This is a genomic window from Glaciecola petra (assembly GCF_031846345.1).
Classification (GTDB): Bacteria; Pseudomonadota; Gammaproteobacteria; order Enterobacterales; family Alteromonadaceae; genus Glaciecola; species Glaciecola petra.
The window spans coordinates 57,672-115,342 of sequence record NZ_JAVRHX010000004.1 but is presented as its reverse complement, the minus strand read 5'-3'; the positions used below and the strand labels follow the sequence as shown (position 1 = coordinate 115,342).

52 protein-coding genes and 5 tRNA genes (1 of these 57 only partly in view) are annotated in these 57,671 nt (G+C 40.4%); 39 read left to right on the top strand and 18 right to left on the bottom strand.

What is annotated here, in order from left to right:
- Positions 1–138 precede the first annotated feature (138 nt).
- Positions 139–1,626, bottom strand: coding sequence for an exodeoxyribonuclease VII large subunit (xseA, locus tag RM552_RS13475; protein WP_432277226.1), 1,488 nt, complete (start codon positions 1,624–1,626; stop codon positions 139–141).
- A 137-nt stretch (positions 1,627–1,763) separates the two neighbouring features.
- Between xseA and guaB the strand changes: the two genes are divergently transcribed.
- Together guaB and guaA are read left to right on the top strand one after the other, a co-directional pair.
- Positions 1,764–3,233 carry an IMP dehydrogenase gene (guaB, locus tag RM552_RS13470; RefSeq protein WP_311369379.1) on the top strand — a complete coding sequence of 490 codons (1,470 nt, stop codon included), beginning with the start codon at positions 1,764–1,766 and terminating at the stop codon, positions 3,231–3,233.
- 59 nt (positions 3,234–3,292) lie between these two features.
- On the top strand, positions 3,293–4,870 hold the full coding sequence (gene guaA, locus RM552_RS13465; RefSeq protein WP_311369378.1) for a glutamine-hydrolyzing GMP synthase: 1,578 nt from the start codon (positions 3,293–3,295) through the stop codon (positions 4,868–4,870).
- A 24-nt stretch (positions 4,871–4,894) separates the two neighbouring features.
- Here the strand turns inward: guaA and RM552_RS13460 are convergent, their stop codons facing one another.
- From RM552_RS13460 to RM552_RS13440, 5 genes are all read right to left on the bottom strand, one after another.
- A complete protein-coding gene (locus RM552_RS13460; RefSeq protein ID WP_311369377.1) occupies positions 4,895–5,824 on the bottom strand; it encodes a phospholipase A in 930 nt (309 codons plus the stop codon).
- Positions 5,825–5,885: 61 nt separating this feature from the next.
- Positions 5,886–6,719: an MBL fold metallo-hydrolase gene (locus RM552_RS13455; protein WP_311369376.1), complete on the bottom strand. Its 834-nt coding sequence runs from the start codon at positions 6,717–6,719 to the stop codon at positions 5,886–5,888.
- Between the two features lie 55 nt (positions 6,720–6,774).
- A complete protein-coding gene (locus RM552_RS13450) occupies positions 6,775–8,481 on the bottom strand; it encodes a proline--tRNA ligase (protein ID WP_311369375.1) in 1,707 nt (568 codons plus the stop codon).
- A 159-nt stretch (positions 8,482–8,640) separates the two neighbouring features.
- Positions 8,641–8,934, bottom strand: coding sequence for a winged helix-turn-helix domain-containing protein (locus RM552_RS13445; RefSeq protein ID WP_311369374.1), 294 nt, complete (start codon positions 8,932–8,934; stop codon positions 8,641–8,643).
- Complete coding sequence (locus RM552_RS13440) at positions 8,934–9,407, bottom strand: hypothetical protein (RefSeq protein ID WP_311369373.1); 474 nt, start codon at positions 9,405–9,407, stop codon at positions 8,934–8,936. The genes RM552_RS13445 and RM552_RS13440 overlap by 1 nt, the downstream gene beginning before the upstream one ends.
- A gap of 281 nt (positions 9,408–9,688) precedes the next feature.
- Here RM552_RS13440 and RM552_RS13435 point away from each other — a divergent pair, with 281 nt between their 5' ends.
- Complete coding sequence (locus tag RM552_RS13435; protein WP_311369372.1) at positions 9,689–10,534, top strand: SDR family NAD(P)-dependent oxidoreductase; 846 nt, start codon at positions 9,689–9,691, stop codon at positions 10,532–10,534.
- Between the two features lie 81 nt (positions 10,535–10,615).
- Here RM552_RS13435 and tsaA read toward each other — a convergent pair whose 3' ends face one another.
- On the bottom strand, positions 10,616–11,338 hold the full coding sequence (gene tsaA, locus RM552_RS13430; protein WP_432277225.1) for a tRNA (N6-threonylcarbamoyladenosine(37)-N6)-methyltransferase TrmO: 723 nt from the start codon (positions 11,336–11,338) through the stop codon (positions 10,616–10,618).
- A gap of 173 nt (positions 11,339–11,511) precedes the next feature.
- Between tsaA and RM552_RS13425 the strand changes: the two genes are divergently transcribed.
- The 4 genes from RM552_RS13425 to RM552_RS13410 are packed head-to-tail and all read left to right on the top strand — an operon-like array spanning position 11,512 to position 16,181.
- Positions 11,512–12,444 carry an ABC transporter ATP-binding protein gene (locus RM552_RS13425; RefSeq protein WP_311369553.1) on the top strand — a complete coding sequence of 311 codons (933 nt, stop codon included), beginning with the start codon at positions 11,512–11,514 and terminating at the stop codon, positions 12,442–12,444.
- Complete coding sequence (locus RM552_RS13420; protein WP_311369371.1) at positions 12,441–13,175, top strand: ABC transporter permease subunit; 735 nt, start codon at positions 12,441–12,443, stop codon at positions 13,173–13,175. The genes RM552_RS13425 and RM552_RS13420 overlap by 4 nt, the downstream gene beginning before the upstream one ends.
- A 2-nt stretch (positions 13,176–13,177) precedes the next feature.
- The gene (locus RM552_RS13415; RefSeq protein WP_311369370.1) at positions 13,178–15,028 is read left to right on the top strand and encodes a Gldg family protein; all 1,851 of its coding nucleotides are present in this window, start codon (positions 13,178–13,180) and stop codon (positions 15,026–15,028) included.
- A 40-nt stretch (positions 15,029–15,068) separates the two neighbouring features.
- Positions 15,069–16,181, top strand: a complete 1,113-nt coding sequence (locus tag RM552_RS13410; RefSeq protein WP_311369369.1) for a DUF4340 domain-containing protein — start codon at positions 15,069–15,071, stop codon at positions 16,179–16,181.
- Positions 16,182–16,189: 8 nt separating this feature from the next.
- Here RM552_RS13410 and RM552_RS13405 read toward each other — a convergent pair whose 3' ends face one another.
- From RM552_RS13405 to folD, 3 genes are read right to left on the bottom strand one after another with little or no spacing between them, the layout of a single operon-like run.
- Positions 16,190–16,699 (bottom strand): GGDEF domain-containing protein, encoded by a 510-nt coding sequence (locus RM552_RS13405; protein WP_311369552.1) that lies wholly within the window; start codon positions 16,697–16,699, stop codon positions 16,190–16,192.
- Between the two features lie 15 nt (positions 16,700–16,714).
- Positions 16,715–17,230 carry a DUF1415 domain-containing protein gene (locus RM552_RS13400; protein ID WP_311369368.1) on the bottom strand — a complete coding sequence of 172 codons (516 nt, stop codon included), beginning with the start codon at positions 17,228–17,230 and terminating at the stop codon, positions 16,715–16,717.
- A 9-nt stretch (positions 17,231–17,239) separates the two neighbouring features.
- The gene (gene folD, locus RM552_RS13395; protein ID WP_311369551.1) at positions 17,240–18,118 is read right to left on the bottom strand and encodes a bifunctional methylenetetrahydrofolate dehydrogenase/methenyltetrahydrofolate cyclohydrolase FolD; all 879 of its coding nucleotides are present in this window, start codon (positions 18,116–18,118) and stop codon (positions 17,240–17,242) included.
- A gap of 246 nt (positions 18,119–18,364) precedes the next feature.
- Between folD and RM552_RS13390 the strand changes: the two genes are divergently transcribed.
- The 11 genes from RM552_RS13390 (at position 18,365) to RM552_RS13340 (ending at position 27,673) form a co-directional block, all read left to right on the top strand.
- Positions 18,365–18,441 (top strand) — tRNA-Pro (locus RM552_RS13390).
- A 23-nt stretch (positions 18,442–18,464) separates the two neighbouring features.
- Positions 18,465–18,541, top strand: a tRNA-Arg gene (locus tag RM552_RS13385).
- Between the two features lie 56 nt (positions 18,542–18,597).
- Positions 18,598–18,673: transfer RNA gene (locus tag RM552_RS13380), tRNA-His, on the top strand.
- Positions 18,674–18,688: 15 nt separating this feature from the next.
- Positions 18,689–18,773: transfer RNA gene (locus RM552_RS13375), tRNA-Leu, on the top strand.
- Between the two features lie 16 nt (positions 18,774–18,789).
- Positions 18,790–18,866: transfer RNA gene (locus tag RM552_RS13370), tRNA-Pro, on the top strand.
- A gap of 216 nt (positions 18,867–19,082) precedes the next feature.
- Positions 19,083–20,387, top strand: a complete 1,305-nt coding sequence (tig, locus tag RM552_RS13365) for a trigger factor (RefSeq protein WP_311369367.1) — start codon at positions 19,083–19,085, stop codon at positions 20,385–20,387.
- Positions 20,388–20,482: 95 nt separating this feature from the next.
- The gene (gene clpP, locus RM552_RS13360) at positions 20,483–21,112 is read left to right on the top strand and encodes an ATP-dependent Clp endopeptidase proteolytic subunit ClpP (RefSeq protein WP_311369550.1); all 630 of its coding nucleotides are present in this window, start codon (positions 20,483–20,485) and stop codon (positions 21,110–21,112) included.
- A 78-nt stretch (positions 21,113–21,190) separates the two neighbouring features.
- Complete coding sequence (clpX, locus tag RM552_RS13355; protein WP_311369366.1) at positions 21,191–22,465, top strand: ATP-dependent protease ATP-binding subunit ClpX; 1,275 nt, start codon at positions 21,191–21,193, stop codon at positions 22,463–22,465.
- Positions 22,466–22,663: 198 nt separating this feature from the next.
- Entirely contained in the window at positions 22,664–25,012 is a 2,349-nt protein-coding gene (gene lon, locus RM552_RS13350; RefSeq protein WP_311369365.1) for an endopeptidase La, read from the top strand.
- Positions 25,013–25,245: 233 nt separating this feature from the next.
- Positions 25,246–25,560 (top strand): HU family DNA-binding protein, encoded by a 315-nt coding sequence (locus RM552_RS13345; protein ID WP_311369549.1) that lies wholly within the window; start codon positions 25,246–25,248, stop codon positions 25,558–25,560.
- Positions 25,561–25,783: 223 nt separating this feature from the next.
- The gene (locus RM552_RS13340; protein ID WP_311369364.1) at positions 25,784–27,673 is read left to right on the top strand and encodes a SurA N-terminal domain-containing protein; all 1,890 of its coding nucleotides are present in this window, start codon (positions 25,784–25,786) and stop codon (positions 27,671–27,673) included.
- 442 nt (positions 27,674–28,115) lie between these two features.
- Here RM552_RS13340 and rpsT read toward each other — a convergent pair whose 3' ends face one another.
- Positions 28,116–28,379, bottom strand: coding sequence for a 30S ribosomal protein S20 (gene rpsT / locus RM552_RS13335; protein WP_311369363.1), 264 nt, complete (start codon positions 28,377–28,379; stop codon positions 28,116–28,118).
- 287 nt (positions 28,380–28,666) lie between these two features.
- Between rpsT and murJ the strand changes: the two genes are divergently transcribed.
- The 11 genes from murJ (at position 28,667) to RM552_RS13280 (ending at position 43,111) form a co-directional block, all read left to right on the top strand.
- Positions 28,667–30,235 (top strand): murein biosynthesis integral membrane protein MurJ, encoded by a 1,569-nt coding sequence (gene murJ, locus RM552_RS13330; RefSeq protein WP_311369362.1) that lies wholly within the window; start codon positions 28,667–28,669, stop codon positions 30,233–30,235.
- Between the two features lie 207 nt (positions 30,236–30,442).
- Positions 30,443–31,390, top strand: coding sequence for a bifunctional riboflavin kinase/FAD synthetase (gene ribF / locus RM552_RS13325; RefSeq protein WP_311369360.1), 948 nt, complete (start codon positions 30,443–30,445; stop codon positions 31,388–31,390).
- Positions 31,391–31,482: 92 nt separating this feature from the next.
- On the top strand, positions 31,483–34,332 hold the full coding sequence (gene ileS / locus RM552_RS13320; protein ID WP_311369359.1) for an isoleucine--tRNA ligase: 2,850 nt from the start codon (positions 31,483–31,485) through the stop codon (positions 34,330–34,332).
- Positions 34,325–34,825 carry a signal peptidase II gene (lspA, locus tag RM552_RS13315; protein ID WP_311369358.1) on the top strand — a complete coding sequence of 167 codons (501 nt, stop codon included), beginning with the start codon at positions 34,325–34,327 and terminating at the stop codon, positions 34,823–34,825. The genes ileS and lspA overlap by 8 nt, the downstream gene beginning before the upstream one ends.
- Positions 34,818–35,261, top strand: a complete 444-nt coding sequence (fkpB, locus tag RM552_RS13310; protein WP_311369357.1) for an FKBP-type peptidyl-prolyl cis-trans isomerase — start codon at positions 34,818–34,820, stop codon at positions 35,259–35,261. The genes lspA and fkpB overlap by 8 nt, the downstream gene beginning before the upstream one ends.
- Positions 35,262–35,299: 38 nt before the next feature.
- Positions 35,300–36,244: a 4-hydroxy-3-methylbut-2-enyl diphosphate reductase gene (ispH, locus tag RM552_RS13305; protein WP_311369356.1), complete on the top strand. Its 945-nt coding sequence runs from the start codon at positions 35,300–35,302 to the stop codon at positions 36,242–36,244.
- Positions 36,245–36,386: 142 nt separating this feature from the next.
- Positions 36,387–37,037, top strand: coding sequence for a type IV pilus modification protein PilV (gene pilV / locus RM552_RS13300; protein WP_311369355.1), 651 nt, complete (start codon positions 36,387–36,389; stop codon positions 37,035–37,037).
- A complete protein-coding gene (locus RM552_RS13295; RefSeq protein ID WP_311369354.1) occupies positions 37,037–37,942 on the top strand; it encodes a PilW family protein in 906 nt (301 codons plus the stop codon). The genes pilV and RM552_RS13295 overlap by 1 nt, the downstream gene beginning before the upstream one ends.
- Positions 37,939–38,502 carry a PilX N-terminal domain-containing pilus assembly protein gene (locus RM552_RS13290; RefSeq protein ID WP_311369353.1) on the top strand — a complete coding sequence of 188 codons (564 nt, stop codon included), beginning with the start codon at positions 37,939–37,941 and terminating at the stop codon, positions 38,500–38,502. The genes RM552_RS13295 and RM552_RS13290 overlap by 4 nt, the downstream gene beginning before the upstream one ends.
- A 14-nt stretch (positions 38,503–38,516) precedes the next feature.
- A complete protein-coding gene (locus RM552_RS13285; protein WP_311369352.1) occupies positions 38,517–42,608 on the top strand; it encodes a PilC/PilY family type IV pilus protein in 4,092 nt (1,363 codons plus the stop codon).
- A gap of 38 nt (positions 42,609–42,646) precedes the next feature.
- Positions 42,647–43,111: a type IV pilin protein gene (locus RM552_RS13280; protein ID WP_432277224.1), complete on the top strand. Its 465-nt coding sequence runs from the start codon at positions 42,647–42,649 to the stop codon at positions 43,109–43,111.
- Positions 43,112–43,128: 17 nt separating this feature from the next.
- Here RM552_RS13280 and RM552_RS13275 read toward each other — a convergent pair whose 3' ends face one another.
- Complete coding sequence (locus RM552_RS13275; protein WP_311369351.1) at positions 43,129–43,752, bottom strand: GspH/FimT family pseudopilin; 624 nt, start codon at positions 43,750–43,752, stop codon at positions 43,129–43,131.
- A 91-nt stretch (positions 43,753–43,843) separates the two neighbouring features.
- A complete protein-coding gene (locus RM552_RS13270; protein WP_311369350.1) occupies positions 43,844–44,452 on the bottom strand; it encodes a GspH/FimT family pseudopilin in 609 nt (202 codons plus the stop codon).
- Positions 44,453–44,597: 145 nt separating this feature from the next.
- Between RM552_RS13270 and nadE the strand changes: the two genes are divergently transcribed.
- Positions 44,598–45,446 (top strand): NAD(+) synthase, encoded by an 849-nt coding sequence (gene nadE, locus RM552_RS13265; protein ID WP_311369349.1) that lies wholly within the window; start codon positions 44,598–44,600, stop codon positions 45,444–45,446.
- Positions 45,447–45,788 (top strand): P-II family nitrogen regulator, encoded by a 342-nt coding sequence (locus tag RM552_RS13260; RefSeq protein WP_311369348.1) that lies wholly within the window; start codon positions 45,447–45,449, stop codon positions 45,786–45,788.
- Positions 45,789–45,809: 21 nt separating this feature from the next.
- Here the strand turns inward: RM552_RS13260 and RM552_RS13255 are convergent, their stop codons facing one another.
- A complete protein-coding gene (locus tag RM552_RS13255) occupies positions 45,810–46,295 on the bottom strand; it encodes an FKBP-type peptidyl-prolyl cis-trans isomerase (RefSeq protein WP_311369347.1) in 486 nt (161 codons plus the stop codon).
- Positions 46,296–46,333: 38 nt separating this feature from the next.
- Positions 46,334–47,299, bottom strand: coding sequence for a CAF17-like 4Fe-4S cluster assembly/insertion protein YgfZ (gene ygfZ, locus RM552_RS13250; protein WP_311369346.1), 966 nt, complete (start codon positions 47,297–47,299; stop codon positions 46,334–46,336).
- A gap of 277 nt (positions 47,300–47,576) precedes the next feature.
- Between ygfZ and RM552_RS13245 the strand changes: the two genes are divergently transcribed.
- Genes RM552_RS13245 through RM552_RS13235 form a run of 3 tightly spaced genes read left to right on the top strand, consistent with a single transcriptional unit; the run spans position 47,577 to position 49,154 of the window.
- Positions 47,577–47,834, top strand: a complete 258-nt coding sequence (locus tag RM552_RS13245; protein WP_311369345.1) for an FAD assembly factor SdhE — start codon at positions 47,577–47,579, stop codon at positions 47,832–47,834.
- A gap of 55 nt (positions 47,835–47,889) precedes the next feature.
- Positions 47,890–48,213: a hypothetical protein gene (locus tag RM552_RS13240; protein ID WP_311369344.1), complete on the top strand. Its 324-nt coding sequence runs from the start codon at positions 47,890–47,892 to the stop codon at positions 48,211–48,213.
- A 32-nt stretch (positions 48,214–48,245) separates the two neighbouring features.
- Positions 48,246–49,154, top strand: a complete 909-nt coding sequence (locus tag RM552_RS13235) for a MaoC family dehydratase (protein ID WP_311369343.1) — start codon at positions 48,246–48,248, stop codon at positions 49,152–49,154.
- Here RM552_RS13235 and RM552_RS13230 read toward each other — a convergent pair.
- The 3 genes from RM552_RS13230 to nadB form a co-directional block, all read right to left on the bottom strand.
- Complete coding sequence (locus RM552_RS13230; RefSeq protein WP_311369342.1) at positions 49,151–50,341, bottom strand: TonB-dependent receptor; 1,191 nt, start codon at positions 50,339–50,341, stop codon at positions 49,151–49,153. The genes RM552_RS13235 and RM552_RS13230 overlap by 4 nt on opposite strands.
- Positions 50,319–50,792 (bottom strand): hypothetical protein, encoded by a 474-nt coding sequence (locus tag RM552_RS13225; RefSeq protein WP_311369341.1) that lies wholly within the window; start codon positions 50,790–50,792, stop codon positions 50,319–50,321. The genes RM552_RS13230 and RM552_RS13225 overlap by 23 nt, the downstream gene beginning before the upstream one ends.
- Before the next feature lie 168 nt (positions 50,793–50,960).
- Positions 50,961–52,565 (bottom strand): L-aspartate oxidase, encoded by a 1,605-nt coding sequence (gene nadB / locus RM552_RS13220; RefSeq protein WP_311369340.1) that lies wholly within the window; start codon positions 52,563–52,565, stop codon positions 50,961–50,963.
- A 204-nt stretch (positions 52,566–52,769) separates the two neighbouring features.
- Here nadB and rpoE point away from each other — a divergent pair, with 204 nt between their 5' ends.
- The 5 genes from rpoE to lepA all read left to right on the top strand — a co-directional run.
- Entirely contained in the window at positions 52,770–53,348 is a 579-nt protein-coding gene (rpoE, locus tag RM552_RS13215) for an RNA polymerase sigma factor RpoE (RefSeq protein ID WP_311369339.1), read from the top strand.
- 126 nt (positions 53,349–53,474) lie between these two features.
- The gene (locus RM552_RS13210; RefSeq protein WP_311369338.1) at positions 53,475–54,110 is read left to right on the top strand and encodes an RseA family anti-sigma factor; all 636 of its coding nucleotides are present in this window, start codon (positions 53,475–53,477) and stop codon (positions 54,108–54,110) included.
- A gap of 82 nt (positions 54,111–54,192) precedes the next feature.
- Complete coding sequence (locus RM552_RS13205; RefSeq protein WP_311369337.1) at positions 54,193–55,239, top strand: MucB/RseB C-terminal domain-containing protein; 1,047 nt, start codon at positions 54,193–54,195, stop codon at positions 55,237–55,239.
- Positions 55,232–55,714, top strand: coding sequence for a SoxR reducing system RseC family protein (locus RM552_RS13200; protein ID WP_311369336.1), 483 nt, complete (start codon positions 55,232–55,234; stop codon positions 55,712–55,714). The genes RM552_RS13205 and RM552_RS13200 overlap by 8 nt, the downstream gene beginning before the upstream one ends.
- A gap of 259 nt (positions 55,715–55,973) precedes the next feature.
- Positions 55,974–57,671, top strand: the 5' portion of a protein-coding gene (lepA, locus tag RM552_RS13195; protein WP_311369335.1) for a translation elongation factor 4. The gene runs 99 nt beyond the window's last position; the window shows 1,698 of its 1,797 coding nt (coding positions 1–1,698); the start codon lies at positions 55,974–55,976; its stop codon lies beyond the right edge, outside the window.

The window sequence follows — 57,671 nt, the reverse complement described above, 5'->3', positions numbered from 1 at the left end:
TAAGTGCTTAGTAATAGAGAATAAACGTACCACAACACATCCAATGTATTTTATCGTTTCAATCGCCAAACAGTACCAAAGTAGTATAGTTATATCAAGTGGTACTTAAGTGCTAAAATATATACCTAATAATTCAAATTAGCCTTTTTTACTAACTGATAGCACTTTTGAATTGACGTCTCCGTCCACTAATTTGCTTAAAATGTTGTCACCAATCTTAATTGCATCAGTAGATTTAACCACTGTATCGTTTTGCATAGTAATACTGTAACCCCTTGCTAAAGTGGCTAATGGGCTAACAGTATTGAGAACGTCACTTACGCTAGCTAACGCATGTCGCTTAAGCGTAATCTGTTGCGAAGTTAACTTCTCTAAATTGTTTAGTTGAGCGTCAATATGCTTTTGAGCCGTTTGAATATGTGCTAGCGGTGAAGTTTGAGCCATTTTCTGATTTAGTAAACTCTGCTCACGTTTATCGGCGATTAATTTATTATTCATGCTTTGATGTAAACGCTGAGTCAACTCGTTTAATTTGCTATGTGTTTGCTTAATTCTGGTGTTGGGTTGCTGCGCATTAAGACGCTGAATCAAATAATCAAGATTTTGGTGTTGTTTTTTGATGCTCTTATTCGGATGTTGCTGCAAAAACCTTGAATATAGATAATCAAAAGACTGCGCCTGTTTTTGCACTAATTTTTGCGGGTGTTGGGCTTGGAGACGACTTGCACTGCTGTTGGCTACACTGCGTTTTGAGTCAAGCTGTTGCAGCAAGCTATTCATCAAACGTCGTTTAAGTTGATTGATACTGTGTTGCAAATTTTGCTTATCTTCACTGAGTAATTCAGCTGCGGCCGAAGGTGTCGCTGCTCTTAAATCCGCTACAAAATCAGCGATTGTGACGTCAACTTCGTGTCCTACCGCGGATACAGTAGGTAAAGCTGATGCGAAAATAGCTCTAGCAACAATCTCTTCATTAAAGGGCCATAAATCTTCCAGTGAGCCGCCACCCCGACCAACAACTAATACATCAACTTCATTGCGCTGGTTAGCCTTTTCTATTTGGGACACAATTGTTAACGCAGCGCCTTCACCTTGCACCATACTAGGATATAAGATGACTTCTACAGCAGGGTTGCGGCGCTGTAACACATGCAAAATATCGTGTACTGCTGCACCAGTTGCCGATGTGACTAAACCAATTTTTTTGACTACTTTAGGTAAGGTTTGTTTATTGTCTTGAGAAAACAGCCCTTCGTCTTGTAGTTGCAATTTCAAAGCTTCAAAGGCCTGTTTGAGTTGCCCAACACCTTCCGGTTCCATTTTTATGGCAATAAGCTGATAGTCACCACGTGCTTCATAAAGGCTAATATTTGCTCGGACAATGACTTTGTCGCCTTGTTTTGGCATAAAACTAACGCTTTGATTAGCGCCTTTAAACATGGCCGTGCGCACCTGTGCGCCTTGGTCTTTTAACGTAAAATACCAATGACCAGATGCCGCACGCGTAAAGTTTGATATTTCGCCACTCACCCATACTTGACCAATTTCGCTTTCAAGCACTTGCTTGGCGAAACGGTTAAGTTTTGTGACACTTATAATTTTCATTTCTTGTGGTACAGCGAACATAAAATGGCGTAATCAACTCGTTTATAGATTTATTTTGTCAACATAGCATATTTCTGGTTTACCTAGAAATGAAAAAACACTACAATTACGCCGCAATTAAGCCATCAATCAAGCCCCAAGCACACAGGTAAAATTGCATGTTACGCATTCTTAAAGAAGCACTTACCTTTGACGACGTACTTTTAGTACCGAGTCATTCAGAAGTATTGCCACATATGGCAAATCTCCAAACTAAATTAACGCGTGGTATAACGCTAAATATGCCCCTTATGTCTGCGGCTATGGACACCGTGACAGAAGCGCCCTTGGCCATTGCCTTAGCGCAAGAAGGCGGTATTGGGTTTATCCATAAAAATATGCCAGCCCAAACGCAAGCTGAGCATGTATTAAGAGTTAAAAAATACGAAAGTGGCATGGTCATCGACCCTGTAACCGTAAGTGCAGAAGACACTATCGGTAATACTATTGCTTTGAGTAAAAAGCTCGGTTACTCAGGTTTTCCGGTAGTCGATGAACTTAACAATTTAATTGGCATCGTAACGGGCCGTGATTTACGTTTCGAAAACCGTCTGGAAGAACCCGTCAGCAAAGTAATGACAAAAAAAGACAAGCTTGTTACGGTAACCGCAGACACAAGCCCTGATAAAGTTATGGACTTAATGCACGAATATCGGATAGAAAAAATCTTAGTGGTTAACGATGAATTTAGACTCGATGGTTTAATTACTGTTAAAGATTTCCAAAAGGCGAAAAGTAAACCTAATGCATGTAAAGATGCGCAAGGTCGATTACGTGTTGGTGCAGCTGTCAGCGTGGGCCCGGGTACAGATGAACGGATAAAATTATTAGTTGATGCTGGTGTTGACGTATTATTAATTGACACTTCACACGGGCACTCAAAAGGGGTTATTGATCGCGTTAAGCAAGTTAGAGATGCATATCCTGATGTTCAATTAATTGCTGGTAATGTCGCAACTGCAGGCGGTGCGTTAGCATTGGCTGAAGCGGGCGTTGATGCGGTAAAGGTAGGTATTGGCCCTGGTTCAATATGCACAACGCGTATTGTTACAGGTTGTGGTGTGCCACAAATCACGGCAGTATCTGACGCAGTTAGTGCTATTGATAAGCTTGGCGTGCCTGTTATTGCCGACGGTGGTATTCGTTTTTCAGGCGATATCGCTAAAGCTCTTGCTGCAGGGGCAAGTTCGGTTATGGTAGGCAGTATGCTTGCAGGTACAGAAGAAGCTCCCGGCGAGGTTGAGCTATATCAAGGTCGATACTATAAATCTTATAGAGGTATGGGTTCGTTAGGCGCCATGAATCAAAGTCATGGTTCATCCGACCGGTATTTTCAAGAAAGTAAAAATGCAGAAAAATTAGTGCCAGAAGGCATAGAGGGAAGAGTCGCATATAAGGGGCCTATAGCTAATATTATTCACCAACAATTAGGCGGTTTGCGCTCAGCTATGGGACTAACTGGTTGCGCGACCATAGACGATTTGCGCACTAAAGCTAATTTCGTCAAAGTGACTTCTGCTGGTATGGGCGAGTCACATGTGCACGATGTGAGTATTACAAAAGAAGCTCCCAACTACCGATTAGGTTAATTTTACAATGACCAGAGCAGCCTTGGCTGCTCTTCTTTTTTTAGACTAGGAAAACCTTAATGTCAGTCAATATTCATAGCCAAAAAATCTTAATTCTTGATTTTGGATCGCAGTACACTCAACTCATTGCCCGACGCGTTCGTGAAATAGGCGTGTATTGTGAGTTGTGGGCATGGGACGTTGACGAAAAGCATATTAGAGATTTCGCTCCAGACGGCATCATTTTATCAGGTGGACCCGAGTCAGTGACCGAAGTTAATTCACCGAGAGCCCCCCAGTATGTATTCAATGCAGGTGTTCCTATATTAGGAATTTGTTATGGCATGCAAACAATGGCACATCAATTAGGCGGCAAAGTGCAAGGCTCAAATATAAGAGAGTTTGGCTATGCGCAAGTAGAATTATTAAATGCTACGTTATTGTTTGATAAAATCGAAGATGAAGTGAATAGTAAGGGCAATGCGCTGCTCGACGTATGGATGAGCCATGGTGATAAAGTGGAACAGATACCGCCTGGTTTTGAAACCATTGCGCAAACTCCCAGTTGTCCACACGCCGCTATGGCTAATCATGACCAACGTTTTTATGGTGTACAGTTTCATCCCGAGGTCACTCATACAAAACAAGGCTTACGTATTCTTGAGCATTTTGTAATGCAAATCTGTGGCTGTGAAGCGCTATGGACGGCTGATTCAATTATTGAAGATGCAGTTGCTCGCATCAAAGACAAAGTCGGTGATGACGAAGTGATATTGGGTTTGTCTGGTGGAGTAGATTCATCGGTAACCGCTATGCTTTTGCATCAAGCAATCGGCAAACAATTGACTTGTGTATTTGTTGATAACGGTTTGTTGAGACTCAACGAAGGTCAGCAAGTTATGGATATGTTTGGTGATCATTTTGGCCTAAATATTATTAAGGTAGATGCTGAAGATCGCTTTTTACAAGCTCTTAAGGGTGAAGTTGATCCTGAGAAAAAACGAAAGATTATTGGCAATCAGTTTGTTTACGTATTTGATGAAGAGGCTAACAAACTGGTCAATGCAAAATGGTTAGCACAAGGCACTATTTATCCCGATGTAATAGAATCAGCGGGCTCTAAAACAGGAAAGGCGCATGTTATCAAGTCCCATCATAATGTCGGAGGTTTGCCAGAGCATATGAAAATGGGATTGGTTGAGCCTTTGCGCGAGTTGTTCAAAGATGAAGTTCGTAAAATTGGCTTAGCACTTGGATTACCATATGACATGCTATACCGTCATCCATTTCCTGGGCCGGGTTTGGGCGTTCGTGTATTGGGTGAAATTAAAAAAGAATATTGCGACTTATTGCGTAAGGCCGACGCAATATTCATTGAAGAGTTACACAAAGCTGAGCTTTACCATAAAGTTAGCCAAGCATTTACCGTATTTTTACCAGTACGTTCGGTGGGTGTAATGGGTGACATGCGCAAATACGATTGGGTGGTGTCGGTAAGGGCTGTTGAAACTATAGACTTTATGACAGCGCGCTGGGCCCATCTTCCTTATGAGTTTTTGGGTAAGGTATCTAACCGTATTATTAACGAAGTAGACGGAATATCTAGAGTCGTTTATGACATCTCGGGCAAGCCCCCAGCCACTATTGAGTGGGAATAAGGGCTATATCCATAGATTTTAGACTTATAAAAACCTAAGTTGCACACCCATACTAAAACGTTGTTGATGCCGGTTGTAGTCAATTAAAGAGTCACCGTAACCGTTAAAGTATTGAATTAAAAAATCATAGCGTTCGTTAATTGGATAGGTGAAATCAAGCTCTATACCGCTGCGATTATCTTTGAATGATAGGTTATTACGAATACGGCTCACAACATTTACCTTACCTAGTTTTATGCCAAAACCTAATTCGATGCGGCCGTAATAGTCGTTAATATCTGGGTTGTCATCACCAAGTGGATCTAACAACGAGGTTTTGTCTTCTTCTGGCAGGCGATACCACGTTTTCAGATAATAAGCCGTATTTTCATCACTAAAAAGAGCAGTAGCAACAATGCGATTCCAACTCCGTGATTTCAAACCATCTTGCCCGTTAGATTGATGATTTATGCCCACTCTAAGTAAATTAAACTTGTAGCCTAACAAGGATAGATTCGCATTCCATTGGTAAAACACTTCTGGTTCGTAATTAGTTTCTCTAAACGGTTTGGAGGTTTCAGAATTATAAAGTTGCCAAAAAGATACTGCGGTAAAGCCAAAATAGATGCCAGAGGCATCATCTTGTTGCAACCAAAGTGGTGTTTTCACACTTATTTGATATTTTGCTTCTAAGTTATCAATTTGTTCGGCACCAACGCCATCTAGGGTAATATTATTCGGATCGGTGACATAACTGATTGGTAAGATATAGTTTGGCCGGTGCTGTGCTAACGAAAATAGATTCTGATTCGCTTCTTTTTCGTTTTCTAGTTTTTCATCTAATAAAGACTCGGTAACAACATCTTCAGTTGTATTTTGTGCGGCTTCAGTTTGTGGCGTTTGAGAAACAACCGGAAAAGTAAATACTAGTAGGCAAGTCACTACTGCGATATTTTTAAAATCGTGAAGATTCACAAAAAGGTCCTTATTATTATTTTATTAACGACCTATATTTTACATGAATTTGGCACAAGTTTTATAGTTTTAAGACTAAGCCTTCACTTGCGCCCATGCATGTTGTTGTTCCCCCGCCAATTTCTATTATAAGCTTGGCATGGTCCACTATTTCATCAACCATGTCGTCAGTGCGTTCTGGATCGTGACTATATAGTGCTAAGCGCTTTACATCAGCCGCTAAAGCCAGCTTTATTGCTTCTTCAGCCACCGAGTGACCCCAACCTGATTTGGCGGGCATATCTTGAACAACATATTGGGCATCGTGGATCAAAAGGTCAGCTCCTTTTACTAACTCGGCAAATTCCTGAAAGTCGGTATTCTTAGCATAAGGCGGGTACAATTCGTTGTCTGTAACGTAAGCAAGTTTAAAGTTTTTATATTCGATGGTATAGCAACTGCCTCCGCCGGGGTGGTTCATGCCTAAACGCTTGATTTTAGCCTGATTAATGTTCCATCTAGTTTGTTTTGCATTAACTATTTGTATATTTGCATTGATCGCTTCTTTTGGGACTGGGAAAAAACTACCAGACATTTGTTCTAAAAAGGCCTCGGGGCGATCTTCTTCGGTGTCCCCAGGCGTCACAAAAATCTCTCTTTTTGGCTGATAGATAGGCGCGAAAAAAGGAAAGCCTTGTATGTGATCCCAATGGTTATGCGACAAAATTATATGGATAGGGGTGTTTTTTTGAATCAGCTCTTTACCTAGCAAGCGTATACCTGTACCAGCATCTAATACAATATCAGTACCATCGTCTAACTCAACATGCACGCAGGCGGTATTACCACCGTATTTAATAAAGGCTTGTCCAGGAGTAGGAATAGAACCACGCACACCATAAAATGTTATTTGCAAAAGACTTATTACCTGTTTTATTGCGCATATTGGTCAACAACGGCGACTAATAAATTTAATAGCTTTTTATTGTATCGACCACTTCGTCAATAGCTATCACGGTTTTCTCGTTACTTCGTCTATTTTTTATTTCTACTTGTTGGTTATCGAGGTTCCGCTCACCTACTACAATGCTATAAGGAACGCCAATAAGTTCCATATCGGCAAACATTACGCCAGGGCGTTCTTTACGGTCATCAAACAAAACTTCTATGTTGGCGTCACTCAAAGCACTATACAAAGACTCTGCAACTTCTTTAACTCTGTGTGACTTATGCATATTCATAGGAATGATAACAACTTTAAAAGGCGCAATAGCGTCGGGCCAAATTATGCCGAATTTGTCATGGTTTTGTTCAATTGCGGCGGCTACAATGCGGGTCACACCAATGCCATAACAACCCATTTGCAGCACTTCGTGTTTACCGGTTTCGGTGAGCACACCGCAATTCATGGCTTTTGAGTACTTGTCGCCCAGTTGGAATATATGCCCAACTTCAATGCCTTTGCGAATTTCCAAATTACCTTTACCACATGGTGATGGGTCACCTGCAACAACCTCACGTATATCAGCAATTTCAAACTCGCCTACATCACGTTGCCAGTTTGCACCGGTGTAATGGGTATTATTTTGGTTGGCACCACACACAAAATCGGCACAGGCAGCAGCGCTAGCGTCGACTATAAGTGGCACTCTTGCTTGCACAGGGCCCAAACAACCGATGCTTGCGCCGGTTGCAGTGACTACTTCGTCAGCATTGGCAAACTCTAACGGGCTTGCAACCCAAGCATGTTTACTCGCCTTAATATCATTTAAGCTATGGTCTCCGCGCACAATCAACGCAACTAAGTCTGTGGCAACTTCGTCACTTGCTTTAACCAATAGTGTTTTCACAGTTTTTGCTGGCTCGATAGATAACAATTCACATACTTCTTGTATCGTGCTCGCTGAGCCAGTATCCACACTTTGTAAATCTTGCGTAGCTTCTGGACTTGTTTCTAATGTTATGGCTTCAGCTAATTCTACGTTGGCGGCATAGTCAGACTGGTTGCTAAACGCAATGTCGTCTTCACCTGATTCAGCTAACACATGAAACTCGTGTGATACTGCACCACCAATTGAGCCGGAGTCAGCAATAACAGGACGGTATTCAAGCCCAATACGTTCAAAAATATTACAATAGGCTTTATGCATTAATTGGTAGGTAGAATCTAAGCACTCATTACTTAAATGGAACGAATAGGCGTCTTTCATGATAAATTCGCGCCCGCGCATGATACCAAAGCGAGGTCTGACTTCGTCTCTAAATTTAGTTTGTATTTGATACAGGTTCAAAGGCAATTGTTTATAACTATTTACCTCATTGCTAACCAATGCGGTAACAACTTCTTCATGGGTAGGGCCCAATACAAAATCACGATCATGCCTGTCTTTTATGCGCAATAATTCTGGGCCGTACTCTTCCCAACGACCAGATTCTTGCCATAAATCAGCAGGTTGCACTACCGGCATATTGATCTCTATCGCTCCGGCTTTGTTCATCTCGTCACGCACAATGTGCGCTACTTTGTTTAACACTCTAAGGCCTGTGGGTAACCAGTTATACATGCCGGCTGCGACTTTACGAACCATGCCAGCACGCAGCATTAGTTGGTGACTGATGACTTCTGCATCGCTAGGAACTTCTTTTTGTGTAGCTAATAAATACTGTGATGTGCGCATATAAATTGAGTGTGAATAATAACCAAATAATGAATGCCTTAATGGTAGCAGTCTACGCTTAATTACAGAAGATAAAAGTTTGTAGAAATGCGGATTTTCAATGCATTAAACAATGAAAAGTAGAACATTTTTTCATACTTGGGTAGGCGATAATCTTATTTAGGGCCCAACACCTACAATCTCTCTTAGTGCTTTAACATGCGCCTCAAACTGCTGACGTCCTTCTTCTGTGATTGAAAACCACGTGCAAGGTCGTCCGTTTCTAGTACGTTTAATCTGCGCGATATATCCAGCGCCTACCAATGCCTTCATATGCTTTGACAACACCGAATCACTAACATTTAATTGTAATTTAACCGCTTTAAATTCCATTTCGGCAGTGACAACTAATAAGGCGCATATTTGTAAACGATTTGGCGCGTGTATTAATTCATTAAAACCCGAGAGTCCCATTATTTTGTCTTCGCGTCTACAAAATCCGCACTTGGGTATTTGTATTGCAATGTGCCAAATACTATTGCCGATAAAAGTGCTACTGCGTAGGATGCGTTTGTATAGCCTGCGTCCACTAAACTTTGTCCACCCTGCATTGCTATAACCGTGAAAAGAATTACCGCCCAAAATATCCACTTGCCTCTGCTGGTGTTTGGGAAAACGCGTAATTTAATACCACGCTTTTTTAAAACCAAGTAGCGTATAAAACAAAGTCCAAATAGAAATAACAGAATGTAACCAGACATGTCATTCCAAAATTCATTGATGTTTTCCATACTATTAGCAAAAAACAAGCTCGAAAGAGTAATGATAAGCAAGATATTGAACCAAACAGGTCCGTTATAGCTAGCGGCTACATTGGTATTAATCTCTTCTATCGCTTGTAATCCATCTATAGCCTCTTTTTTGTGATCTGACTTAATGGTGTTCATGCAAAGCTTCCTTTTTTATTTATCGCTAAATTTTGATATTAAAATCATAAACGATACTTTCCATCATGGCAAGTAATAATTTTCCATTGCGGCAAGTGATAATTTTCCACTATGGAAAGTTATAGGTGCTTGGCTTGTTAAACAACATCAAACTATGTGGTATTTAGCCCTATAACTCACATATAAAGACCCTATGTTTCTCTAAAAGTGGAATTTCTGACTCAACTACCGAGTTTTGATTTATACTCATTTACTCTATTTACAATACAGGTGCTTACGTTTTGAAGTCAGCTATTCTTATTACAGGAGTATCCACTGGAATTGGTTTTGCCACTGCCAAATATTTTCTCGATACAGCAAACTGGCAGGTTTATGGCAGCGTTCGGAAAAAAGGAGATGCTAATGCTTTATCTACTAGCGAACTTTTCCACGAACTTGTTTTTGATGTAACTGATGCCAAAGCAAAGCTAAATGCGATTAACAGTATTGCGGCAAATGGTCACGATTTAACCATATTGGTTAATAACGCAGGCATTGCGCCTTCGGGCCCACTCGAAGTCATGCCAAGAAATGATATTCGTGAACAATTTGAAGTGAATGTTTTTGGCGCGCTAGAGACAATACAAGATGCTTTACCACAATTGCATGCCTCACGAGAAAAACACCCAGATATCCCCATTCGTATTATTAATGTAAGTAGTGTTTCTTCCATACTCACTAGCCCGTTTACAAGCCTATATTCAGCAAGTAAAGCATCTTTAGAGTGTTTAACTGACGGCTTTCGAAGAGAACTAATGCCATTCAATATTGATTGCGTGAGCGTTGCACCGGGGCCGGTAAAAACTCCCATTTGGGAAAAAGCGATGACGCGGGAACATATTTACGCAGACACAAAATATGCTTTTGTACTTGAAAAGCTTGAAAGTTATATTAAAAACACAGAAACCCAAGCTATATCAGCAAACGAAGTGGCCAGTACCATTTATCATGCTGCTATTGCGGAAAAACCAAAGACCTTCCATTTGTTGATGAAAAAGAAGTGGTTGATAGCTATTTTGCGTCGCTTACCTTCGCGTTTGTTTGATAAATTGGTATGGAAAAGTATCAACGGCGAAAAGCGCTATTGACCTGCAGAAGTAACAAAGCGGTTATTTAAGATTCAGCCTCAAGAATAGCAATACTTATGCCGTGTAAATAATGGCTTAACATTACTTTATTATTTTAATGTTTGTCACTAATATGCTGGGGGCTTGTGAATTGCTGTTATTCTGGTTAGCTAATACTTGCCAATGTACATCTGAGTTATACAGAGCGAGGTGATATACTTTGTTATCTGCCTGTTGTTGTTTATATGCGGGACGTGGGTCTTGTTCTAAAACACTGACTAAAAGAGGTAAATAGTCAGCGTGTTGTGTAGAGAGTCTATCAAGCGTATCGTAAACGCTATCTGCAAAGTTAACTTTTAAACTAGTAGTTGGTTTTTCCTCAGCATAACCCGCTTGTGCTGTATTCTCGATATCTGCATACGGTAAATAGGGTTTGATATCGAGTATGGGTGTATTATTTAACAAATCAACGCCGCTAACATGCAATTCCTTATCTTCAAACCCTAAATTTTTCACCAATGACATGCCAATTGCATTAGGTCTAAAGGTGCTACGCGTGGCAAAAACGCCCATTTTTTTATTACCCCCTAAACGCGGTGGCCGAACTTTACTTTTATATCCTTGTGCTAAGTTGTCATGAAATACAAAGAGTATCCACAAGTGTGAAAATGCATCTATACCATCTAATGCTTGCATCACATCAATGTGTGGTAAAAATTTTATTTTTCCTTTTGCAATGCTCAAGCCATTGCCTTGTCTAGGGATAGCAAATTTTTGTGAAAATGGTGTCTGTATGTTTGCAATGGCTTGCATCTGATATTGCAAAATAATTTTCCTTTATGGTGTGTATGGATTATGAGTATCCAATGACATTTATCTTGAGTTTAGCATTTTATAAAATTGATGATGAAAAACATGCAAATTGTTTATGTTAAATATTGAAATGTGCGATAATTATCCCAATTATTTACGGAAGAATATATCAGTAAAGGACAATGATGATTTCGGTTAGTAATCTTAAGCGCGATTTTGGCAAGCAAGTCGTGGTAGATGATTTATCTTTTGAAGTGAAACCAGGTGATGTAGTGGGGTTTTTGGGGCCAAATGGTGCCGGAAAATCCACTACAATGAAGATGCTGACTGGATTTTTGACGCCAAGTTCCGGTGCTATAAAAATAGCTGGGCAAGATATCAAAACCCATACAAAAGCTATCCAACAGAAAATTGGCTATTTGCCAGAAGGTGCGCCTGCTTATGGCGACATGACAGTTTATCAGTTCTTGAAATTTATCACGCAAGTAAGGAAAATACCAAAGGCAAGGGCTCAACAGAGAATTGCTTACGTCAGTGAACAAGTTGCGTTAAATGAAGTGATGGACACAAGCATTGATACGCTTTCAAAAGGATTCAAGCGAAGAGTAGGGCTCGCTCAAGCTATTATCCATGATCCAGATATACTCATTTTAGATGAGCCGACGGACGGTTTGGATCCTAATCAGAAGCATCAAGTACGTAAATTAATAAAAAATCTGTCCAAAGACAAAATAGTGATTATTTCTACGCACATTCTTGAAGAAGTGACCGCGGTGTGCAATAGAGCCATTATCATTGCGCAGGGCAAATTAAAATTTGATGGAACACCAGAGGAACTGCAAAAAAGATCTGCTTACCACAATGCTGTGACCATTAAATTGAGCTACTTGTCCGATATTAGCGGCTTGCTTGAAATTGACGGTGTTATTGACATTAAACATAACAAAGAAACACAACGTGTCACTATATTTCCTGAGCCAGGTAAAACAATTCTTAGTCAAGTCTCTGCACATGTTCAAGAAGTGAAACTACCTGTTGATATGATTTTTCCAGAGCAAGGTAGACTTGACGATGTATTTAGAGAAATTACACAAACTAGTCAAGGAGAGGTATTGTGAGTGTAGTATGGACAATATTCAAACGGGAATTTGCTAGTTTTTTCGCAACGCCTGTCGCGTATATTTTCATTTTAATATTCTTAGTTATGTCAGGTGTGTTTACGTTTATGTTTGGAGGTTTTTACGAACGTGGTCAAGCCGATTTATTGAGTTTTTTCAATTTCCATCCTTGGCTATATTTATTCCTGGTGCCTGCTATTGCTATGCGAACTTGGTCTGAAGAACGAAAAACTGGGAGTATTGAATTGCTAATGACATTGCCCGTGAATACCATGCAAATAGTGCTGGGTAAGTTTTTCGCGGCATGGGCAATTTTGGGCTTATGTCTTATGTTAACCGGTGGTTTATGGCTTAGTGTTAATTTTTTAGGAGATCCAGACAACGGTATCATTGCGGCTGCTTATATTGGGTCTTGGTTGATGTCGGGCGCTTTTTTAGCGGTCGGGCAATGCATGTCAGCGACTACTAGAAATCAAGTGGTTGCCTTTATCTTGGCGGCAGTGTTTAGTTTCATGCTAGTACTAGCCGGCTCTGCGATAATAACCACTTTGTTTCAGTCTTGGGCGTCTAATGCGGTGCTTGATACGATATCTGCCTTGAGTTTTTTAAGTCATTTTGAAAACATGGCGAAAGGCGTGCTATCCCTCGAAGATGTTTTGTTTTATGTACTTAGCATCTGCGCTTGGTTGTACGCTAGTTATCTCATTATTAGTCAGAAAAAGGCGAATTAATTATGTTTAAGACTTTTTCTCACATGTTTAGCTTATGTATTGTCGCTTGTATATTTATACTAGCTGTTTATATCAATAACAGTGTTTTTAAAGGAATAGGTTTAGACCTAACCGAACAAAAAGTGTATTCGTTGTCTCTGGGTACCAAGACCTTACTTAGTGAAATTGAAGAGCCAGTTAATCTTTATTTTTTCTTTTCAGATACTAATTCGACTGGAATGACGAGAATAAGAGATTATGCGGCCCGCGTAAAAAGTATGCTCGAGGAATACGAGCGCATTTCAGATGGAAAAATCAGCTTAGAGATTATTGATCCTCAGCCGTTTTCGGAAGCTGAAGATAAAGCCGCGACATTTGGTCTAAGTGGTGCATCTGCAGGTGCTGCACAAGATACGATTTATTTTGGCTTAGCGGGCACTAATTCAATCGACGACGTTAAAGTTATTGGCTTTTTTGACCCTCAAAAAGAGTCATTTTTAGAATATGACATTAGTAATTTAGTTTATCAATTAAGTTTAAGCGAACCGGTCCAATTAACGCTTATCACCGACATCAATTTAGCGGGCGGGCAAAACCCGATGACTGGCCAGATGACTCAAGCGAATGTGTTATATCAGCAATTGCAGGAATTTTTTGAAGTCGAATTATTGAGCAATTCGGCAAGTGAAGTCCCAGAAAATACCGAAGTGTTGATGCTATTGCATCCTCAAAATTTATCGCAACCACTGCTTTATTCTATCGACCAATATTTGATGTCGGGTGGCAAAACCATGGTGCTTGTAGATCCGCATTTTGAATCAGATGAACTTGCTATGATGGGCACACAAGGGGTGAATCAATCATCTTTACCATTGCTAGAAAGTTACGGTATTGTGAGTCATACAAACAAGGCTGTGCTTGACGGTAAAACAGGCTTGGAAATTCGCGACAACCAAGGCAATATTGTGCGCCATCTTGGATATTTGGGACTCACAAAAGAACAAATTAACGACCAAGATATTACAACAGCCGATTTAGACAGTATCAATGGCGCCTCTTTTGGGTATTTGCAAAAGAAACCAAACAGTAAGGTTAGACAAAGTCCACTTTTATTGTCTTCAAAAGAAAGTGGATTGGTAGATGCAGAAGAATATATATCTGTTAGAAATGCAAAAGACTATGGTAAGCTTTTTGAGAATAAAAACACGGCTAGAGTATTAGCCGCGAGGTACTCAGGACAGGCAAACTCGCACTTTACTGAGCTTGAACTCACTGACGCTAATATGAAAAACCAGAACTTTATTGCGTCTACAAATCAGCTAAATTTAGTAGTCTTCGCCGATGTTGATATTACGGCCGACCGTTTTTGGGTGCAGCAAAGTAATTTTTTTGGTCAAACAGTATTTTCTCCCTTTGCAAATAACGGCGATATGCTCATCAATATGCTAGAAAACTTAGGTGGGAGCGAGGGCTTAATAGGTATTCGTAGCCGAGGTACGTATGCTCGTCCTTTCGAAAAAGTACAAGAACTTAAAGCGCAAGCAGAGGAACGATTTAGAGAGCAAGAGCAACGTTTGCAATCGCAATTAGAGCAAACTGAAGCGCAATTGACCCAAATACAGAGTCAGTTTGACAGTGTGACTTTTTCAACCGAGCAAGAGCAGGCAATAGAGCAATTTACGCAACAAAAAATTGAGATTAGAAAGTCACTTCGCGATGTGCAATTTCAATTGAATAAAGATATTAATTTTTTGGGTAATTGGTTGAAAATTATTAATATCGTTTTGTTGCCGTTAATAATCGTATTTTTCTTGTTCATATTTGTAAAGTTAGTCCGCAGGAAATCACCCCCTATATGCGCCGAAGTTGATTAACAACTGCGTTGAGTTGTTTGAAAATTAGAGTTTATGAAACATGCAAAAACACGTTAGTTTTTTATTATTAATATTGGTCGTTTTAGGTGCAATTGCATTTTTTATACATGACCAAGAAGACCTTAAGCGAGCATCATCTAGTAAGTCAGGTGCTTTATTGCTTGAAGACAAGTTACTGAGTAACACTACTCCTATCCCGCTAAGTATCGAATTAATCAACGCTAGGGGTGTGTTGTTAATGACTAATCTGAGTGATATCTCCAGTGATGAAGGCAAAATAACAAGTGCTCACCTTAATACATTGATACAACCGGAATCAAAGCGTTTGGAGCTTCTTGAGTATCCAATAATAAAGGAGCGTGTTGCGGCGCTCGTTCGGTCATTGCTGCAAACAAAAATTATTGAACCAAAGAGTGCGCGAGCAGAACATCAAGTTAATTTGAGTTTACTCGACCCTACAACTACTCAAGACCCATTCTCCACTCCTCAAGATATTATGACACAAGATAGTGGTATCGGAACATTACTTACTTTGCGTTTTGCAGAACCTAATAAGACAATATCCCTTGTTATTGGGAAGCAAGCAGAACGAATTAAAGGGCAGTATGTTCGTTTTGCAAACAGTCAACAAATGTACTTAGTTGATCAACAATTCTCTCTACCGACAAATAAGTTTGCCTGGCTAGAACAACAGTTATTGGATCTTAGTCTGAATGATATTTTAAAAATACGAAGAGAAGGTCCAAATCAATGGCAAATTGACGTCAATGCAGGCGACACTAGCTTGGTAAACCTGCAACAAGGTGAGGCTTTAAAATATAGCAATGTGCTGGCTGAATATGCGAACACTCTTAATACGCTTCAATTTGAGTCCCTTTTGCCATACACCAAAGCAGTATGGGATAACTTTGAACTAGTGCTCATTTTGCAAGTTACTACTCAATTAGGGCAAACACACGGAGTGCGGATTGCTACAGCAAAGAACGATACAGACAACCAAGATAGTAAATCGCAGTCTTCCGCACGATATTATGCAAGATTTAATGCTGAAGGCGAATATGCCCACCTAAATAATTGGATTTATCAGATTTCGGCAAATCAAGCACAAGCATTATTGAAAATAAGATCAGATTTTATAGCGCCATCTCAATAAAGGCCTGTTTAAGGCTGTGATTCAACGACCTGATTTCTGCCATTATTTTTACCAACATACAATGCTTGGTCAGCGCTTTTTATTAATGCTTCTGTATTGGTTGAAGCACTCAACGGCTCATGCTGCCAACCAATTATGACTTTAAGGGGTACAGGCTTACCCTCTTCAGTGACAACTTCAATTTGTTCGACACTGGCACGTATTTTCTCAGCAATTGGAGCGACATGTTCACGTTTGATATCAGTCAGCACAATTAAAAACTCCTCACCTCCATACCTAGCCACTATATCGAGTTTATCTCTCACCACTTTACTAATACAATCTGCCAGAACGATTAAACACTTATCTCCTATTAAATGCCCATGGGTATCATTTATCTGCTTAAATTTATCAATATCAATCATTAGTAAAGCAATTGCATTATTTGCATTACTTTCGTTTTGCAAATAGCTTTCTAGTGAACCGATCGCGCCGCGGCGGTTATTAATACCTGTCAAACCATCTTGATACGCTTGTATAACTAATATAACTTATCAGAGATATTTTTTAAAAAAGTCAGCACCAAGTTTTTCGGTATGTGCAATATTACGTTCTGGAATGGCTTCTGGTGATGCTGTCGTTGCTAGAGCTTTGGTAATATCTTGTTCTCGAAGAATGTGAATAATCGGGCAGGGCGACCTGTTAGTAAAATGGCTATTACTGTTTGTAGGTTCTGCATCAAACACATATTTGGGGTGAAAGCTTGCTAATTGAAAAATGCCTTCAAAGCCAAGTTCTTCAAGCAATGCTTGTGCTGCGTCGACTAAATCTAAGTAGTGAAAAAAATCTTCATAACCATGTTCGAGCGCAAGCAATGTTGTGTCAATATCCGGGTTGTTAGTTAAATAACTTAGTTGCTCTGCGACAATCTCCAGTGTGGTTTCATGGCTTTTCGCTTTACTTACATATAGAAAAATTTTGTCTTGATGTCTTGGTTTTTTAGCAAAAGGACAAAGTTGCTCGCCTATTACTACTTCGTCAAGCCAACGCCATATTTTGTTTTCTAACATATGGGCTACTTACTTTGACACTTGTTGGTGTGTAGCGCTATGAAATTCGATATAAGCTTCTAGTGTATTTTCAATTAAACTTGCAACAGTCATGGGGCCGACGCCGCCTGGTACAGGTGTTATCCAATCAGCCCGCTCTTTGGCGATATTAAATTCTACATCACCAGTTAAACTGCCATCTTCTAAACGATTGATGCCAACATCGATAACGATGGCGCCTTCTTTTATCCAGTCGCCAGGAATAAAATTAGGTTTGCCGACAGCAACAACTAGTAAATCAGCATTTTGTACATGACTTTGCAAATTATTGGTGAATTTATGACAGGTCGTGACGGTGCAACCAGCGAGTAAGAGCTCAAGACCCATTGGGCGTCCCACTATATTTGAGGCGCCTACAATTACCGCGTTTAGGCCTTTGATACGGCGCTTAGTAGCGTCTATCATGGTTATAATACCTTTCGGTGTACATGGCCTTAAGGCTGGCATCCGTTGTGCTAAACGACCTATATTGTACGGATGAAAACCATCAACATCTTTTTGTGGATGTATACGTTCTAATATGACGTCGGCATTTAAGCCTGCAGGCAAAGGCAATTGAACTAAAATCCCGTCAATCTCGTCATCTGCATTAAGCGTATCGATAAGTGCTATTAATTCTTCATGGCTTGTATTAGCAGATAAATTAAATTCTTTTGATAACAAACCAACTTCTGCACATGCTTTAGTTTTGTTGGCAACATAAACTTGTGAAGCCGGATTAGCGCCTACTAGCACTACAGCTAACCCTGGTATACGCTTGTTAGCTTCTTTGATAGAGTCAATATGTACCGCAATATCGTTGCGAACTTGTTGTGCAATTTTTTTACCGTCGATAAGTTTGGCAGTCATTAACCTGTCACATCTTTTCATTATTTCTGTGCCGCAAGTGTAAGCAAATTTGGCCAAAAAAACTATCAGTAGTGTACAAAAAGCCGAAACAAGAGACGGAAAACTGCTCGCTTTTTCAGCAAGGCAAAAAAAAGCACTGGCTAAGTCAAAAAGTGTTTGACGATATAGGGTAGAGTCGGTAATATGCGCCCCCCGTAGCGATGAGCAATCGTTACAGATAAAGTTTCATTTTAATATGAAGTAAATCGGTGAGTGGCGCAGCTTGGTAGCGCACTTGGTTTGGGTCCAAGGGGTCGTAGGTTCGAATCCTATCTCACCGACCATTTTTGCTTTTACGATTCGATGAGCGTCCGTAGCTCAGCTGGATAGAGCACCCGCCTTCTAAGCGGGTGGTCGCAGGTTCGAATCCTGCCGGACGCGCCATGCTCGGCATGATACGCAAACATCTTGGCAAAAATGAACATAAAAGGTAAACAGTGGTGGGCGTAGCTCAGTTGGTAGAGCCCCGGATTGTGATTCCGGTTGTCGTGGGTTCAAATCCCATCGTCCACCCCACTCCTTATTTCTTATGCGGAAGTGGTGGAATTGGTAGACACGCTGGATTTAGGTTCCAGTGCCGCGAGGCGTGAGAGTTCAAGTCTCTCCTTCCGCACCATCAAATAGTACAACTACGGTGAGTGGCGCAGCTTGGTAGCGCACTTGGTTTGGGTCCAAGGGGTCGTAGGTTCGAATCCTATCTCACCGACCATTCACTGTAATATGCCAATATCTTTTATAATCTACATTTTTTTGTCGATTAGCGAGTATAACTGCTCGACTCTCAATGAATCACTCTGTATAATCTGGCGTCTTTTTTAATCACCAGTACCTTTATTAATTTATAGGTGCCACCCATAATTAGCTGTGAAAACAGCATTATGATTGATTTCGCAACGCGTACAATACGCATAGTTGAGGTAGAAAAATGCAAGTGTCAGTCGAGACGACTCAGGGTCTAGAACGCCGTCTTACTATAACCGTTCCAGCCGAATCAGTTGATTCAGCGGTAAAATCACGTTTACAACAATTAGCAAAAACACAACGTATTAACGGTTTTCGTCCTGGAAAAGTGCCAGTAAGTGTAATTAAAAAGCGTTTTGGCGCAGCAGTTCGTCAAGAAGTTTCTGGCGATGTTATGCAGCAAAATTTTTATCAAGCAATTATGCAAGAAAAAATAAACCCTGCGGGCATGCCTAACTTTGAATTAAGCAAGGACGTTGACGGTGAAGACTTAGTTTTTGTCGCGACCTTTGAAATTTATCCAGAAGTCGAAGTAAAAGGACTTGATAAGTTAAAAATAGAAAAACAAGTAGTGACCATTGCAGACAAAGATCTTAACGAAATGATGAAGACTTTGCAGACACAGCACGCTACCTTTAAAGAAACGAAACGTAAAATTAAGAAAGGCGATAAGGTCACAATGAACTTTGTCGGCAGCATCGATGGCGAAGAGTTTGATGGCGGAAAAGCAGACGATTTCCCATTGGAAATAGGTAAAGGCCAAATGATTCCAGGGTTTGAGGATCCTATCATTGGCGCTAAAGCCGGTGAAGACGTAGTTGCCGAAGTGACTTTCCCTGAAGACTATCATGCGGAAGCATTGAAAGGAAAAGAAGCAAAATTCGAAATTAAAATCACTAAGGTAGAAGGCATGAACCTTCCGAAAGTTGATGAAGAATTTGCTAAGTTGTTTGGTGTTGAGGAAGGCGGTGTAGACGCTCTAAAAGAAGAAGTTAAGAAAAATATGCAACGCGAGTTAGACCAAACATTAAAAACTAGTGCCAAAGAAGCGGTTATTGAAGCTTTGTTAAGTGCTAATGAAATTGATGTACCTAAAGCGCTGTTAGATCAAGAAGTGAATGCTTTGAGAGAACAGGCTAAGCAACGATTTGCAGAGCAAGGTAACACAGAAAATTTACCTGAGTTACCAGACGATATGTTTACAGCAAACGCTCAGCGCAGAGTTGCGGTTGGTTTGTTAATTGGACAAATCATTAAAGAGAATAAAATTGAAGCCGAAGAAAGTCGTGTTGACGCATTAATCGAGACAACGGCCTCAGCATATGAAGATCCAAGCGAAGTTATTGAATATTATAAAAGCAATAACGAGTTACTTCAGCAAATTCAAAATCTTGCACTTGAAGAACAAGCAATCGATACCATATTAGATAAAGCAAAAGTCAAAGAAGTGAAAAAATCATTTGACGAAGTTATGAACAAAAAGGCGTAAATTTTTACGAATTGATTGACTTCACAGCTTATCAACTGATTAAATGCTCGGACTATCCGGGCATTTTTTTTAACTAAAAAAGAGATAACATGATAATGAATTCTACAGGACTCTCACAAGAGCCATCTAATGCACTAGTACCAATGGTCATCGAACAAACCGCTAGAGGCGAGCGTTCGTTCGATATTTATTCACGTTTACTAAAAGAAAACGTCATCTTTTTAGTGGGTCAAGTAGAAGACCATATGGCCAATTTAATTGTGGCTCAGATGCTTTTTCTGGAAGCAGAAAACCCAGAAAAGGACATTTTCTTGTATATCAACTCACCGGGTGGTTCAGTCACAGCGGGAATGGCAATTTACGATACTATGAACTTTATCAAACCAGATGTTAGTACCGTTTGTGTTGGACAAGCAGCTAGTATGGGTGCATTTTTATTATCGGCCGGAGCTAAAGGCAAGCGGTATGCGTTGCCCAATGCTAGGGTGATGATTCATCAACCATTAGGTGGTTTCCAAGGCCAAGCATCAGATTTTGAAATACATGCTAAAGAAATCCTGTCTATTAAAGAGAAGATGAATAGGTTGATGGCAGAGCACACTGGTCAAAAGTATGAAAAAGTAGCCAAAGATACTGACAGAGATAACTTTTTAAGCGCTCAAGATTCGGTAGACTATGGCTTAATTGACAATATATTAAATAGTCGAGCAGACGTTGGTAAATAGCGGTAAACTAATGCGCTATAGACCGTGACAATAACCAGTTGTAAAAGCGTCATATCAAAGAAATAAAGGCAAAATATTATGAGTGATAATCACAGTAAAGAAGGCGACAACAAATTATTGTACTGTTCGTTTTGTGGTAAAAGTCAGCATGAAGTAAGAAAGCTTATTGCTGGCCCTTCTGTGTTTATATGCGACGAGTGTGTCGAGTTATGTAATGACATCATTCGGGAAGAGATAAAAGAAATATCCCCTAAGCAAAAGTCCGATGCACTGCCTACTCCAGCAGAAATTCACAAGCACTTGGATGACTATGTGATTGGGCAAGAGCATGCAAAGAAAGTGCTCGCGGTAGCAGTCTATAATCATTATAAACGTCTTAAAAACGGGGATGTACATGAAGGCGTTGAGCTTGGCAAAAGTAATATCTTGCTGATTGGTCCTACAGGGTCAGGTAAGACCTTATTGGCTGAAACCCTAGCTCGTTTGCTTGATGTGCCTTTTACTATGGCTGATGCCACCACACTCACTGAAGCTGGGTATGTGGGAGAAGATGTAGAAAACATTATTCAAAAGCTTTTACAAAAATGTGATTACGATCCAGAGAAAGCGCAAAGGGGTATTGTTTACATAGATGAAATTGATAAAATTTCGCGTAAGTCAGATAATCCTTCAATCACTCGCGATGTGTCGGGCGAAGGTGTACAACAGGCACTACTTAAACTCATTGAAGGTACTATCGCTTCAGTGCCCCCACAGGGCGGGCGTAAGCATCCTCAGCAAGAGTTTTTGCAAGTAGATACTTCAAAAATATTATTTATTTGCGGTGGTGCGTTTGCAGGACTTGATAAAATTATTGAGCAACGCTCTGCTAAAGGCATGGGAATTGGCTTTGGTGCTGAAGTTAAAACCAAAGCTGAATCTAAAGCAGTGTCGGCTTTGTTTAAAGACGTAGAGCCACAAGACTTAGTGAAATATGGACTCATACCCGAATTTATCGGGAGATTGCCGGTAGTAACGAGTTTGGAAGAGCTTGATGAAAGTGCACTTGTTCAGATTTTACAAGAGCCGAAAAATGCGATTACTAAACAATATAACGCGCTGTTTGCAATTGAAGATACAGACCTTGAATTTAGAGAAGATGCTTTGCGAGCAATTGCTCACAAAGCAATGTCACGAAAAACCGGGGCAAGAGGTTTGCGTTCAATTGTAGAGGCGGTATTGTTAGAAACGATGTATAACTTACCATCTGCGCCTGAAGTTTCAAAAGTTGTGATAGATGAGGCGGTTATTAAAGGTGAATCAGAGCCTTTATTGATATACGAAAGCAGTGACAAAAAAGCGGCTTCGGAATAACAACCTGTTAAACAAAAAACGGGCCAACTTTGGCCCGTTTTTTACCATTTTACTTGGTGAGTGATTATTCGTGTTGCCTCGACACTGGCAACAAATAAAAACAGTTTTGTGCAATCTGAGTTTATTTATAAAAGATAACTTTAAACTTTATTGCTTAATCCCCATATTAAACACAAGAATCAATCGAAAGAGAATAAGATGTCTGATAGTAGTATGCTGACAGGAATGCCAGTACTGGCTTTAAGAGATGTTGTGGTTTACCCACATATGGTCATTCCACTGTTTGTTGGAAGAGAAAAATCTATTCAGTGCCTTGAAGCGGCAATGGATAACGACAAGAAAGTATTCTTAGTGGCGCAAGTTGATGCAGCCATAGATGAACCAGAAACTTCAGAAGTCTTTGAAATTGGAACTATTGCAACCATATTGCAACTATTAAAACTCCCGGACGGCACAGTAAAAGTATTGGTCGAAGGAAATGTCCGAGGCCAAATAAGTGAGTACACGGGCTTGGAGCCGTTTTTTATTGCTAATGTGAAGGTAATGGAAGACGACACTATGGACGATTCTGAACAAGAAGTGCTCATACGCTCTGCAGTTTCTCAATTTGAAGGTTATGTCAAACTAAATAAGAAAATTCCACCTGAAGTACTAACTTCATTAAACGGTATTGAAGATGCAGCTAGGCTTGCCGACACTATGGCTGCGCATATGCCATTAAAACTTGCCGAAAAGCAAAAGGTTCTTGAGATGGAATCGGTTGTTAAACGCATCGAGTTTTTAATGACGCTAATGGAAGGGGAAATAGACCTTCTACAAGTAGAAAAGAAAATCCGTACACGTGTTAAAAAGCAAATGGAAAAAAGCCAACGCGAGTACTATCTAAATGAGCAAATGAAAGCTATTCAAAAGGAATTGGGAGAGCTAGATGACGCACCCGATGAGTTTGAAACACTTAGCCGAAAAATTGAAGAAGCAAAAATGCCAAATGAAGCCAGAGATAAAGTCTTGGCTGAATTTAATAAACTTAAAATGATGTCGCCTATGTCGGCAGAAGCGACCGTAGTCCGTTCCTACATCGATTGGTTAGTCTCTGTTCCATGGCATAAACGCAGCGCCGTGAAAAAAGACTTAACAAAAGCAGAAGTCATTCTCGATAACGACCACTACGGCTTAGAAAAAGTAAAAGAACGTATTTTAGAATATTTGGCGGTACAACAGCGCGTCAAAAAATTAAAAGGGCCTATTTTATGTTTAGTAGGGCCTCCTGGTGTAGGTAAAACATCCCTTGGTCAAAGTGTGGCTAAAGCGACTGGTCGAAAATATGTGCGAATGGCGTTGGGTGGTGTTAGAGACGAAGCCGAAATCAGAGGGCATCGCCGAACATATATTGGTTCATTGCCAGGCAAACTGATTCAAAAGATGTCGAAAGTAGGGGTGAAAAACCCATTATTTTTGCTCGACGAGATCGACAAAATGTCGTCTGATATGCGCGGCGATCCCTCTTCAGCTTTACTAGAAGTGCTCGATCCTGAACAAAATTCTAGTTTTAGTGATCACTATTTAGAGGTCGATTACGATTTATCTGATGTCATGTTTGTAGCAACTTCTAATAGCATGAATATCCCAGGACCATTGTTAGATCGTATGGAAGTTATTCGTTTGGCTGGGTATACCGAAGACGAAAAACTCAATATTGCACAACGTCATTTAATGGCTAAACAAATAGAACGTAATGGTTTGAAAGAGGGTGAATTGTTGATTGAAGAATCAGCGATAGTCGGCATGATCCGTTATTATACCCGTGAGGCCGGTGTGCGTAGCTTGGAGCGAGAGATCTCAAAGGTATGCCGTAAAGCAGTAAAAAATATTTTGCTCAAAAAAGAGAAAGGAACTGTTGTTGTAAATCAAGATAACTTGAAAGATTACTTGGGTGTGCAACGTTTTGATTACGGAAAAGCTGATCAAAATAATCAAGTCGGTCAAGTAACGGGCCTAGCATGGACTCAGGTAGGCGGTGATTTACTCACCATTGAAACAAGCGTAGTGCCGGGTAAAGGCAAAACAACGGCAACTGGTTCGCTTGGCGATGTTATGCAAGAATCTATCAAAGCAGCTATGACGGTTGTAAGATCAAGGGCAGATAAACTGCGCATTAATGAAGATTTTTATGAAAAACGTGATATTCATATTCATGTCCCTGAAGGGGCTACTCCTAAAGATGGTCCTAGTGCAGGTATAGGAATGTGCACAGCTTTAGTGTCTTCTTTAACTGGCAATCCAGTTAAGTGTGACGTGGCCATGACAGGTGAAATTACCTTAAGAGGAGAGGTCTTAGCGATTGGTGGTTTAAAAGAAAAACTACTCGCTGCTCACAGAGGCGGAATAAAAACAGTGATCATTCCTCATGATAACGAGCGTGATTTAGAAGAAATCCCTAAGAATGTTATCGGCGATTTAAGTATACACCCGGTTAAATGGATTGATGAGGTACTCGATATAGCGCTTGAGCACCAAGTTGAATCACTTGAATTCCAAGTAAAATAAAGCTTGAACACGCACTTTTACTCATAAATTGTACAAATAGTGAATAAAATGGTGTTTTTTGTTACTTTTTTTTAAATAAGGTATTCACATTCATCCTGTTTGTGCTACCTTACATAGGGTATTCGCTTAAGGCCTTATTAATAAAGGGATAGACAGCGTTTTATTAAGTTATATTTTTGTTTGGTTTACAGTGAATGGAAAAATCATGACAAACCTGACAATCCAGTATTAAAATTCTTACAAAGCAATATAATAACAAACAAGAGGATCATATTGTGAACAAATCTCAACTTATAGACACCATCGCTGCAAGTGCAGACATCTCTAAAGCTGCTGCAGGTCGTGCATTAGACGCATTGACTGACGGCATCACTGCTGCATTAAAAGATGGCGATCAAGTGGCTTTAGTCGGCTTTGGTACTTTCTCTGTACGTGATCGTGCAGCACGCAGTGGCCGCAACCCACAAACTGGTGAGACTATCCAAATTGCAGCGGCAAAAGTTCCATCTTTCAAAGCAGGTAAAGCACTTAAAGATGCAGTAAATTAAAATTACATTTAGCTTACGTTAAAGGCGATGATTCTTCATCGCCTTTTTTTATGTGAAATATAAACAAATGTGGCATACGTCACCGCCCTTAAGGTTGAATTTTACTATTTTACACTCGCGTATCTTGCCGCAGACAGGTATAATCCAGCTCCAAAAAATTTTATTCAATCTAACTTGTTGGTGTTTGCACTGACACAAAGTAGAACAAAAGGTTGTTGTAAACATGTTACAAAATATTAGAGAAGGCATACAAGGTCCATGGGCAATCGGAATTGTTGCTTTGATAGTGGTGAGTTTTGTCTTTACAGGCGTCGGTAGTTATATATCTTCTTCTGCAACTGACGCAGTCGCGATTGTGAATGGTGAAGAAATTTCGAGCGCTTCACTTGAGATTGCATACGAAAATGAACGAGCAAGATTGCAAGGTCAATTTGGCGAAGCCATTAATTCACTTTTTGAAAGTGAATCATATATCAACCAATTTAGGCAAGATATTTTACAACGCTTGATAGACGAAGAACTCGTTGCTCAGAAAGCAAGCCAATTAGGCCTTAGAGTGAGCGACCAACAAATTAAAGAGACCATTGCCCAAATGCCTGAGTTTCAAGTTATGGGTCAATTTGATAACGAAAATTATCTTGCGACGCTAAGTAGGGCTGGCTTCACTCCGACCGAATTTGCGGAATATATGCGCGAACAAATGTCACGCCAACAATTATTGAACTCATTGAATGGGTCTTCAATTACACTTCCGCATCAGGTAAATCGCGTATTAGCTTTACAAGCGCAGACAAGAAGTGCGATGTCGGTCGAGATTGATATTGAAAATTATAAAGAAGGTATTACGCTTTCTGAAGACGAAATACAACAATATTATGATACGAATATCACAAGTTTTGATACACAAGAGCAGGTCAAATTAGCATATGTAACTCTTTCTTTGGACGACTTACGCGGTCGTGTCGACGTAAGTGATGAAGAGGTAAACACCTTTTATCAAGAAAACCCCGCCAATTACACTTCAATTGAGGTGAGAGAAATTGCACACATATTATTTGAATTAAACGACCAAGAAAGCGCAACAGTCAAAGTCGAAGCTGAAGCGGTGCTTGCAAGGCTAAATCAGGGTGAGGATTTTGCTAGTTTAGCAACAGAGTTTTCTGATGACATTTTGAGCGCTGAAGACGGTGGTAATCTTGGCGTTTTAAATGTTGGTGATTATGATGATGCATTTGAGTCAGCGGCATTCGCTATTGAAACTGAAAACGGCTTCTCTGATGTAGTAGAAACTGAGTTTGGTTTTCATATCATCAAAGTGAGTAAGTTAACGCCAGCGCGATTAACGCCCTTTGAAGAGGTCAAAGAAGACATATTAAGTTCGCTTGTTGATATGAAAGCAGGTGATGAGTTCGCGATTTTGCAGAGTGAAATGGACAATCTTGCTTTTGAAGAGCCTGATTCATTAGAAGCAGTTGCTAACCTTATCAATAAACCTGTTATTGAAACGCCGTTTTTTGAGAACAACCAATTGCCAGCAGGTGTTAACTACCCTCAAGTTAACGACATTGCGTTTTCTAGTGAGCTAATTGATGAAGGTGTTAACAGTACCGTTATGTCGTTATCAGATGAACTAGTGATGGTGACAAGAGTCGCTGAGCATTTGCCACAACGTACACAAGGCTTAGAAGAAGTTCGTACGCAAATTGAAGCTTCACTTAAAGTCGATAAGGCTCAAGAAGAAGCGCTTGCTTTTGCGCAAACTGTGCAAAATGCAATTTTTGACCAGCAGGATACAAATACTCTTTTAGCTGGAAAAGACTTAGCTTGGACAGAGCATTCTGATCTAGCCCGTGCTAGCAACGAGATCCCTGTCGCTATGGTTGATGCAATTTTTGAATTGAATCTTGAGCTAGGCAATAACACGTCAGTAGTTACACTTACGAACGGTAATGTTGGTTTGGTCAAGTTAATTGACGTTAAACAAAATGCAACGCCAGACGAAACGCTAGCGCAAAATGTTGAGCAACGCTTGAAGAATAGTCAAGGACAACAAATGGCTCGTAGCTTTGTTGATGCATTGAGGTCAACCGCTGATATTCAAATTATCCAATAAGATAACAATAAAGCAATTTAAAATGATTAAATTGCCAAACCAAAAAGCTCGCCTTTAAAAGCGAGCTTTTTTGATCATGTTGAACTTTTATGAATCATTAACGCTTAATTACATAATCAAATTAACTAATGAGAAAAAAGCAACAATGACAAAAGAAACGACAGCAATATAAACGAACCCTTGTTTACCTTGTTCTACTGAATATTGGTTAGCGCGCAAATACAAATACCAGATTAAACATAAGGCTAAGGGAAACGCGAACATATATTTGATCATAGTTAAAAATCTCAATCGACCACAATGTATATTTATACGCAGATATTGGCTAATGAGCTTTGTAAAATATAAAAAATAAATAAAAAAACCGAAGTGTGGACTTCGGTTTTTAAAAAGTGTTAAGACGCTTTACATACCAATTAAACACAAGATATGTAATATCAGCTTAAGCTAGTGCTTTTATTTGTGCGTTCAAGCGTGATTTATGGCGCGCTGCTTTATTCTTGTGAATTAAGCCTTTTGTAGCCATTCTGTCAAGAACGGGCACAGCAACCGTAAATGCTGTTTGTGCAGCTTCTTTATCGCCAGCTTCAATAGCGGTGATAACTTTCTTAAGGCAAGTTCTAGTCATGGAGCGACGGCTTGCATTATGCTGGCGACGCTTTTCAGCTTGAATTGCACGTTTCTTAGCAGACTTAATGTTAGCCAAGGTGTAACTCCTAAAATATTGATGTCAAAATTGAGGGTGCGGATTATCAGGGTTATTGTAGTATTTGTCAATGAAATTGACTTATTTTAATGAAAAAAGCCTTAGATAGCATATTAAACTGATGCTACTATCTTTATCATTGTCCTTGTCGTTAGATGTAGCCTATTATTAAGCCAATATGGTCTTAATTAAAACATGCATTCTTACTAGTAAGGGCATCAAAGAATTTTCAACCACAGAGAGTTTAATTACCTTGGATTCGTCACCTAGCCGCTTAGAGTCAACATATGGCTAAACAACTACTAAAAGCAAGCATCATCGTCAGCGCTATGACCTTTTTATCGCGGATATTGGGTTTAATACGAGATATTGTTGTGGCGAATTTTATGGGCGCAGGTGCTGCTGCGGATGTATTTTTTTTCGCAAACAAAATTCCTAATTTTTTGAGGAGGCTATTTGCTGAAGGTGCTTTTGCACAGGCGTTTATTCCAGTATTGGCAGAAGTACAAGCTGAAAATGACGACAAAAAACTAAGAGAGTTTGTAGCAAAAATATCTGGAACCCTCGGTGCGATCGTGTTTGTAACCGCTGTAGTGGGGGTTATAGCATCACCAGTATTAGCTGCAATGTTTGGTATGGGCTGGTTTGTCGATTATGTCAATGATGAACCCGGCGGCCAAAAATTCGAATTAGCTTCATTACTCTTAAAAATTACCTTTCCTTATATTTTCTTTATTTCATTGGCTGGTTTTGTAGGAGCCGTACTGAACACTTTGAATAAGTTTGCTGCCACAGCATTTACCCCAGTTTTACTTAATGTTTGTATTATAGGCTGTGCTTATTATTTAAGTCCTTATGTGAGTGACACTGCATTTGCACTTGCTTGGGGGGTTTTTCTGGGGGGATTTGTCCAGTTAACGTTTCAATTACCTTTTTTGTTTAGGGCAGGTTTGTTGGTTAAACCTAAATGGGGCTGGTCTGATCCCAATGTGAAAAAAGTTCGGGTATTAATGATCCCAGCTTTATTTGGCGTTTCAGTGAGTCAAATAAACTTGTTGTTAGACACCTTAATTGCCAGCTTTTTGATGACAGGATCTATTAGTTGGTTGTATTACTCTGACCGCTTACTTGAATTCCCGCTAGGATTGTTTGGTATAGCTATTGCTACAGTTATTTTACCCACACTCTCGCGCAATCACGTAAGTTCTGACAAGAAAGCTTTTTCAAGGAACATAGATTGGGCACTGCGGCTTATCGCTATTCTTGGTATTCCGGCTAGTGTAGCTCTTATTGTGCTTGCAATGCCGTTATTATTAGTTATTTTTCAACGTGGTGAATTTAGTACCCACGATACTTTAATGGCATCGTATAGTTTGATGGCCTATGCCAGTGGATTATTTAGTTTTATGCTAGTAAAAATTTTTGCACCTGCTTTTTATTCGCGCCAAGATACTAAAACGCCAGTACGCTACGGTATTATTACCATGGCTGCGAACATGGTTTTTAATTTAATTTTGGCGATTCCATTCAGTTACGTCGGGCTGGCAATGGCGACGGCGTTATCAGGTAGTTTGAATGCTTTTTTATTGTATCGCAGGCTCTCTATCTTAGGTGTTTTTAAAATATCTACCAGTACATGGTGGTTTTTAGCTAGGGTATTGGTCGCGAGTTTAATTATGACCTCTGCGATTTATACTTATTCCATGCAGGTAGACTGGTTCGACTTAGTTTTACGAGCACGTATTCTAGAACTCATCGCTACCATTGCTATTGGTGTAGGCGTGTATGGGTGTTTATTGTTGCTTTTAGGGGTGCGTCCCAATCAATTAGTTTCAAATCAAGACACCGGTAAATAAAAATCATTGTCTAAATTCGTAAACACTCGCCACAAAGCGTTGGTAATACTAGCTGACTCGTTTATAATCTACCGCTTTTAGTCATCCCCTTTGTGTATAATTTGAGTAATGATGTCGCCAATTCATGTTTGGCGTAAACAATACATTGTTAAACAAAGTGGTAAGCTCAACATAAGCTCGAATTAGCTGTTTGGAACTATTTAAAGCGTGGAATTAATCAGAGGCCTACAAAACATTAATGCCAGTCATCATGGCTGTGTGTTAACTATCGGTAAATTCGATGGTGTACATTTGGGGCATCAGGCTGTTTTGCGTAACTTATTAGAAAAAGCGCAGTCGCTGAACTTACCCGCCGCTGTAATGGTTTTTGAACCGCAGCCTGAAGAGCTGTTTGCGCCCGAGCATGCACCGGCAAGATTGTCGCTGTTGCGGGATAAATACAACGCACTAAAAGCCATAGGTATTGACCGATTAATATGTGTGCGCTTTACCCGCACATTTTCTAATATGTCGCCAAAAGATTTTGTACAATCTCTTTTAGTGAGGCAACTTGGTGTGAAATTTTTAGTTGTTGGTGATGATTTTAAATTTGGGCATAAACGTGCCGGTGACTACGCACTATTGCAAGCGCACAGCATCACTTCGGGCTTTAGCTTAGCCAGTACACAAAGTTTCAGGTTGCACGACTCGCGTATTAGTTCAACTGCGATTCGAGATGCTATAGCTAGAAGCGATTTTGCATCGGTAAACTATATGTTGGGTAGGGCCTTTTGCGTCAGTGGTAAAGTTGTACATGGTGAGAAAAATGGTCGAAAAATAGGTTTTCCGACTGCCAATATTTTACTCAACAGACATAAATCACCGGTTAGTGGCGTATTTGCTTGCAGAGCAAGAACTAAAGACGCGTGGTACGATGCAGTAGTCAATGTCGGGAATAGACCAACATTGAACGGGACAAAGATTCAGTTAGAGGCGCATTTGTTTGATTTTAATGCTGACTTATACGGACAGCATATAAAAGTCGATTTTGTCGACAAAATAAGAGACGAAAGAAAGTTTGCCGATTTTGCAGCCTTGCAAACGCAAATTAACGTAGATGCCCAAGAAGCAAAACAGATCCTTCGCGATGATACTGCTAAAGCAGTAGTGATTTAAAAATCGGTTTCGTGAAAAAATATTAGATTATTAATAAATGTTGAAAATATGAGTAAAAGAATAAACATGAGTGCCTATAGTGAGTGCCAATTATGAATGACTATAAAGCGACGTTAAATTTACCCGATACTGCCTTTCCAATGCGTGGTAATTTAGCTAATCGTGAACCTCAAATGCTAAAGCAATGGGAAGAAAAAAAGCTTTATCAAAAAATTAGGCAAGCTAAAGCAGGTAAACCTTCATTTATTCTTCATGATGGCCCTCCCTATGCAAACGGTGATATACATATTGGCCATGCCGTTAACAAAATCTTGAAAGATATTATCGTTAAGTCAAAAACTTTGTCTGATTTTGATTCCCCCTACGTACCAGGTTGGGATTGTCATGGCTTGCCTATTGAATTGATGGTAGAAAAGAAAGTTGGTAAGCCCGGTAAAAAAGTGTCTGTTGCAGAGTTCAGGGAAAAATGTCGTCGTTATGCAGAAACACAAATACAGGGTCAGAGTAAAGATTTCCAACGCCTAGGAGTGCTCGGAAACTGGGACCAACCATATAAAACAATGGATTTTAAAAGCGAAGCTGACATTATTCGCGCACTGAGTAAAATTGTACAATCGGGTCACTTAGAAAAAGGCTTTAAACCGGTACATTGGTGCACAGATTGTGCATCTGCATTGGCTGAAGCAGAGGTCGAGTATCAAGACAAGGTTTCGCCAGCTATAGATGTATCTTTCCCAGTAAGCGATTGCTCAGCTTTTGCCACAGCCTTTGGCTTAACAACGGAAGAAATGGCGGCCGTTGATGCAAGTGTTGTTATATGGACAACTACGCCCTGGACTATACCAGCAAACCGAGCGATAAGTTTGCACCCTGAATTACAATACGCATTAGTCGATATGCAAATTGAAGGTGATACGCACCGTTATATTATTGCCAGTGATTTGATGGAATCATGCGCAACTCGTTACCATGCGAGTAGCACTAAGCTGATAGCGCATTGTACAGGAAGTGCGTTAGAAACATTGCTAGTTGAACATCCACTTCTGGACATCAAAGTACCCTTGATATTGGGTGAACATGTCACCACAGAATCTGGTACTGGTTGCGTGCATACAGCACCGGCTCACGGTGTCGACGATTTCAATGTGGGTAAATTATACGACATAGAAGTGTACAATCCAGTAGGACCAAATGGTGTTTATATTGCCGATACACCAATGTTTGCAGGGCAGCATGTATTCAAAGCCAACCAATCTATTATTGATGCGCTAAGTGAAGCAAAGCGTTTAGTATTAAATGTAAAATATGAACATAGTTATCCACATTGTTGGCGTCATAAAACACCTATTATATTTAGAGCGACTCCACAATGGTTTATTAGTATGGACAAAAACGGCCTTCGTGCTGAATCCGTCGAGAAAATAAAGCAAACAAAATGGATACCATCCTGGGGCGAAGAACGCATAAAAGGAATGGTCGAAGGTCGACCTGATTGGTGTATATCGCGACAAAGAACGTGGGGTGTACCTATTTGTTTGTTTGTGCATGTTGCGACTGGCGAATTACATCCTCAGTCCGCCACCATCATGGAAAAAGTGGCGCTTGCAGTTGAATCGACGGGTATTCAAGCATGGTGGGACTTTAGTGATGAGGAACTCATTGGCGCAGATGCAGCAGATTATGTGAAAGTAACCGATACTTTAGACGTTTGGTTTGATTCTGGGGTAACACATTATTTTGTTGTTGATCAGCGAGAGGATATTCAAGCCTCTGCTGATTTGTATCTTGAAGGTTCTGACCAACATAGAGGTTGGTTCATGTCGTCGTTGATGTCTTCAATCGCCATGCATGGCCAAGCACCATATAAAGAAGTATTGACTCATGGCTTTACTGTCGATGCTCATGGTAAAAAAATGTCGAAGTCATTGGGCAATGTTATTGCACCACAACATGTCACTAATAAGTTAGGTGCAGATATTTTAAGGCTATGGGCTGCTTCGACCGACTATCGTGGTGAAATGACCGTCAGCGATGAAATTCTTAAACGTTCGGCAGACGCTTATCGCCGCATTCGAAATACCTGTCGCTTTTTGCTCGCTAATTTAAATGGCTTTGACCCAGCAACGGACTTAGTTGCACCGGCCGAAATGGTTGCTTTAGATGCATGGGCTTTGGCAAGAGCAGAGCAAGTACAAGCGCAAATTTTAGCTGCATATGAAGACTACGATATGCTGATTGTTACACAAACACTTATGCAATTTTGCTCGATTGAAATGGGCAGTTTTTATTTGGATATTATTAAAGATAGGCAATATACGGCTAAAGCAAATGGTATTGCGCGACGGTCTTGTCAAACTGCTCTTTATCACATAATGGAAGGACTAGTGCGTTGGATGGCGCCCATTATGAGCTTTACTGCACAAGAAGTATGGGAAGCTTTGCCCGGCGAACGCAGCGAGTTTGTTTTTACAGATGTTTGGTATACAAAATTACCAAAAGTGGAGGCTTTCAATACTGATCAACAAACTATGAATCATGAATATTGGCAAAAAGTCATGAAAATTAAGGCGGAAGTAAATAGCGCACTTGAAAAAGCACGAAACGCCAAAATTATTGGTGGTTCGCTAGAAGCAGAAATAAGTCTATATTTGAATGAAGCTAATTATGCCTTATTAGCCCAACTAAAAGATGAGTTGCGGTTTGTATTGATCACCTCAGAAGCGAGTATTTTTGCGCAAACAGAATTACACGAAGACTTACAAAAAGATGCTGCGACTGCTGACGAAGGTCTCTACGTAGTAGTCCATAAATCAGAAAACGAAAAGTGTACAAGATGTTGGCATCATAAAGCAGAGGTATCTAGCGATCCTAAACACCCTGAGCTCTGTAACAGATGTATCGATAATGTTGATGGGCAAGGGGAAGTGCGAAAGTATGCTTAATCTACTGAAGCAAACAGGACTCCGGTTTTTATGGATAAGCGTGATTGTATTTGTTGTTGATCAAGCAAGCAAGATGGCGATTGTTAATGCGATGTATGAATTTGAATCCATTCAAATCACCAGTTTTTTCAATCTTTTTTATGTGCATAATCACGGAGCTGCGTTTAGTTTCCTCAGCAATGCAAGTGGCTGGCAGCGCTATTTCTTAAGTGCTGTGGCATTAATTGTAAGCGCCTTAATATTGTGGTGGCTGCGACAATCAAATCGAGACCAGATATTACTTCCAGTGGCGTTTAGTTTTATTTTAGGCGGCGCAATAGGAAATGTTTTTGACCGTATAGTGCATGGCTACGTGATCGATTTTCTGGATTTCTATTATAAGACAAGCCATTGGCCAGCCTTTAATGTAGCGGATTCAGCGATTTTTCTAGGTGCTGTGCTACTTATCATTGATATGTTTAAAAACAAAGAGGAAAATAAAGTAGATGACTGAGCCAGTTGTTGTGACAGATAATAGTACGGTTATTTTGCATTATGACCTAACGTTGGAAGATGGGACAGCGGCAGATAGCACCCGGGTTAACGACAAGCCGGCTAAAATGGTGCTTGGAGATGGTAGCTTGACAGTTAATTTTGAAAGCTGCCTAAAGGGCCTAAAAGTAGGCGATAAAAAGAAATTTACCTTACCACCCGACGACGTTTTTGGTATGCCTAACCCGGATAATATCTATCATGTAGACCGCACCAAGTTTGGGGCTGAAATAGAATTAAAAGAAGGTGCTATTGTCGGATTTGCACAACCTGATGGCAGTGATTTACCTGGTATTATTAGAACAATTGCCGGGCATTCTGTGACGGTCGACTTTAACCATCCTTTGGCTGGTGAAACCTTGATTTTTAATGTTGAAGTGCTCGATATTGTCGATTAAGTGGCCTAATATCAATACTATAATTTGTGGAGAATAATATGCAAATCCATTTGGCTAACCCTAGAGGGTTTTGCGCAGGCGTAGACCGAGCGATAACTATAGTCGAACGTGCCTTAGAAATATTTGAACCGCCTATTTATGTGCGTCATGAAGTTGTTCACAATCGTTTTGTGGTTGATGGGCTAAAGGGGCGGGGAGCAATATTTGTTGATGAATTAAGCGAAGTTCCAGACGATGCAATCGTAATTTTTTCTGCCCATGGCGTATCCCAAGCTGTGCGAAATGAAGCAACTGATCGAGGCTTGAAGGTTTTTGATGCGACTTGTCCGCTGGTGACTAAAGTACACATGGAGGTCATGCGTGCGAGTAAAAAGGGAACCGAATGTATACTAATTGGCCATCATGGACACCCTGAAGTAGAAGGCACCATGGGCCAATACAGCAATGAGAATGGTGGTATCTATTTAGTCGAATCTATTGATGATGTTGCTAAATTGCAAGTGAATAATGCGGACGATTTATACTATTGTAGTCAAACCACATTGTCAGTCGACGATACAGCTGAAGTCATAGACGCATTAAGAATAAAATTCCCAAAAATTGATGGCCCACGCAAAGATGATATTTGCTACGCCACACAAAACCGACAAGATGCCGTTCGCGACTTGTCGGGAGATTGTGAAGTGTTGTTGGTGGTGGGGGCACAAAACTCCTCTAACTCTAATCGCTTACGAGAGCTCGCCGAAAAAATGGGTGCCACTGCATATCTTATTGCTGATAAAAACTGCATCAAAAAAGAATGGTTAGATGGTATTCAACATATTGGGGTGACGGCAGGCGCATCGGCCCCTGAGGTGCTCGTAGAAGGCGTTGTAAACAAACTTATTGAATGGGGAGCAAGTGAAGCAAGCGAACGTGACGGGCGTCCTGAAAATGTTGAATTTGCCGTACCAAAAGAACTACGTATAAAACAAGTTTCATAAACTACAAAAACACCTTAAAACTGGCCGTTCGGCCAGTATCTATTGCGATTTAATACCTTAGACTGATACTCAATAACCAAGTATCGACAATAATCAGTAAAATGTCGTCATGGAAATAATATTTGTGACGATTACCTAAGTAATGAAAATCTACAATAGAATGCATATTGTCAACTTCAAGCTGAGTCTATCACCTCAAAAGGGTGTTGGAATGATTGAGGTGTTGATCACTCTAATAATATTAGCGGTGGGTTTGCTCGGCGTTGCTTCTTTGCAATTTGTCGGGTCTTTCTCAAACAAAGAGGCCTTGGCGCGAACACAAGCTGTGATGGTTGCTCAACAAATGAGCGAACGTTTACGGGTTAGCACAGTTGCATCTGTTGGAACAGACGGTTTTGTTGTTAACAATCAGTACTTTGATAGTGATATTTATAATTTCGCTAACCTGTCATGTGCGTCTAGCGCGACAAATTATGATTGCTACTGCTTGGCTATTCCAGCAGATATTCCTGATTGCCAAAGTGGCGAATGTACACCTTCTGAAGTTGCCACATTCGACGCATATCAGATGTCATGTGCACTTGCTCGTGAAAATCCAAACGCAAGCCTTTCACTAACATGTGACGACACAATTACGACTGACGCGGACGCCTGTACAGCCGGTTCCATGCATACCATTATGGTGAGTTGGCCAATGAAAAGTTGGCGAGATCAAGCAAAAAAGCCTAATCCAAACTGCAATTCGGGAGAAAAGGCTGAAAATGACTGTGTTGTGGTTGAGGTTACTCTCTAATGAGATTGCTAAAAAGTAAACCAAGTATTTCTAGTGAGCAGGTCAATAGTAGGCGTAGCAATCAAAAAGGATTCACGCTGATTGAGATAATGATTTCATTGGCGCTTGGTTTAGTGATTTCTTCTGCAATTGTGCAAATAATGATCAGTAATAGTGTCACCGATAGGCTCAACCGAGCGGTTGCTAGCACCCAAGAAAGCGGTCGCTATATAATTACCCGTTTGCGTGATGAATTACTGATGGTTGGCATGTACGATGCCATGAACCCAAACTTAAGTAACTTAGTTGATATTGTTGAAGAAGAATCATTTATCAGGAATAAGCCTATTCCTTTGCCAGGCGATTTTGTTGCAAATATAGATCTAGGTGCCAAGCAAGGTGCAAGTGGCGCCAACGATACTTTAGTGATCAGTTTACAAGGCACTCGCGATTGTAGAGGTTACAAACTAGGTTATGCAAATGACGAAGAGTTTTATGTCGTTAATGAATATTTTGTGAGTGACAATAAGTTAAAGTGCAGAGGTTTTGATGGCCGAGTTTTAAGAGGTCAAAAAAATGCGGTAGGTAATAATAATAACGCTGCATTCACAATTTTAGACGATGTATTAAGTTTCCAAGTGACTTATGGCTTAGCATCACCCGCTACCAATAATGGTGAAACCTTGCCTGTTAGATATGTAGATGCCTCTCTTTTAGCCAATGCCATTCTTGCAAATCAACAAATAGTCAGTGTTAGGTTGGCGATTGTGGTTAAGGGAGAGGGACAAATAAATCTAGATAAACCAAGTACCTTTAAATTATTAAATGAAGACACAATGACTGCCCCTGATAACGGTTTATACAAAGCGTTTGAAACAACCATCACATTTAGAAATATGAAAAATTTTGCAAGGAGTGGCGCATGAAAAATGAAAAAGGCTTAGTGCTAGTGTTTGCATTGTTAGTTTTGTTATCGATCACAGTTTTAGGGGTATCAGCAGTTTCTAGTAGCTTGTTGCAAGGTAAAATGGCCAGTTCAATCGAACGTAAGTCAGTGGCTTTTGATGCCGCAGAAGCAGCCATTGCAGGTGTGGTGTTTGAATCTGAAGACGAATCAGTGTTGGTTGACCCTTCACTGCTTGACCCATTATCTGAAGCACGTCAATTAACCGAGCTAGATCTCGACAACGACACACTCACGTGTTTTGACAATAACAGAGCTGAACGCGTTATTACCCAAAATGGTTTGCCTTTTGGCCAACGTCATACTGCGAGTGCCAAATATAGTACACATCCACCCACAAATAGTTGGTCGCGTACAGCGTTTATTAGGGAGCAAGCCTGCAGGGGGTCAAGCAATGTAATTGGCGGTAGCAATATTAATTGCCACGTGTTTATTGTGAAAGGTTGCGGTCAAACTGAAGGAAGTAATTATGTGGTTGCAAACTCACTAACTGCCGCAGTTTTCGCACCTGCATCTAATTGATTATGGAGACGCCAATGACTATCCAGAAAATAAAAATTGCTATGGCAGCATGCATGTTAAGTTTTTGTATTAGCTTTAGTGCATATGGTGATGATTTAGAGATTTATTTAGGGACCAGTAGTTCGCAAGTAACCTTTAAGCCAAACGTACTCTTTATAATGGATACCTCGGGTAGTATGGGAGCCTACGATGGCACTAGTCAGTCTCGTATGCAACGTGTTCAGGATGCATTGCGCGACGCTCTATCTAACGCAACCAATATTAACGCAGGTTTAATGCGTTTTTCAGATTATGGTGGTCCGGTTCTTTATCCCGTAAGAGACATTGATTCGCAAGTAGCACCCGAATTAGTTTTACCAACAGTCAGTCGCGACAACGATGCTTATCAGATAGGCAGTAGTGTTGAGCCTCGAACAAGCCAACTTATATTGTCGAGTGATACAAATAAAGTCCATACCGGATTGCGATATGAAGATGTAAATATTCCTCAAGGTGCAGTGATAACAAGTGCAGTGATTCGTTTTACATCAGCAGGCATAAATACAAATGCTACAAACTTTATTATTAGTGCTGAAGATGCCGCTGTTTCGGAAGAATTCACTAGCGATGACAACGACATTTCTGACCGCCCGAAGACTAGTACGCAAGTCAATTGGGACGAAAACAATCAGTGGCCACAGTTTGGCGAAATTATAGTGACCCCCGATATTTCTAGCGTTATTCAAGAAGTAGTTGATAGAAGCGACTGGTGTGGGGGAAACGATTTATCCATCATTATGGAGACAGTGGATGAGACCGTAGGCAGTAATCGCAAAGCATTTTCAAATGACGATGGTAACAGTAGATCACCACAATTGGTTATCACTTACGACGAGACGACCGCCACAGGTTGTATTCGTGACACTTTTTTTTATCAGGTCGACCAACAAGATGAGAATGCTGAAGAACGTAGTGACGGATACCAATCCACCGCGAGTGAATTAACCTTTCATGAAAGTAGTAATGCTTACATAGGTATTAGATTTAAAGATATCAATATGCCTCAAGGCGCGACAGTTTTGAGCGCTTACCTTGAATTCACGGCTTATCAAAATGGCACAAGTTCAGGTGCAAGAATGACCATTAGAGGGGTTGATGAAGACGACCCAGACGATTTCTCGCCTTATACTCGTTATTTGTTAAAAAATAAACCTAAAACGGCTGCCACAGTAAACTGGACAAACATTGAGCCGTGGTATCGAAATGGTGTATATCAAAGTCCACCTATTACTGAAATTGTTCAAGAGATAATTGATAGGCCAGGATGGCGTACAAACAATGAAATGATAATAGTCATGTCAGACTTTAATAGTGCCAAGCGAGGCGGCTACACATACAATGGTAAGCCATCAGGAGCCGCTCGATTAGTCTTGGAATTCCGGGCAAATGCTGAACCTTCTACTTCTTCGACTGTGCGTCAGCGCTTAATCAGTCAAGTTGATGAATTAAGTGCTAACGGCCTTACACCAATAGTCGATACGCTTTATGAAGCAACCATGTATTACGGTGGTTTAAATGTTGATTATGGGCTAAAACGTGGTGAATCGAGTGTTTCAAGCTCGGTGAGGAGATCGACAAGGGTCAGTCACCGTTCAAGTTATGTGGGTGCAGATCCTGTTCGACCTTCTGGGTGCACTGAAGAAAATTTAAGCAGTAATAATTGCCGCGGTGAATACATTCCAGCCGGCGCAACCTACATTTCGCCAATACAAGATTTACAGTGTCAAACCAACAATCACATCGTGTTGTTGTCAGATGGTCAAGCAAATCACAACCACAGTGTTTCTAAAATCCAAAGTTTGCTGGGTAAAAACTGTACCGGCAGTGGCGGTGAAAAATGCGGCTTAGATTTGGTTAAAAATATCGCTGACACCGGTGATTCTGTTATCGATGCGCGCGTCATAACGCATACTATTGGTTTTGCGGCTAACTCGACAGCAAACAATTTTTTGAATCAAATAGCCTTGCAATCGGGTGGGGGATTTTATAGGGCCGATAATAGCACTGAGTTGTTAACGGCTTTTGAAACTATTTTACGCCAAGTGAAAGATATTAATTCAACTTTTGTATCGCCTGGTGTTGCGGTAAACCAATTAAATCGTTTGTCGCACCGAGATGAACTATATTTTGCACTCTTTAAGCCAGCCGAAGGCACGCTATGGCCGGGTAATCTTAAAAAGTACAAAATTAAAGGTGATAAAATTCTGGATACTAATGGTGTAACAGCCGTTGATTCTGCAACAGGCTTTTTTGCTGAAAACTCGCATAGTTTTTGGTCACCTATTGCCGATGGGAATGATGTTAGGGAAGGTGGTGCAGCCGGTCGTTTAGATTTAGTCAGAAATACTTATATGTTTGATAACGAACCAGGTACTATCTTTAAGAATACGAATGAATTGAATGAAAATAATACAAATATTACGCAAGCTGATATGGCCGTTGATGTATTACCCGATTCTGCAACCTTGCGCGAAGAAGTAATCAAGTGGGCAAGAGGCGTTGATGTACTTGACGATGATGGCGATGGCTCTACAACCGATGTACGCTTGCAAATGGGTGATCCAATTCATTCCCAGCCCGCGATTGTCAATTATGAAAATGGTAAGAGTTCTATATATGTCACCACTAATCATGGTTTCTTGCACTCTATCGACGCCGATGATGGTAGCGAAAATTTTGCGATTATACCGCGTGAATTATTAGGGAATTTGTACGATTTCTATCGTGATGGATCAACCTTTAATCACCTGTATGGTTTGGACGGTGATTTAGTTATCCGTACATTTGATGACAAAATCTATTTGTATATCGGAATGCGTCGCGGTGGCAACAATTACTATGTTGTCGATGTTACTGAGCGTACAAATCCTAAATTGGTCTTTACCATAAACGGCGGTTCCGGTGATTATACTAATATGGCGCAAACATGGTCGCGCCCTATTATTACTAAAATAAAAATTGGCTCTACGATAAAAAATGTCATGATTGTTGGTGGTGGTTATGATGAGGCTCAAGATAATAAGCTTGTTCGTTCACCCGATAACGTTGGGAACAGTGTCTATATAATTGACGCCGACAATGGTCAATTACTCTGGGAGGCAGGGCTAGAAAATGCTGATTTGAATTTGCCTGATATGAAGTACAGTATCCCTGCTCGCGTGGCCGTGATTGACAGAGACAATGACCAACTTGCCGATCATATGTACGTCAGTGACACAGGTGGACAAATCTTCAGACTGGATATTTATAACGGTGAAACGCTCGGTAATTTGGTGCGTGGGGGACTTTTAGGTAGTTTTGCGGGAGACACTGAACAAACCAATCGTCGTTTTTATTACGCACCTGATGTTTCGGAGATATTATTGGGCGACCAACAATATTATGCTGTCGCCGCAGGCACAGGCTTTAGAGCGGGACCGTTGAATACCACTATTCAAGATGAATTTTACTTGATAAAAGATACCGGCGTGTTTAATACCGATACCAATGGTCACTACAAGCTACCCACCTTAGCCTTTGGCGCAGGCGAATTATATGATGCTACTGATCACTTGTTAACTTCTTCTGACAACAATGAACAACAATTAGCAGCTGAGGCTTTTGCCGATAAAAAAGGCTGGATGATCAAGTTAACGAGTGGTGGAGAAAAAGTATTAGCGTCACCACTGATTCTTGATTATAGAGTTTTCTTTACTACTTATTTGCCCGCGTCGGCGAGCGACAGTATTTGTGCGCCTCCAACGGGCAACAGTCGCGCTTATTTAGTCAACTTAGTTGACGGCAACGCCGTTACCGACCTTAACAATAATAATGAGCGAGACGCTGATGACCGTTATGCACAATTATCCCAAACGGGGATAGCGCCAGATACCAAAATACTAATTGAAAATATTGTTCAACCTGTTGTGTGTTTGGGTGCAGAATGTGTATCTGCAGTAATAGAGGTTGATGAAAATGGCAATGAAGTTGCCTGTGGCAGTGCTTTTGAGTGCTTAGCTCAAAATATTTATGGTCGATTTGAACGTGTGCAGAAGGACGTTTGGCGAACCGAAATAGAAAAACCTTAATGATGAATAAACAATATGTTGAAAAAGGTAAGATAAAAATGAAGAAAACAGAATATGGATTTACCCTCATCGAAATGATGATAGTAGTCGCAGTAGTAGGTTTGTTGGCTGCAATTGCTTACCCCAGCTATCAAGGTATGTTAGCCAGCGGGGCTCGCAGCACAGTGCAAGCTGACTTAATGTCACTGGCAAGCGCGCTGGAGCGACATAATGCTTCTAATTATTCATATAAAGGTGCTGCAGTTTCATCTGGAGATACTGGCAAACCAGCTATCTTTACTACGTACAGTCCGGCTTCGGAACCAGAAGCAAATAAAAATTATGAACTGACCATTAACGCAGTGGCTACTAATGGCCAGGCTTACGAGTTAAAAGCAACACCTATAAGCGGTTCAATTGTTGATGGCGATGGTGACTTATATTTTTTCAGTGATGGCCGTAAAGGGTGGGATAAAAATGCCAATGGAACGCTGGAAACAAGTGAATTTTGTTGGTCTTGCTAGACTGGAAATCCAAGCGTTTAAAATTGACAGGATAGATTACGTCCCTGGTTATCTTCGTGGACGCCATCGAAATTAAGGTCTTTACTCATCCTTAAACGACCTTGCAGGCTTAAATACAATCCTGATATTAAATAGTCTTCGTTTGATAGTTTTATACAATAAATAAAACTTGCCGGTGACGCGCTGATACCGGTTTCGTAAAAACGAACTTGTGATTTAGGCCCTTTAGTCATTATTGATTTATCAAGGGCTTGAACGCTATAAATAATGGCTTCTTTGTTGTCTCTTGCACCATTGGCATTTGTGTCGACAAAAGCGATCAAATGCTGTGACCAATCTTTATTGCATATTGATAAATCTACGGAGGGGCAAATTAATACTGTCGTCGCATGCTCAATAGCAAACAAACGTGATTTTTGCATCATACCACTGCGATAATTGATAGTTGCACTGAGATGGTTTTTAGCCATGAAGTAACGAACATTAGGACCTACCATGGTGTAGGCGATACTAAAAATCGCAATAACAACTAATAATTCAACTAACGTGACGCCGCCATTCAGAGTTAACCATTTTCTGTTGTTTATCGATATTGAGGAAGGTTTGTAACTGCTTTCTGGGAATAGGTGTTTTATGGGCATTGCGTCTGTCTGGGGTGTAATGATTGGTAGTGCCCACCTTACCCAACCTTACCTATTTACCCAACTGAACTTGGGTCTACATTTATTGTGACTAAGAACAGCTAAGCGCATCCCCAGAAGAATCTTCATGGATGTCATCGTTATCACTGTCAAAGCTCACTCTGACCCGACCCTGTTGGTTAATAAGTAAAGCCCGGGTTAGTTTTGAGTCTTTTGTTTTATCGCAAATGACCAAAGCAGCTGTATCAGACATACTGTTGGTGACGTTACTCGCGCCAGAATCGGTGAATTCGATTGAAGCGCTAGGACCTTTCATGGTGTTACCACCTTCAATTGTATCCGTCGTCATTAACAATGGCTCAGACGAATCTCTGTTACCATTGCTATTTGCATCTACAAATACCATTTTCGCTTGGTTCCAATTTGTACTGCAGTCATTATAGTCAGGCGTAGGGCAAACGAGGGTGGCACTTTTTTGGTCGATCGCGTTAAAGCGCGCATACTGAATGACCGCGCTAGTTTGGTTGATGTCGGCAGTGATTCGGTTTTTAGCTACAATCGTCTGCATACTGGGAGCGACAACAGTTAAAACAATTGCAGCAACGGCTAAAGCAACGAGCATTTCTAAAAGTGTCACACCTTGTTGACGCACAAGCTGACTCTTTTCTGCGTTTTTCGTTACCATATGGCCAAATTTCACTTCACTACTCCTGTTTAATACCTGTAAACTATATCTCACTAGGATGTTTAATGGGTATTACGGCAGATGGATACTTAGTTAAATTAATACCTACTATCACCAATAAACCTACGACAGAAAATGAGTCTTACTGGAGAATGCCAAAATGAAACAGGCAATCATTCAAGAAATGAGAGTGTTGCCCTCAATCGATCCTGAGTTAGAAGTTGATCGCAGGGTGGGCTTTATTAAACAACAACTAAAGCAAGCTAATTTAAAAAACTTGGTTTTAGGCATCAGTGGCGGAATAGATTCCTGCACTTTAGGTCGGTTAGCGCAACTGGCTGTGAATGCCTTGAATGAAGAGGCTAATTCACAGGATGATAGGTATCAATTCATTGCAGTAAGACTGCCTTACGCAAGTCAGGCAGATGAAGAGGATGCACAATTGAGTATTGATTTTATTGAGCCTACAAATGCGGTTACGGCCAATGTCAAAGCGGCGGCTGATGCGATTCATGCAAGTGCAGTAGAAGCTTTGAAAGAAGCTGGTATTTATGGTGCTAGCGAAAGTGCCGATGATTTTGTAAAGGGCAATACCAAAGCAAGAGCGCGGATGGCAACTCAATTCGATATTGCAGGCTTAATGGGCGGTTTAGTTTTAGGCACGGACCACTCTGCCGAAAATATTACGGGTTTTTATACCAAATATGGTGATGGAGCATGTGATCTAGCTCCCTTATTCGGTTTAAGCAAAAGACAAGTCAGACAAGTAGCCAAATTTTTGGGTGCACCTGATAAAATAATAAATAAAGCGCCGACTGCTGATTTAGAATCCTTAAACCCACAACTATCAGACGAAGAATCTTTGGGCTTAAGTTATGAACAAATAGATGATTTTTTAGAAGGTAAAAGCGAGGATGTTAGCGTTGATGAAAAATTAATAGCAATCTATTTAAAAACGCAACATAAACGTGTTCCTATTCCAACAATTTATGACAACGAGCAAAACTAAATGAAAAAAGTGGAAGCAATCATAAAACCCTTTAAGTTAGACGAGGTGAGAGAAAGCCTGTCAATGATAGGAGTGTCAGGATTAACCATCACAGAAGTGAAAGGTTTTGGCAGACAAAAAGGCCATCAAGAACTATACCGAGGTGCAGAATATCAAGTTGATTTTTTACCCAAAGTGAAGGTTGAACTTGTTGTAAAAGATGAACTCATTGATCAGGTAACAGAAGCTATTATTGGAGCCGCAAAAACAGGAAAAATAGGTGACGGTAAAATATTTATTTATTCTGTAGAACGCGCAATTAGGATACGAACGGGTGAAGAGGGTGAGGACGCTCTTTCATAAGAGCTCCTCATATAAGACTGTTTAGTGAGAGTGGCCGCAACCACCTTCGCCATGCACATGTCCATGCGAAATTTCATCGTCGGTTGCTTCTCTGACATCTTCTATGCTCACATCGAAGCTTAAGGTCATGCCAGATAGCGGGTGGTTACCGTCGACTGTTACTGTAGTGTCTGTTTTGTCTACAATGATGACAGACTGGTCGCCTGCATCAGTGGTGGCTCTAAAACTCATTCCTACCTCAACATCCATACCTTCAAACATATTTGCCGGGACTTCTTGAACCAGTTGGTCTTGTCGTTGACCATAGGCTTTATCAGGGCCTATAACAACTTCAAACTTATCACCGCTTTTGTGACCATAAAGCGCCTCTTCTAAGCCGGGTATCATGTATTTACTACCTTGAATAAACGAGATAGGCTCGGCATTCAAGGATGAATCAATTTCATCTCCGTCGGCAGTCTTTACGGCGTAATGTAATGTTACAACATGATTATCAGTTATTTGCATAGTTGTCCTGTGTCGATTTAAGTTTAAACCTGTTAACGCTAGTTTAGGTTGTTATATGGCAATGGGCCAATGGTTAACAATATATTGCTGTCTTTAATTCTAATAATACTACCAATTTCAGTATCTATAGGCAAAACTACCAGCACATGTAGCTCTTTATCAGCAATCGCGAATCTGTTCAAGCTTCCGGCACGGCGCCAATTCTCACCAAGTTTTATTTCAATTGCTGACGCAACACTCACCTTAGATACATCGACATCTTGGGCGTCACATTTGGCAATAAAGCACGCACGTTTATTTTTACCTAAGAACTTTGTCCTTGCGACCACTTCTTGACCCATGTAGCAGCCTTTATCAAAATCTATAGCACCAATTGATTGCAGGTTAAGCATTTGTGGTACATATTCACCAACCGTCGCTTGTTGAATATTAGCTAGGCCGGCCAAAATTTCTAAACGATCCCAATATTGTTTATCGACTAACTTTTCACCATTTAGTACATCTGCTAGCCTCTCTTGCCCGCATGTTGTTAGGCACACCAGGAAGCGCATTGTATTGTCATTAAAGGTAATGATTTGACCAAATTGGTTGCTCTGTACAGATAAATGTTGCTTGTTTAACGATGGGAAAAACACATGTAATTGCTCAAAGCAATGCTCTCCAAATCCGCCATAGACTTTCACATCGGTATCTATAGCAATATCAACTTTTGAAAATACACCATATTTTTTTAATTGGAGCAAAGACTCTTTAGCACCATCCGTGTGTGCCCACAGTTTAAAATGTGGGGTTGAAGCATCAAGGGCTTCGCTATAACTAACAAACATAGTACTAAACATTTTACCTTTGAAATCGCAATGCGCTGCGATTTTTGCGGACGCAACATCAAAGGGATTAGTAGCAACGGTTACTTGGCCATGTAAATATTCATGTGCTTGCTCGCCCGCTACGTTAATAACGCTAATATCATCTAATAACGCCAGGAAAGATTTTGATTGATTCACACTATTACCTATAGGGTTTAAGCATTCAGAGGTAATTAGAGAGTATGGGCGTTGCAATGGTTTTGCAATGGTTTTGTCTTGTTTGATTCACAAATAAAGTCGCTATTTGTAATGGGGTCAGTATTGATAAATTATCTGGCATGCTACAATTTGAGCAATGGCGCATTTGCGATAGTAAATGTGATTTATTTAAGGGCTGGTTGAGCCTTGCAAAAAATTCATGCAGTATCATTTATGGAGCAAGTTTTAACTGACCCAGCGCTTTAGAGGAGCAACTATGTTTGAAGCAAAAAGGATTGCCCGCTTAAAATGGGCATGTCGTCGTGGAATGCTTGAATTAGACGTTTTGTTATTGCCGTTTGTAGAACAAGCGTTTGACACACTGACTTTTGCAGAGCAGGAAACGTTTGAGAGACTATTAACGAGTGATGATCCTGATTTGTATGCCTGGTTTATGGGGCATCAACCTTGTCTTGACCCTGATTTTGCAAAAATGGTGACCTTAGTGAAATCAAAAATTAAGTTAGGTCAATAGAAACAAGTTAAACCATTAGTTATTGACAAAAGGATATGTCGATATGGAATTTTCGATGGCTATCAATTCATTGGTAAGGTTTACACCTAATAAAGCGTATTACTTATTGGTTAGCGAATCTGACAAAAACATGCCAATTAGTGTGATCGAGACAGACACTTTACACCAAAATGGTCATTGCCCAATAAGTAAACCAATAAGCAAATTAAAACATTCAAATACCATGTCTTATGGCGTGACTAAGGTATGGGTATCGTATTTTTGTTGTTGGGTCTGCTACACTATACATTCGAAACGAAAAATGAATTTGATCATACGTAAAAATAAATTCACAGAATCAGAATTTCGAAGTTTATGTAGAATAGCGATTTGGCATTAACAAAAGTCAAATAAAATGGAGTGGTTTAAGCTATGTTAAAACTATATGCGCAAGCAGCAGTCCATAAACCTAGTGTTGTTGCTGGGCAGGTACCTGTTTTGCCAAATAGCAGTTTGACTAAAACACTCAATATTGACGCTAAACATTGTAATCACTACAATCAACTCACTCATTGGCGGCCACATTTGGCCGCACTTGTTCATCCTAATTATGCACAGACTTTGTCATTGTCTATGCAGTTAGAAATGATGGTGGCAAGTGATTTCCCATTTAAACCTATTGGCCTAGTGCACCTAGCCAATCAAATACACATTAACTTTTTACCTGAACAAGATGCTCGCTTAACGCTCAAAACCTCTTTTGGCAAACTTTGTTGGCATAAACGGGGCTGGGTTATAGAGGTGATTACACATGCTTACATTGGAACTGATTTGGCATTGACGGGTAAGAGTTATTATTTGTCACGTGCCAAACATGCATTAAACGCTCAGCAATTGGCTGTTTTAGTCCAGCCGTTGCCACAATGGATAGCTGACGGTATAAATGCTCACAATCTTAATCACACTCAAGAGACCGAAAATAAGTTAGATTTTTCAGATGATATTGGCAGAAAATATGCTCGCATATCGGGTGATTACAATCCCATTCATTTACATCCGTATACGGCAAAATTACTTGGTTTTAAACGCGCAATTGCTCACGGTATGTTTTCAAAAGCTTGGGCCTTATCTATATTGGCGAAGCAACATTCAGCATTCAAATCTGAATATTGTATAAACGTATTATTTTCGCAACCTATTGTATTGCCATTAAATACAAAATTAGTCAGCCAAATTGATAGTAGCTTACACAACTCAAAGCATTTATTGTTTAATCTGCATTCTGAAAAACGCAAAAAACAGCGAATTCATCTTTTAGGAAGCTTGCAAACCTTAGCTTAAAAACTATAGATTAATTGAATGGCCGACAGTGTCCAATTTTGTTTTTCTGTAGAATCTAGGGTTGGTGTAGCAAACGGCGCCAAAAATCCAGAACCTTTTACTAAATGAACGTCAGCCATCAATGTCCAATGAGGGTTAATATTATAGGCTGTACTCAAACTCACTGTGCGCGCATTGTTATACCAATCTGGGAATGTGAAAAAGGGTGTTTGTACACCGTTTTTATTTTCCGCTAGGCGATAAAAATCTTCATAACGTGCAGTGAAACTCCAACTAGTCGACAGCAAATACTTAGTTTGTACATAAAAACCTTCCATGGAACGGTCCAATGATTGTCCCGGCGTAAATCCGGTAATGTCGACTTCTCGATAACTATATTCTGCACTGAACTCAAATTTGTTTTTTGTATATTGAGCAAATGCAAAATAACTATCCATTTCTAATTTGCCATTAATAGCCGGTACATTGCTGCCAATGGGTACAAATGGTATACGATCATTTGGCGCAGTGTTGTACTGAGGATTGATCCTATGAAAAGATACACCCATTATTAAAGCGTCCGTCGCATACCGCAAATCTGCACTGATGCTACTTCGTTCACTCCAATTACCTGCAGTAAATTCGTCTAACATGACATGGTTAAAATTATCGTCTATTTTGATTTGGCCAGCAGACAAAGTAGCAGACAAAATACCAGTCTTCAGATACGAGTGCGAGGAAATAGCAATACCATCAGAACTTAAAAATAGGTTACGTAACAGTTCTAAATAAGCAGACTGCGGCAAAATAATAGAGGGTCGGCTAAGTGTTATATCCCGCGCTAAATTATACAAACCCAATTGGTTTTTAACCCGACCAATAGAAATTACTTGTTCTGAATTTTTCCACCAACTTGTTGTGTAGTTCATTTGAGCATAGTCAATTCTTGGTTTTTTCTCAGTCGCAAAATCACCAAAACGTCTTAGACCAATTTGTCCAGTAAACATGATATTTTCATTCAGTGAATAGGATGCTCTAAGTCCAATTTCTACAATCTCATTACTATCGCCATCAACTGCTGCAAAGTTGTTTGCAGACTCCGTCATAAAACCCAGACCAACAAATCCATCGAAATCTAGTTTTTCGCCTGCAGACGCTGCATGACAAAGCATGATGGCAAGACTACTAATTAAAAGTCGCGATAACATGGAAGTTCTCTTCTATTTGATTAATTTGAGTGGAGTCAACAAGCACATAACCTATAGCGTTTTCATTTTCACCTATATAAGTGAATATTGCTTGGTTTGTATCTAAAGTGATAGGACGTATTGCTCTGCCTGAAAAAACAGCAACATCCCATTTTCGTTTTACCTGGTATGGAAATGAATCAAGAAGGTGTTTACAAAATAAGATGCTAGCTTCGCTGTCAAGTTGATGTGTAAGCAAAGTTGCTCTTTCTCCATTACTCAATAACTTTCTTTTCATGGCATAAAAAGAGAGCACATCGTCTAATGAAATCGGCTCGGAAAGCTTAGCGGTCATTTGTTTATTCGCAATAATAAGCAGAATATTATTACTGGCATGCACACTTTGACAAACAGCAGCGCTCAGACCAAATATTCCTGTTATTAGCTTTAAAAAAAATACGGCTTTTTTCACAAAATAATCATGTTTAAGAGTGGCTAGAATCAGCCTAATCATATGAAGTTGAACAGATGTTACCGCTAAGAATATGTTGAGATATATAATTTACAATACAAGGGTATAAAAAAAAATACCTTTTAGTTAACCTTTTAGTTAACTAGTAATGTGCAAATTAAATCGCTCTTAAAGTACTTTGCTATTTGCATTTATCACGGTAGCTTGGCTTTCTTCAAGAGTATCAGGATAGTCTCTATTGTAGTGCAAACCGCGACTTTCTTTCCTATCTATTGCACAACTCACGATTAGTTGCGCAACACAAACCAAATTTCTCAACTCAAGCATGTTGTTACTGACTTTAAAGTTAGAGTAATACTCATCTATTTCTTGTTTGAGTAGATTAATTCGACGCATCGCTCGCTCGAGCCTTTTGTTTGTTCTCACGATGCCTACGTAGTCCCACATGAATAGTCTAAGTTCATGCCAATTATGTTGGATGATTACGGCTTCATCGGAATCGATGACGCGTGATTCATCCCATGGTTTTATTTCAGTAGCAACATGTTGGCGGTCAAAATTAGCGCTGATATGTTTAGCGCAAGCATGTGCAAATACTATACATTCCAACAGCGAGTTACTTGCCATGCGATTAGCGCCATGTAATCCGGTATAGGCAACTTCCCCTATTGCATAAACGTTGTGTAAATTTGTAAGGGCGTGTTTATTGGTTACCACACCACCACAACTATAGTGTGCGGCGGGTACAACAGGTATCGGTTGACGGGTGATGTCTATGCCCAAGGTTCGACACTTTCTATAAATGTTTGGAAAGTGTTTAACAATAAAATCACTAGCTTTGTGGCTAATGTCAAGGTACATGCAATCTTCACCAAGACGCTTCATTTCATAATCAATCGCTCGGGCAACTATATCTCGAGGGGCCAAATCACCTCGTTCATCAAATCTATGCATAAATGCGGTGCCATCTTTATGGCATAATATTGCACCTTCACCGCGCAATGCTTCACTTATCAAAAAGTTACCCGCCTCTGGGTGGTATAAACATGTGGGATGAAACTGATTAAATTCCATGTTCGCGATATCGCAACCTGCCCGCCAAGCCATGGCAATTCCATCGCCGCTAGAAACGTCTGGGTTTGACGTATATTGATAGACTTTGCTAGCGCCACCAGTAGCTAAGGTAATAAAGCGCGCCCTAATGACTTCTACTTTTTCCTTTTTACGATTCCATACATAAGCGCCAACGCTGGTTTTATCATTACCATCCATTTTAATCAGGTCGATAGCATTATAGCGTTCAAAAATATGGATATTAGGATGCTGTTTGACGCTATCTGATAGTGTGTTTTGAACAGCCTTACCGGTAGCATCAGCGGCGTGTAATATGCGTCTATGTGAGTGACCACCTTCACGTGTCAAATGGAAGCGGGTGCCGCCCTTTCCATCATTTTCTTGATCAAACGGTACACCTTTTTGAATTAACCATTGCATACTTTCTTTGGCATTTTTAGTTGTAAACCTGACAATTTCTTTGTCACAAATGCCGGCACCGGCTTTGAGAGTATCTTGGATATGGTTTTCTATAGAATCTTCATCATCAAATACAGCCGCTATTCCACCTTGAGCATATCGTGTGCTCCCTTCATCAACATCGCTTTTGCTCAGCACGATAACATTACAGTTATCAGCCATGTGCAATGCTAGGCTCAAACCAGCAGCACCACTGCCAATAATGAGGAGGTCACAGGTGTGTTCAATGTGATTAGACATATTTATGAAATAACTCAACTTTTGATCGGTCTTTGTGTATTCCTATAGTAAACTTTGTGCATGTAAATTTGAACCACAAAGCATAATCATGACTAGCTTTCTAAATAAAAACGCATTAAATTCGAACTTTATTAATGAAGAGGGGTCAATTATACCAGTTGCCCGCCGCCATAGTGGTAGATTGTTGAAGGAGAAGTGGCATTAATGAGCGAGCAAAATACTGACCAAGAATTGGTCAAACAGGTGCAAAAAGGCAATAAAAACGCGTTTAATTTGCTTGTCATAAGGCACCAAAACAAAGTGATGAATATTGTGGCTCGGTATGTGAAAAACTCCGGTGATGTGGCTGATGTCACACAAGAGGCGTTTATTAAAGCATACAGGGCATTGCCAAATTTTAGAGGAGAAAGCGCTTTTTACACTTGGTTGTATCGGATTGCGGTGAACAGTGCCAAAAATTATTTGACGTCGCAAAGCCGTAAACCACCAGCAAGTGATGTAGATGCGCAAGAAGCTGATTTTTATGATGGTAGCGAGGCGCTTCAGGAGAATGCTTCTCCAGAGAGAAAGTTACTGTCGGATGAATTGCAAGCGAAGTTGTTTGCAACCATTGAAAATTTGCCTGATGATCTTCGTGCAGCCATAACGCTGCGAGAAATCGAAGGCTTGAGTTATGAAGAAATAGCGGCCGTTATGGAGTGCCCGGTTGGTACGGTAAGGTCGCGAATATTTAGAGCAAGGGAAGCAATAGACAAAGTTATTGTGCCGTTGACAGAAAATTAATCTTTGTTTTTAGTATGATTTGTGTACACTTAGCATTAGTAAGAGATATCAAAAGTGCAACATAAGTTAGTTAGAAACAACAAGCTAGCAAAATGAACGAGAATGTTCGTTCGGGAATATGGGTGTATGACGCAAAATTATGAAAATGTTTCGGCAATGGTCGACGGAGAAGCAGTAGATGAAAGTTTTACTCGCTCCATAGTTAGTGATCCTTTGTTAAAAGCAAAATGGCAGAGTTATCACTTAACACGTGATTTATTGCGCAATGATATGTCGTCGGATGTATCGTTTGACATAAGCAGTAAAGTCGCCGAAGCGCTCGAAGATGAACTCGATATCATAGCGCCAAAACCAACATGGAGAGATTATCCAGTTGTGTCCGCTATTATTCCTGTGGTCAGGCAAAGCGGTCAGTTGGCAATGGTTGCCTGTGTTACAGCGATGGTTATTTTTGGCTATCAAACCTATAATCAGCCGGACATTACCCAACCATTCACGACTGCGCCACCAGCTCTTGGGCCTCAAGGTGGTTTAGCTCCTGTGAATTTGCAGTCTTCACCAGGTAATGGTCAGGCGAGCTTGGATCAACTTTTGGAACAACGTGCCCAAATTTCTGCACAAATTTCAGCTTTGGTTCAAGATCATAGAGCACAACAGAAACTGAATAGTGTTACCCAAGGGGCAGCGCAAGGCTCAACAGAAAGCGAGCAAGCGAGCGACACTAATACACCTGATGAAAACTCTCAAAATCAGGAAAAATAACAGGCACATCGCTGGAGTGGTTTTGTTAAAATATAAAAGTAAAAATCAGCTGCGAGCTTGCATAGCCCCAGCTGTTTTTTTTGTGCTAATTTTTGTTTTTTTGATACAAAAATCATATGCTCAAATTGAAAATACCGAATTAACGGACAATGCCTCTGAGCAAGCGGTTAACAATGTGCCGTCAAATGTCCCTTCAAGCACACCGACAAAAATAGTAGTGCAGCCAACTTTCGACCAATTATCGGCGCGTTCTTGGTTTGAAAGGCTCTCCAACACCCTCAAAAATATCAATTTTGAAATTGCCTACGTAGTGTCTAGACCAAATAGGGATATCATGCCTTATGTTTGGCGCCATGCAATTCTTGAAAATGGAGACAGTGCAGAGCAATTAAGCCTTCTTAATGGTCCAGGATACGAACAAATTCGATTGAATAACAAAGTGAGTATATTTGAACCAAGCTTTAATCCGTATAGCATAAGGGCTGAGAACATAGAAGGTCCTATACCGTCTGCATTTATTCACGACCCCAATATATTGTATGCGGCATACGACGTGCTGTTAATGGGACGTAATAGAATATTAGGGCGGATGTCTCAGCAAATTCGCATAGTGAGCAAAGACAATACACGCTTTGGTTATCATCTTTGGCTTGATGAGCAGACAGGGTTGATATTGAAACTAAATATGTATGACGAAAATAAACTAATAAAACAAATTCAGGTAACCCAATTGTCACTGTCTGCCGACGTCAAAGCCTATTTTGCAAATATTCAAGCGGAACAATTACCACCGACAGTTTTTGCAAAATCACCGCAGGAAATTGCCTTACCTTGGGATGTTGGCTTTATTCCCGTAGGGATGAAAAAAGTCAGACAAAAAGAGCATTTGTTGCGGCAAACCGGCCAACCTGTGCAATACGTTATGTTGAGCGACGGTGTTGTCGACGTCTCAGTTTATGTTCTGTCAGCCACCGAAGCTCTGCAAGATGACTTATCGATGAGTGCTGATGGAACCTCAGTTGTGAGCATGAGCGATGGCAATGTACAGGTAACAGTAGTCGGCGAAATACCGACTAAAACCGCTAATAAAATTGCCAATTCGATTGTAGTGGTTAATAGCAATGATTGAGGAAATGGGCACTGTAGTAGCAATTGAAGACGACGGAGTTTGGGTTGAGACTCAAATTAAAACCACCTGTTCAAGTTGCCAAGCGAGTGAATCGTGCCCGACTAGTACAGTAGCCAAAGCTTTTTCACCAAAAGCCAATCATGTCAAACTAAGCGTTCCATGTCAGTTAGTTGTTGGTCAGAAAGTCAAAATGGGCATTTCAGAACATGCTCTATTGAGAGCCTCATGGATGGTCTATATGGTGCCTCTTTTGTTACTCATGTCAACGGTAACAATGCTGTCTTGGATATGGCCAAATTTACATGAGTTATTGGTCTTGTTGTTTGCGAGTATTAGTGCGATAGCGGGGTTTTGGTGGGCTAGTTCGAGTGCTAAAAATAGCCGCAATGTAGCAAAGTATAAGCCTATATTTTTGGGAGCGACTCAAGATTTAGTTATGACCCATAAAAACGAAATACCTACTTTTAAACATTGAGTTGCTTCACTTGTTCATCATTTGTAGGCTTTATTATTAAGTAGCCCGTCAATAAAGTTGGAGTGTTTCTTAGGAGCTTGCAATTGTTGCTATTAAATATCGAGTCAAGCTGTAAACAATAACCGTTAAATAAATTGCATCAATATGGCTGAAATATGCATCATTTGTCGCAATTTGGCTCACAAAACGGTAATATCCGCCGTGTTTAAAAATCGCCTTCTTTGTTAGGCTTAACGATCTTGTAGGTAACCCGTTTTATATGCAGCTTAAAAATATTCGTAATTTCAGCATTATTGCCCATATCGACCACGGTAAGTCGACCTTGTCTGACCGCTTGATTCAAGAGTGTGGGGGCTTAACCAATCGCGAAATGGCTGAGCAAGTGCTGGATTCTATGGACATTGAAAGAGAGCGTGGGATCACGATAAAGGCACAAAGCGTAACCTTATACTATCCTGCAAACGACGGCGAAACCTATCAATTAAATTTTATAGATACGCCTGGCCATGTCGATTTTACTTATGAGGTGTCGCGGTCTCTAGCGGCGTGTGAAGGTGCTTTATTGGTTGTGGATGCTGGGCAAGGGGTCGAAGCACAAACCCTCGCGAATTGTTACACCGCTATTGATTTAGATATGGAAGTTGTGCCTATCTTAAACAAAATTGACCTTCCACAAGCAGAACCCGACCGTGTAGCGGAAGAAATAGAAGACATCGTTGGCATTGATGCTATAGAAGCAGTGCGGTGTTCAGCAAAAACTGGCGTAGGCATTCACGATGTTCTTGAAGAAATCGTGAAAAGAGTACCACCCCCGCAAGGTAATGCTGAAGCGCCGCTAGAAGCGCTAATTATCGATTCTTGGTTTGATAACTATCAGGGTGTTGTATCTTTGGTCCGTATAATTAATGGCGAACTGCACGCAAAAGACAAAATAAAGATAATGTCTACACACGGTATACATCAAGCGGATAAGATAGGGATATTTACACCTAAGCAAACTGAAATGCCGGTATTACGAACCGGTGAAGTAGGTTTTATTATTGCTGGTATTAAAGAAATTCATGGCGCGCCGGTGGGCGACACAATTACCTTGGCGAAAAACCCTACGGCTAATGCTTTACCAGGGTTTAAGAAAATTAAGCCCCAAGTCTATGCTGGTTTGTTCCCGGTCAGTTCAGATGACTACGAAGACTTCAGGGACGCACTTGCAAAATTAAGTCTAAACGACGCGTCATTATTTTATGAGCCAGAAAGCTCTAGTGCGCTTGGTTTTGGGTTTCGTATTGGCTTTTTAGGCATGTTGCACATGGAAATTATCCAAGAGCGACTCGAGCGTGAATATGACCTAGATTTAATTACTACCGCTCCTACTGTTGTTTATGAAGTGAAAACCACGAGAGGCGAACTATTAAAAGTTGATAATCCATCAAAATTACCTCCTATAAATGACATTGAAGAAATACGTGAACCTATTGTCACTGCTAACATCCTGGTTCCTCAAGATTACCTAGGTAATGTGATTACCTTGTGCGTCGAAAAACGAGGCATGCAAACTAGCATGGTTTATCATGGTAAACAGGTCGCGATTACATACGACTTACCAATGGCAGAAGTTGTGCTAGACTTTTTTGACAGGCTAAAATCAACAAGTCGTGGGTTTGCGTCTCTTGACTACAATTTTACGCGGTTTCAGCATGCTGATATGGTGCGTTTAGATATTCTAATAAACAGCGAGCGAGTTGATGCACTTGCTATAATCACTCATAAAGATAATGCGCCGTATCGAGGCCGTGATTTGGTTGAAAAACTACGAGAAATAATCCCTCGACAAATGTTTGATATTGCCATTCAAGCAGCTATTGGTAACCATGTCATAGCGCGCAGTACAGTAAAGCAACTCCGTAAAAACGTAATTGCTAAATGTTATGGTGGCGATATTAGTCGAAAGAAAAAACTT

Bases quoted from the DNA above. Each gene is read 5' to 3' on its own strand.
- xseA (WP_432277226.1), bottom strand. From the start codon at position 1,626: ATGTTCGCTGTACCACAAGAAATGAAAATTATAAGTGTCACAAAACTT.
- RM552_RS13230 (WP_311369342.1), bottom strand. From the start codon at position 50,341: ATGTTATCGCGACTTTTAATTAGTAGTCTTGCCATCATGCTTTGTCAT.
- tig (WP_311369367.1), top strand. From the start codon at position 19,083: ATGCAAGTGTCAGTCGAGACGACTCAGGGTCTAGAACGCCGTCTTACT.
- folD (WP_311369551.1), bottom strand. From the start codon at position 18,118: ATGACTGCCAAACTTATCGACGGTAAAAAAATTGCACAACAAGTTCGC.
- RM552_RS13445 (WP_311369374.1), bottom strand. From the start codon at position 8,934: ATGGGACTCTCGGGTTTTAATGAATTAATACACGCGCCAAATCGTTTA.
- RM552_RS13410 (WP_311369369.1), top strand. From the start codon at position 15,069: ATGCAAAAACACGTTAGTTTTTTATTATTAATATTGGTCGTTTTAGGT.
- lon (WP_311369365.1), top strand. From the start codon at position 22,664: ATGTCTGATAGTAGTATGCTGACAGGAATGCCAGTACTGGCTTTAAGA.
- RM552_RS13340 (WP_311369364.1), top strand. From the start codon at position 25,784: ATGTTACAAAATATTAGAGAAGGCATACAAGGTCCATGGGCAATCGGA.
- guaB (WP_311369379.1), top strand. From the start codon at position 1,764: ATGTTACGCATTCTTAAAGAAGCACTTACCTTTGACGACGTACTTTTA.
- ileS (WP_311369359.1), top strand. From the start codon at position 31,483: ATGAATGACTATAAAGCGACGTTAAATTTACCCGATACTGCCTTTCCA.
- clpX (WP_311369366.1), top strand. From the start codon at position 21,191: ATGAGTGATAATCACAGTAAAGAAGGCGACAACAAATTATTGTACTGT.
- ispH (WP_311369356.1), top strand. From the start codon at position 35,300: ATGCAAATCCATTTGGCTAACCCTAGAGGGTTTTGCGCAGGCGTAGAC.
- RM552_RS13275 (WP_311369351.1), bottom strand. From the start codon at position 43,752: ATGCCCATAAAACACCTATTCCCAGAAAGCAGTTACAAACCTTCCTCA.
- RM552_RS13260 (WP_311369348.1), top strand. From the start codon at position 45,447: ATGAAAAAAGTGGAAGCAATCATAAAACCCTTTAAGTTAGACGAGGTG.
- RM552_RS13285 (WP_311369352.1), top strand. From the start codon at position 38,517: ATGACTATCCAGAAAATAAAAATTGCTATGGCAGCATGCATGTTAAGT.
- RM552_RS13290 (WP_311369353.1), top strand. From the start codon at position 37,939: ATGAAAAATGAAAAAGGCTTAGTGCTAGTGTTTGCATTGTTAGTTTTG.
- RM552_RS13210 (WP_311369338.1), top strand. From the start codon at position 53,475: ATGACGCAAAATTATGAAAATGTTTCGGCAATGGTCGACGGAGAAGCA.
- RM552_RS13245 (WP_311369345.1), top strand. From the start codon at position 47,577: ATGTTTGAAGCAAAAAGGATTGCCCGCTTAAAATGGGCATGTCGTCGT.
- lspA (WP_311369358.1), top strand. From the start codon at position 34,325: ATGCTTAATCTACTGAAGCAAACAGGACTCCGGTTTTTATGGATAAGC.
- RM552_RS13200 (WP_311369336.1), top strand. From the start codon at position 55,232: ATGATTGAGGAAATGGGCACTGTAGTAGCAATTGAAGACGACGGAGTT.
- guaA (WP_311369378.1), top strand. From the start codon at position 3,293: ATGTCAGTCAATATTCATAGCCAAAAAATCTTAATTCTTGATTTTGGA.
- RM552_RS13400 (WP_311369368.1), bottom strand. From the start codon at position 17,230: ATGTTAGAAAACAAAATATGGCGTTGGCTTGACGAAGTAGTAATAGGC.
- RM552_RS13440 (WP_311369373.1), bottom strand. From the start codon at position 9,407: ATGAACACCATTAAGTCAGATCACAAAAAAGAGGCTATAGATGGATTA.
- RM552_RS13280 (WP_432277224.1), top strand. From the start codon at position 42,647: ATGAAGAAAACAGAATATGGATTTACCCTCATCGAAATGATGATAGTA.
- RM552_RS13255 (WP_311369347.1), bottom strand. From the start codon at position 46,295: ATGCAAATAACTGATAATCATGTTGTAACATTACATTACGCCGTAAAG.
- RM552_RS13235 (WP_311369343.1), top strand. From the start codon at position 48,246: ATGTTAAAACTATATGCGCAAGCAGCAGTCCATAAACCTAGTGTTGTT.
- RM552_RS13240 (WP_311369344.1), top strand. From the start codon at position 47,890: ATGGCTATCAATTCATTGGTAAGGTTTACACCTAATAAAGCGTATTAC.
- RM552_RS13425 (WP_311369553.1), top strand. From the start codon at position 11,512: ATGATTTCGGTTAGTAATCTTAAGCGCGATTTTGGCAAGCAAGTCGTG.
- nadB (WP_311369340.1), bottom strand. From the start codon at position 52,565: ATGTCTAATCACATTGAACACACCTGTGACCTCCTCATTATTGGCAGT.
- RM552_RS13450 (WP_311369375.1), bottom strand. From the start codon at position 8,481: ATGCGCACATCACAGTATTTATTAGCTACACAAAAAGAAGTTCCTAGC.
- pilV (WP_311369355.1), top strand. From the start codon at position 36,387: ATGAAAATCTACAATAGAATGCATATTGTCAACTTCAAGCTGAGTCTA.
- fkpB (WP_311369357.1), top strand. From the start codon at position 34,818: ATGACTGAGCCAGTTGTTGTGACAGATAATAGTACGGTTATTTTGCAT.
- murJ (WP_311369362.1), top strand. From the start codon at position 28,667: ATGGCTAAACAACTACTAAAAGCAAGCATCATCGTCAGCGCTATGACC.
- RM552_RS13295 (WP_311369354.1), top strand. From the start codon at position 37,037: ATGAGATTGCTAAAAAGTAAACCAAGTATTTCTAGTGAGCAGGTCAAT.
- rpoE (WP_311369339.1), top strand. From the start codon at position 52,770: ATGAGCGAGCAAAATACTGACCAAGAATTGGTCAAACAGGTGCAAAAA.
- nadE (WP_311369349.1), top strand. From the start codon at position 44,598: ATGAAACAGGCAATCATTCAAGAAATGAGAGTGTTGCCCTCAATCGAT.
- RM552_RS13415 (WP_311369370.1), top strand. From the start codon at position 13,178: ATGTTTAAGACTTTTTCTCACATGTTTAGCTTATGTATTGTCGCTTGT.
- clpP (WP_311369550.1), top strand. From the start codon at position 20,483: ATGAATTCTACAGGACTCTCACAAGAGCCATCTAATGCACTAGTACCA.